The sequence below is a fragment of the Pseudomonas sp. BP01 genome, assembly GCF_022760795.1.
GTDB lineage: Bacteria > Pseudomonadota > Gammaproteobacteria > Pseudomonadales > Pseudomonadaceae > Aquipseudomonas > Aquipseudomonas putida_Q.
Genome location: NZ_JAFBKA010000028.1, coordinates 1 through 56190, shown reverse-complemented (window position 1 = coordinate 56190; position 56190 = coordinate 1). Strand labels below are relative to the sequence as shown.

The 56190-nt window shown below is 63.6% G+C and carries 51 protein-coding genes (1 of these 51 only partly in view); 22 read left to right on the top strand and 29 right to left on the bottom strand.

Going from position 1 to position 56190, the window contains the following annotated elements:
- The 5 genes from JOY50_RS21930 to JOY50_RS21910 form a co-directional block, all read right to left on the bottom strand.
- Positions 1 to 228: the 5' end (the start) of an amino acid ABC transporter permease gene (locus JOY50_RS21930; protein ID WP_016501666.1), read on the bottom strand. Its footprint begins 432 nt before the window's first position; 228 of the gene's 660 nt are visible here — the first part of the coding sequence; the start codon lies at positions 226 to 228; its stop codon lies beyond the left edge, outside the window.
- Entirely contained in the window at positions 225 to 866 is a 642-nt protein-coding gene (locus JOY50_RS21925) for an amino acid ABC transporter permease (RefSeq protein ID WP_016489256.1), read from the bottom strand. The genes JOY50_RS21930 and JOY50_RS21925 overlap by 4 nt, the downstream gene beginning before the upstream one ends.
- On the bottom strand, positions 866 to 1675 hold the full coding sequence (locus tag JOY50_RS21920) for an amino acid ABC transporter ATP-binding protein (protein WP_243055834.1): 810 nt from the start codon (positions 1673 to 1675) through the stop codon (positions 866 to 868). The genes JOY50_RS21925 and JOY50_RS21920 overlap by 1 nt, the downstream gene beginning before the upstream one ends.
- A 13-nt stretch (positions 1676 to 1688) precedes the next feature.
- Positions 1689 to 2996 (bottom strand): Xaa-Pro peptidase family protein, encoded by a 1308-nt coding sequence (locus tag JOY50_RS21915; protein ID WP_243055833.1) that lies wholly within the window; start codon positions 2994 to 2996, stop codon positions 1689 to 1691.
- A 126-nt stretch (positions 2997 to 3122) separates the two neighbouring features.
- Complete coding sequence (locus JOY50_RS21910) at positions 3123 to 5159, bottom strand: NADH:flavin oxidoreductase (protein WP_059395873.1); 2037 nt, start codon at positions 5157 to 5159, stop codon at positions 3123 to 3125.
- A 122-nt stretch (positions 5160 to 5281) separates the two neighbouring features.
- Here JOY50_RS21910 and JOY50_RS21905 point away from each other — a divergent pair, with 122 nt between their 5' ends.
- On the top strand, positions 5282 to 5929 hold the full coding sequence (locus tag JOY50_RS21905) for a TetR/AcrR family transcriptional regulator (protein ID WP_243055832.1): 648 nt from the start codon (positions 5282 to 5284) through the stop codon (positions 5927 to 5929).
- Between the two features lie 96 nt (positions 5930 to 6025).
- Here JOY50_RS21905 and JOY50_RS21900 read toward each other — a convergent pair whose 3' ends face one another.
- The 3 genes from JOY50_RS21900 to JOY50_RS21890 form a co-directional block, all read right to left on the bottom strand.
- Positions 6026 to 8419, bottom strand: coding sequence for a TonB-dependent siderophore receptor (locus JOY50_RS21900; RefSeq protein WP_243055831.1), 2394 nt, complete (start codon positions 8417 to 8419; stop codon positions 6026 to 6028).
- 139 nt (positions 8420 to 8558) lie between these two features.
- Positions 8559 to 9044 carry a hypothetical protein gene (locus JOY50_RS21895; RefSeq protein ID WP_243055829.1) on the bottom strand — a complete coding sequence of 162 codons (486 nt, stop codon included), beginning with the start codon at positions 9042 to 9044 and terminating at the stop codon, positions 8559 to 8561.
- A gap of 189 nt (positions 9045 to 9233) precedes the next feature.
- Positions 9234 to 10775 carry an MFS transporter gene (locus JOY50_RS21890; protein ID WP_243055828.1) on the bottom strand — a complete coding sequence of 514 codons (1542 nt, stop codon included), beginning with the start codon at positions 10773 to 10775 and terminating at the stop codon, positions 9234 to 9236.
- 302 nt (positions 10776 to 11077) lie between these two features.
- On the opposite strand from JOY50_RS21890, the gene JOY50_RS21885 reads away from it, so the two are divergent.
- Positions 11078 to 11941, top strand: coding sequence for a LysR family transcriptional regulator (locus JOY50_RS21885; RefSeq protein ID WP_132844326.1), 864 nt, complete (start codon positions 11078 to 11080; stop codon positions 11939 to 11941).
- Positions 11942 to 12008: 67 nt separating this feature from the next.
- On the opposite strand, the gene JOY50_RS21880 is transcribed toward JOY50_RS21885, so the two are convergent.
- From JOY50_RS21880 to JOY50_RS21870, 3 genes are all read right to left on the bottom strand, one after another.
- Complete coding sequence (locus tag JOY50_RS21880) at positions 12009 to 13400, bottom strand: amino acid permease (RefSeq protein WP_243055826.1); 1392 nt, start codon at positions 13398 to 13400, stop codon at positions 12009 to 12011.
- 499 nt (positions 13401 to 13899) lie between these two features.
- Positions 13900 to 15255, bottom strand: coding sequence for a glucarate dehydratase (gudD, locus tag JOY50_RS21875; RefSeq protein WP_243055825.1), 1356 nt, complete (start codon positions 15253 to 15255; stop codon positions 13900 to 13902).
- 19 nt (positions 15256 to 15274) lie between these two features.
- Positions 15275 to 16627, bottom strand: a complete 1353-nt coding sequence (locus JOY50_RS21870) for an MFS transporter (protein ID WP_243055824.1) — start codon at positions 16625 to 16627, stop codon at positions 15275 to 15277.
- Positions 16628 to 16888: 261 nt separating this feature from the next.
- On the opposite strand from JOY50_RS21870, the gene JOY50_RS21865 reads away from it, so the two are divergent.
- Positions 16889 to 17590, top strand: a complete 702-nt coding sequence (locus JOY50_RS21865; protein ID WP_243055822.1) for a FadR/GntR family transcriptional regulator — start codon at positions 16889 to 16891, stop codon at positions 17588 to 17590.
- Between the two features lie 78 nt (positions 17591 to 17668).
- On the opposite strand, the gene JOY50_RS21860 is transcribed toward JOY50_RS21865, so the two are convergent.
- The 4 genes from JOY50_RS21860 to JOY50_RS21845 all read right to left on the bottom strand — a co-directional run bounded on the left by JOY50_RS21860 (position 17669) and on the right by JOY50_RS21845 (position 20933).
- Positions 17669 to 18679 (bottom strand): NAD(P)-dependent alcohol dehydrogenase, encoded by a 1011-nt coding sequence (locus JOY50_RS21860; protein ID WP_243055820.1) that lies wholly within the window; start codon positions 18677 to 18679, stop codon positions 17669 to 17671.
- Between the two features lie 131 nt (positions 18680 to 18810).
- Entirely contained in the window at positions 18811 to 19401 is a 591-nt protein-coding gene (locus JOY50_RS21855) for an HAD family hydrolase (protein WP_132844310.1), read from the bottom strand.
- A complete protein-coding gene (gene tesB / locus JOY50_RS21850; protein ID WP_028614112.1) occupies positions 19398 to 20267 on the bottom strand; it encodes an acyl-CoA thioesterase II in 870 nt (289 codons plus the stop codon). The genes JOY50_RS21855 and tesB overlap by 4 nt, the downstream gene beginning before the upstream one ends.
- Positions 20268 to 20363: 96 nt before the next feature.
- A complete protein-coding gene (locus tag JOY50_RS21845) occupies positions 20364 to 20933 on the bottom strand; it encodes a GNAT family N-acetyltransferase (protein WP_243055819.1) in 570 nt (189 codons plus the stop codon).
- A gap of 179 nt (positions 20934 to 21112) precedes the next feature.
- Here JOY50_RS21845 and JOY50_RS21840 point away from each other — a divergent pair, with 179 nt between their 5' ends.
- From JOY50_RS21840 to JOY50_RS21830, 3 genes are all read left to right on the top strand, one after another.
- Entirely contained in the window at positions 21113 to 21799 is a 687-nt protein-coding gene (locus tag JOY50_RS21840) for a histidine phosphatase family protein (RefSeq protein WP_132844307.1), read from the top strand.
- Between the two features lie 164 nt (positions 21800 to 21963).
- Positions 21964 to 22878: a histone deacetylase gene (locus tag JOY50_RS21835; RefSeq protein ID WP_132844441.1), complete on the top strand. Its 915-nt coding sequence runs from the start codon at positions 21964 to 21966 to the stop codon at positions 22876 to 22878.
- A 148-nt stretch (positions 22879 to 23026) separates the two neighbouring features.
- Complete coding sequence (locus tag JOY50_RS21830) at positions 23027 to 24268, top strand: TIGR03862 family flavoprotein (RefSeq protein WP_243055817.1); 1242 nt, start codon at positions 23027 to 23029, stop codon at positions 24266 to 24268.
- Positions 24269 to 24301: 33 nt separating this feature from the next.
- On the opposite strand, the gene JOY50_RS21825 is transcribed toward JOY50_RS21830, so the two are convergent.
- The 5 genes from JOY50_RS21825 to JOY50_RS21805 all read right to left on the bottom strand — a co-directional run bounded on the left by JOY50_RS21825 (position 24302) and on the right by JOY50_RS21805 (position 28734).
- Positions 24302 to 25624 carry a DEAD/DEAH box helicase gene (locus tag JOY50_RS21825; protein ID WP_132844301.1) on the bottom strand — a complete coding sequence of 441 codons (1323 nt, stop codon included), beginning with the start codon at positions 25622 to 25624 and terminating at the stop codon, positions 24302 to 24304.
- A 55-nt stretch (positions 25625 to 25679) separates the two neighbouring features.
- Complete coding sequence (yedA, locus tag JOY50_RS21820) at positions 25680 to 26600, bottom strand: drug/metabolite exporter YedA (protein WP_138737621.1); 921 nt, start codon at positions 26598 to 26600, stop codon at positions 25680 to 25682.
- Between the two features lie 124 nt (positions 26601 to 26724).
- The gene (locus tag JOY50_RS21815) at positions 26725 to 27330 is read right to left on the bottom strand and encodes a PolC-type DNA polymerase III (RefSeq protein ID WP_243055816.1); all 606 of its coding nucleotides are present in this window, start codon (positions 27328 to 27330) and stop codon (positions 26725 to 26727) included.
- Positions 27331 to 27339: 9 nt separating this feature from the next.
- Positions 27340 to 27819 (bottom strand): NYN domain-containing protein, encoded by a 480-nt coding sequence (locus tag JOY50_RS21810; protein WP_016489324.1) that lies wholly within the window; start codon positions 27817 to 27819, stop codon positions 27340 to 27342.
- A gap of 159 nt (positions 27820 to 27978) precedes the next feature.
- A complete protein-coding gene (locus JOY50_RS21805) occupies positions 27979 to 28734 on the bottom strand; it encodes a DUF2076 domain-containing protein (protein WP_243055815.1) in 756 nt (251 codons plus the stop codon).
- 165 nt (positions 28735 to 28899) lie between these two features.
- Between JOY50_RS21805 and JOY50_RS21800 the strand changes: the two genes are divergently transcribed.
- Positions 28900 to 29556 carry a YciC family protein gene (locus JOY50_RS21800; RefSeq protein ID WP_019471733.1) on the top strand — a complete coding sequence of 219 codons (657 nt, stop codon included), beginning with the start codon at positions 28900 to 28902 and terminating at the stop codon, positions 29554 to 29556.
- A gap of 36 nt (positions 29557 to 29592) precedes the next feature.
- Here JOY50_RS21800 and hrpB read toward each other — a convergent pair whose 3' ends face one another.
- Positions 29593 to 32121, bottom strand: a complete 2529-nt coding sequence (gene hrpB / locus JOY50_RS21795; RefSeq protein WP_243055813.1) for an ATP-dependent helicase HrpB — start codon at positions 32119 to 32121, stop codon at positions 29593 to 29595.
- A gap of 117 nt (positions 32122 to 32238) precedes the next feature.
- Here hrpB and JOY50_RS21790 point away from each other — a divergent pair, with 117 nt between their 5' ends.
- Positions 32239 to 32658, top strand: a complete 420-nt coding sequence (locus JOY50_RS21790) for a polyribonucleotide nucleotidyltransferase (RefSeq protein ID WP_132844223.1) — start codon at positions 32239 to 32241, stop codon at positions 32656 to 32658.
- A 26-nt stretch (positions 32659 to 32684) separates the two neighbouring features.
- Positions 32685 to 33554, top strand: coding sequence for a cation diffusion facilitator family transporter (locus JOY50_RS21785; protein ID WP_019471730.1), 870 nt, complete (start codon positions 32685 to 32687; stop codon positions 33552 to 33554).
- 123 nt (positions 33555 to 33677) lie between these two features.
- Here the strand turns inward: JOY50_RS21785 and JOY50_RS21780 are convergent, their stop codons facing one another.
- A complete protein-coding gene (locus JOY50_RS21780; RefSeq protein ID WP_243055812.1) occupies positions 33678 to 34514 on the bottom strand; it encodes a DUF6515 family protein in 837 nt (278 codons plus the stop codon).
- Positions 34515 to 34910: 396 nt separating this feature from the next.
- On the opposite strand from JOY50_RS21780, the gene JOY50_RS21775 reads away from it, so the two are divergent.
- A complete protein-coding gene (locus JOY50_RS21775; RefSeq protein WP_016501780.1) occupies positions 34911 to 35387 on the top strand; it encodes an Lrp/AsnC family transcriptional regulator in 477 nt (158 codons plus the stop codon).
- A gap of 54 nt (positions 35388 to 35441) precedes the next feature.
- Positions 35442 to 35645, top strand: a complete 204-nt coding sequence (locus tag JOY50_RS21770; protein WP_003249787.1) for a DUF2788 domain-containing protein — start codon at positions 35442 to 35444, stop codon at positions 35643 to 35645.
- A 52-nt stretch (positions 35646 to 35697) separates the two neighbouring features.
- Here the strand turns inward: JOY50_RS21770 and JOY50_RS21765 are convergent, their stop codons facing one another.
- The 4 genes from JOY50_RS21765 to JOY50_RS21750 all read right to left on the bottom strand — a co-directional run bounded on the left by JOY50_RS21765 (position 35698) and on the right by JOY50_RS21750 (position 41812).
- On the bottom strand, positions 35698 to 36330 hold the full coding sequence (locus JOY50_RS21765; protein ID WP_132844217.1) for a pseudouridine synthase: 633 nt from the start codon (positions 36328 to 36330) through the stop codon (positions 35698 to 35700).
- 6 nt (positions 36331 to 36336) lie between these two features.
- Positions 36337 to 37851: an AMP nucleosidase gene (amn, locus tag JOY50_RS21760; protein WP_259375049.1), complete on the bottom strand. Its 1515-nt coding sequence runs from the start codon at positions 37849 to 37851 to the stop codon at positions 36337 to 36339.
- 134 nt (positions 37852 to 37985) lie between these two features.
- Positions 37986 to 39638 (bottom strand): acyl-CoA dehydrogenase family protein, encoded by a 1653-nt coding sequence (locus tag JOY50_RS21755; RefSeq protein WP_132844214.1) that lies wholly within the window; start codon positions 39636 to 39638, stop codon positions 37986 to 37988.
- Positions 39639 to 39823: 185 nt separating this feature from the next.
- Positions 39824 to 41812, bottom strand: a complete 1989-nt coding sequence (locus tag JOY50_RS21750) for a hybrid sensor histidine kinase/response regulator (protein ID WP_243055810.1) — start codon at positions 41810 to 41812, stop codon at positions 39824 to 39826.
- A gap of 265 nt (positions 41813 to 42077) precedes the next feature.
- Here JOY50_RS21750 and JOY50_RS21745 point away from each other — a divergent pair, with 265 nt between their 5' ends.
- The 4 genes from JOY50_RS21745 (at position 42078) to JOY50_RS21730 (ending at position 45645) form a co-directional block, all read left to right on the top strand.
- Positions 42078 to 42875: a hydroxymethylpyrimidine/phosphomethylpyrimidine kinase gene (locus JOY50_RS21745; protein ID WP_132844205.1), complete on the top strand. Its 798-nt coding sequence runs from the start codon at positions 42078 to 42080 to the stop codon at positions 42873 to 42875.
- Positions 42876 to 42888: 13 nt separating this feature from the next.
- Positions 42889 to 43512, top strand: a complete 624-nt coding sequence (gene thiE, locus JOY50_RS21740) for a thiamine phosphate synthase (RefSeq protein WP_132844202.1) — start codon at positions 42889 to 42891, stop codon at positions 43510 to 43512.
- 17 nt (positions 43513 to 43529) lie between these two features.
- The gene (hemL, locus tag JOY50_RS21735) at positions 43530 to 44813 is read left to right on the top strand and encodes a glutamate-1-semialdehyde 2,1-aminomutase (RefSeq protein ID WP_019471719.1); all 1284 of its coding nucleotides are present in this window, start codon (positions 43530 to 43532) and stop codon (positions 44811 to 44813) included.
- A 286-nt stretch (positions 44814 to 45099) separates the two neighbouring features.
- On the top strand, positions 45100 to 45645 hold the full coding sequence (locus tag JOY50_RS21730) for a tetratricopeptide repeat protein (protein ID WP_016489345.1): 546 nt from the start codon (positions 45100 to 45102) through the stop codon (positions 45643 to 45645).
- A 3-nt stretch (positions 45646 to 45648) separates the two neighbouring features.
- Here JOY50_RS21730 and JOY50_RS21725 read toward each other — a convergent pair whose 3' ends face one another.
- The gene (locus tag JOY50_RS21725; RefSeq protein ID WP_016489346.1) at positions 45649 to 45975 is read right to left on the bottom strand and encodes a DUF1820 family protein; all 327 of its coding nucleotides are present in this window, start codon (positions 45973 to 45975) and stop codon (positions 45649 to 45651) included.
- A 275-nt stretch (positions 45976 to 46250) separates the two neighbouring features.
- On the opposite strand from JOY50_RS21725, the gene JOY50_RS21720 reads away from it, so the two are divergent.
- Genes JOY50_RS21720 through lnt form a run of 4 tightly spaced genes read left to right on the top strand, consistent with a single transcriptional unit; the run spans position 46251 to position 50106 of the window.
- Positions 46251 to 47249, top strand: a complete 999-nt coding sequence (locus tag JOY50_RS21720) for a PhoH family protein (protein ID WP_016712170.1) — start codon at positions 46251 to 46253, stop codon at positions 47247 to 47249.
- A complete protein-coding gene (ybeY, locus tag JOY50_RS21715; protein WP_132844200.1) occupies positions 47242 to 47715 on the top strand; it encodes an rRNA maturation RNase YbeY in 474 nt (157 codons plus the stop codon). The genes JOY50_RS21720 and ybeY overlap by 8 nt, the downstream gene beginning before the upstream one ends.
- Positions 47716 to 47740: 25 nt before the next feature.
- Positions 47741 to 48580, top strand: coding sequence for an HlyC/CorC family transporter (locus JOY50_RS21710; RefSeq protein WP_019471721.1), 840 nt, complete (start codon positions 47741 to 47743; stop codon positions 48578 to 48580).
- A gap of 8 nt (positions 48581 to 48588) precedes the next feature.
- Positions 48589 to 50106 (top strand): apolipoprotein N-acyltransferase, encoded by a 1518-nt coding sequence (gene lnt, locus JOY50_RS21705; RefSeq protein ID WP_243055809.1) that lies wholly within the window; start codon positions 48589 to 48591, stop codon positions 50104 to 50106.
- A gap of 129 nt (positions 50107 to 50235) precedes the next feature.
- Here the strand turns inward: lnt and JOY50_RS21700 are convergent, their stop codons facing one another.
- Positions 50236 to 50997, bottom strand: coding sequence for a YdcF family protein (locus JOY50_RS21700; RefSeq protein ID WP_132844195.1), 762 nt, complete (start codon positions 50995 to 50997; stop codon positions 50236 to 50238).
- Between the two features lie 135 nt (positions 50998 to 51132).
- Positions 51133 to 51447, bottom strand: coding sequence for a hypothetical protein (locus tag JOY50_RS21695; RefSeq protein ID WP_019471724.1), 315 nt, complete (start codon positions 51445 to 51447; stop codon positions 51133 to 51135).
- Positions 51448 to 51675: 228 nt separating this feature from the next.
- On the opposite strand from JOY50_RS21695, the gene leuS reads away from it, so the two are divergent.
- The 3 genes from leuS (at position 51676) to holA (ending at position 56026) form a co-directional block, all read left to right on the top strand.
- Positions 51676 to 54282, top strand: a complete 2607-nt coding sequence (gene leuS / locus JOY50_RS21690) for a leucine--tRNA ligase (RefSeq protein ID WP_132844193.1) — start codon at positions 51676 to 51678, stop codon at positions 54280 to 54282.
- A 61-nt stretch (positions 54283 to 54343) separates the two neighbouring features.
- Positions 54344 to 54949: an LPS assembly lipoprotein LptE gene (lptE, locus tag JOY50_RS21685; RefSeq protein WP_019471726.1), complete on the top strand. Its 606-nt coding sequence runs from the start codon at positions 54344 to 54346 to the stop codon at positions 54947 to 54949.
- Between the two features lie 39 nt (positions 54950 to 54988).
- The gene (holA, locus tag JOY50_RS21680) at positions 54989 to 56026 is read left to right on the top strand and encodes a DNA polymerase III subunit delta (RefSeq protein ID WP_243055807.1); all 1038 of its coding nucleotides are present in this window, start codon (positions 54989 to 54991) and stop codon (positions 56024 to 56026) included.
- Positions 56027 to 56190: the final 164 nt, after the last annotated feature.

The window sequence follows — 56190 nt, the reverse complement described above, 5'->3', positions numbered from 1 at the left end:
AAAGTAGAAGTACTGCAGCAGGATCAACGCCGGTGCACCACGCCCCAGTTCCACCACAACCAGGGAGGGGTAACGCAACCAGCGGCTCGGCGCCGAAACACCCAGGGCCAGCAACAGCCCCAGCACAACGCCCAGGCCCAGGCTAACCGCCGTCACCTGCATCGACAGCACAAAGCCTTTCCACAACTCTGGCAACCATTGCGCCCACATCGTCAGCAGTTCGCTCATCGGGCAATCCTCTGTTTCAACGTGGCCGACAGCCAACGTGAGCACAGGGCCACTGGCACGCTGAGCACCAGGTACACCACCGCCGCCGCGCTGTAGACGCTCAGGCCCTGAAAGGTTTGCTGTGAAACCTGATAAGCCTGGAAACTGATATCACCCACGCCAATGGTCGAGGCCACGGCCGAATCCTTCAGCAGGCCAATGGCGTAGGTGGCTGAGGTGGGAATGGCGATACGCACCAACTGCGGCAACACCACATCGAAAAACCGTTGCGGCGCTGACAGGTTAAGCGCATAGGCGGCTTCGAACTGGCCGGCGGGAATTGCCGCGAACGCACCGCGGTACACCTCGGACATGTGCGCCGCCGTAATCAGCCCCAGGCCAACTACCGCTGCGGTAAACGGCGACAGGCTGACATAGCCGCCACCGATGCCGAAGAAGATGAAAAACAGCCAGACAATCGGGGGGATCGAGCGCAGGGTCAGTACCAGCATGGCAGCCAGCACACTCAGCACCTTGACCCTGGACATGCGCAGGGCACAGATCGGAAACCCCAGCACTACGCCCACACAGAATGCGAGCACGGTAACGGCAATGGTCCAGGGCACGCCGTTCAACAGCATCATCAGGATGTCTTGCATCAGCGATTCCTCACGGCCTGGAGAAACTGCACCACCCGTTCATGCTGGGGCTCGCGCATCACCTGCTGGCTTGGCCCGTGCTCGATGATGCGCCCGTCAGCCATCACCACCACCCGGTCAGACACGGTCTCGGCGAAGTGCATCTCGTGGGTTACCACAATCATCGACATGCCTTCGCTGGCCAGCTCTTTCATCACCGCCAGCACCTCCAGGCCCAGCTCGGGGTCCAGCGCCGAAGTCGGCTCATCGAACAGCATCAGCTCAGGGTCCAATGCCAGGGCGCGGGCGATGGCGATGCGTTGCTGCTGGCCACCGGAACAGCGCGCGGGATAATGCTGGGCCTTGTCAGCCAGCCCGACGCGTTCGAGCAGTTGCAAGGAGCGGGCGTCGGCTTCTTTGGGGCTGCGGCCCAGGGTGCGGATTTGCGCCAGGCTGACGTTGCGCAGCACCGTCAGGTGCGGGAACAGATTGAACGACTGGAACACCATGCCAATGCGCCGGCGCAACTTGAGCAGCTCGGTACGGGGCAACGCCTTGCCCGCTTCGATATGCACGCCATCCATGCTGACACGTCCCTTGGTCGGCGGCTCCAGTTGGTTGATGCAGCGCAGCAAGGTACTTTTGCCCGACCCGCTGGGGCCGATAATGGCCACCACCTCGCCCTTGTTCATTTCAAAACACACGTCGTGCAACACGGGGTAAGGGCCAAACTGTTTATGAATGCCCTCCAGGCGCAAGAACGGTTCGGCGCTGGCCACCGGCCGCGGCGCCAAGGTGGGTGCGGTTTCAATCACGGTCATGCTGCTCATGGTTTTGCTCCAGCTATCGATCGCCGTCGACTAAGGGCGTGCGCGAGAGTTTGATCGGCCCGTTGGCGCTGATCAGCACCTGTTCTTCGAGCTTCACCCCTTCCCCACCGCCTTGCTCACCAATGTAACTTTCCACCGACACCACCATGTTTTCCTGGAACAGGCCGTCGTAGCCCCACTCGGCGAAATCCACGGCGTAGGCGACGCTGGGGTACTCGTCCACCAGCCCGACGCCGTGCAGCATCATCATGTAGCGGTTGTGCTCAAAGCGCTTGGGCACCGGCCAGCAGTGTTCGGCAAACTCGCGAAAGGACAGGCCCGGGCGCAGCAGCTCGACGTTGTGGTTGATCTGCTGCGAGGCGATATCCAGCAAGTCGCGTTGGGCCATGGTCGGCGCCTTGCCGGGGCAGATGAAGCTGCGCGAGATGTCTGAAAGGTAACCGCCGGGGCCGACCATGTCGGTGTCGAAGCAGACCATTTCACCTGCCTTGATGACCTTGTCGGTGGCGTCCTGAAACCACGGATTGGTGCGCGGCCCGGAGCTGAGCAAGCGGCTTTCCGCCCACTCGCCGCCGTGCGCGACGTTGGTGCCGTGCATGATGCTCCACAGCTGGTTTTCGGTAACCCCTGGCACCAGGCTTGTGCGCATGCGGGCAATGGCCAGGTCGCACACGCCCATGGACACCCGGTGGCTGGCCACTTCTTCAGCCGATTTGATCAGGCGTGCCTGCTCCATCAAGGGCTGCGCATCGAACAGCTCAATGCCCTGTTGCGTCAGGCGCTGCGCACCCCAAGGGTCGCAGCGGTCCACTGCCAAGCGGCGGTTGCCGCCACCGTGGCGGGCCATCAGGTCTGCCACCTCCTGTGCCCAGCGCTCGGCTTTTTCCTGCACGCGGGGGCCGGCAAGAAAATACAGCCAGGGAATCGCCGGGCGAATTTCATCGATGGTTTCAACGTGCTCGCTGTTGTGCCGGCTGCTGGTGAACTCGAACAGCACCACCGGGCCGTCGGTGGCCACGAACACATAGCGGCTGGGCGAGTGCATCACCCACAAACCAAGGTTATTGGTGTCGGTGGCATAGCGAATATTGATCGGGTCGGCCAACAGAATGCCGGCGTAATCCTCGGCGCGCAGTTGCTCGCGAATGCGCTCCAGGCGGTAATGGCGCAAGGCTTTGCGGTCGATGGCGGCATACGCATCGAGTAACGCCGTGTCGACCGGCGCGATGGCATGTTCAGTGACCTTGGCATCGCTGCGAAAGCGCAGGTCGCGTTCGGTTAACGCAGTGAGCAGCTCAATGGAATCAGAACCCGTTTGCATGCAACAACCTCCGCTGGGAAGAGTTTGATGTTCATCAAATTCAGTCAGACCAACTTTCGGGGCAGTAACTTAAGGTTTCTAAATCGGGTGACGGCTGTCTTTATTGTTGTGGGCAACACACGGTAGCTACAGGTCCTTGACCAGCCGCAGGGCATCGTAGATGGCCGCATGGGTATTGCGCGACGCCACTGCATCACCAATGCGGAACAACTGGAAGCGCCCTTCGGGGTTGCTGACAACGGTTTGCGGCTTGCCGACAATCAGGTCCATGTACTCCACAGCGCCTTCGTTGCTGGCCAGGGGTTTGAGTTCGAAATACAGCTCGTCCAGCGGCCGGGTGCCGTGGTTGACCACCACCTGGTCCACCAGGCGCGTTTTAGTCAGGTCGCTGTAATCGGTGCCGATCGTGGCCAGCAACTGGTCGCCTTGTTTCTCAACAGCCTTGAGCCGGTAGGTGACGGTGAAGGTGGTGTCCAGTTGCTGTAACGAGCGCATGTAGGGCACCAGGTTCATACCCATGACTTCTGGTGCGAACGAGCGGTCGGGGGTCATGATTTCGGTCTTGGCACCACTGCGGGCTATGAATTCTGCGGCTTGCAGGCCGGCGTGGTCGCCCGCATCGTCATACACCAGCACATTGCGCCCAGGCTTCACGTCGCCAGAAATGATGTCCCAGCTTGAAACCAGAAACTGATTGCCGTGGGCCAGCACTTCGGTGTGCGGCATGCCCCCGGTGGCCACGATCACCACGTCGGCATTTTCATCGAGCACAACCGCGGTGTCTGCCCAGGTGTTGAAGTGGAACGTCACGCCAAGGCGCTCGCATTGCGCCATGCGCCAATCGATGATGCTGATCATTTCTTTGCGCCGCTCGGACTGCGCGGTCAGGCGAATCTGCCCGCCGGGTTTGTCCGCCAGCTCGTACACCACCACCTCGTGGCCGCGCTCCCCTGCCACACGTGCCGCCTCCAGGCCACCAGGGCCGGCGCCCACAATCACCACTTTGCGCTTGTGCACCGCCTTGGGTATTTCATGGGGCATGGTGGTTTCACGCCCGGTCGCGGCATTGTGGATGCAATAGGCAGCGCCAGCGTTGTAAATGCGGTCCAGGCAATAGTTGGCGCCCACGCATGGGCGGATATCGTCTTCACGGCCTTCGATGATCTTGCGCACGATGTGCGGGTCGGTCATGTGCGCGCGGGTCATGCCGACCATGTCCACCAACCCCGAGGCAATGGCATGACGCGCCGTGGCCACGTCGGGAATCTTCGCTGCATGGAAGGTCGGGAAGCCGGTCAGCGCCCTGATTTCACCGGCAAAGTCCAGGTGCGGCGCATTGCGCATGCCCTGGATTGGGATGATGTCGGTCAGCCCGGCGTCGGTGGCGATATTGCCGCGGATCACATTAAGGAAGTCGATCATGCCACTGTCTTTCAACAGTTGAGAGATCTGCAAGCCCTCCTCTTTTTGCAGGCCACCGGCAAGCACTTCGTCCCCGGTGTAGCGGATGCCGACAATAAACTCGGGGCCCACGCGTTTGCGAATGGCCGTGAGCACATCGAAGGTGAAACGCAGGCGGTTTTGCAGCGAGCCGCCGTACGGCCCTTCCAGTTCGTTGGTCAGGGGCGACCAGAACTGGTCCATCAAGTGGCCGTAGGCTTGCAGCTCGATGCCATCCAGGCCGGCGGCCTTCATGCGTTCGGCGGCATCAGCGTAGTCGCCAATGATGCGGTCGATGTCCCAATGTTCCAGCTGCTTGGGGAAGGCGCGGTGTGCGGGTTCCTGGTTGTGGGAGGGTGACACCACCGGTAGCCAGTCGCCTTTGTCCCAGCGGGTACGCCGGCCCAGGTGAGTGAGCTGGATCATCACCGCCGCGCCATGTTCGTGGCACTCATCGGTCAGGTCTTTCATCCAGCCGACCACTTCGTCCTTGTAGGCCAGAATGTTGTTGAACACGGGTGGGCTGTCACGGGAGATCGCGGCGGAGCCTGCGGTCATGGTCATGGCTACGCCGGCTTTGGCACGCTCGACGTGGTAGGCCCGGTAGAGTTTTTTCGGCATCCCGTCTTCCGGGTAAGCCGGTTCGTGGGAAGTGGTGATGATGCGGTTGCGCAGGGTCAGATGCTTGAGGCGATAAGGCTGAAGTAGCGGATCGTTTTTCATATCGGTCTCGCAAACAGGTCATCAGGCAAGCCGACAATATGCCCCTCTGTACACAGGTGTCAATACTCTTGACGATGGTGTACAGTCGCCAAAAATAGCAGATTGAAAAGGGAGAAATGCCCATGAAAGGCGCCACCTCAAAGGCGGAACCCGCAGGCCGAGGCTCACTGGAAGGCTGGCTGAATGCGGCCTATGAAAGCCTGACCGAGTCAGGTGTCGATGCCGTGCGCGTGATGCCGCTGGCAAAAAAACTGAATTTGTCGCGCACCAGCTTCTACTGGTTTTTCGAAGACCGCGATGCCTTGCTCGTAGCCTTGATCGAGCAATGGAAAAACAAGAACACCTTCAACCTGGTGACCCAGTCCCAGGCCTATGCCGAGTCGATTACGGAGGCGATTCTCAACGTCTTCGACTGCTGGCTGAACAGCGAATTGTTCGACTCGCAATTCGAGTTCGCCATGCGCAGCTGGGCGCTGCAGTCACCGGAAGTGGCGCAGGAAATCGGCCAGGCAGACGCGCAACGCGTCGAGGCATTGCGGCAGATGTTTGACCGTTTCGGCTTTGAAGATGATGCAGCGATTACCCGCGCCCGGTCGATCTACCTTACGCAAATCGGCTACATCAGCATGAAAACCCGGGAGCCCTTGGCCCAGCGCATGCGCTACATCCCCGAGTACCTGAAGATTTTCACCGGCAGGGAGCCGGAGGCGCGTGAGCTGGAGCGCTTTTATCAGCGCAACGGTTTTAGCAGTGCCGATTTGAGCGCCTGACAAACACCGGGGCCTTTGCAAGCTTCAGGATTTGCGCACCTGTGGGCACGGGTTTGCCGGTGAACAGGGCGCAACCCGTGCCATCCCCTAGCCGTATTACCAGCTGTAACTCACCTTGGCCGTAACCTCACGCCCCGGGTTGTAATAGTTCGCCGTCCCCGACCCCACCACATGCTGCTCGTCAAACAGGTTGCTGACATTCAGGGCAAGGTCAGTCCCTTTGGCAATCTTGTAGTTCAAGGCCGCGTCAAACAGCGTGGTGCCATCGCTTTTCTTGGTGTTGGCAGCATCCATGTAATAACCACCAACGTACCTGGCACCGAGACCAACGCTCACATCAGTGTTGGCAATGTCGTAGTAGCTCCACAGCGAAGCCGTATGCTTCGGCGCCACAGTGAATTCCTTGCCTTTGAGCGAACTGCCGTCATACAGCGCACCGCGCAGCACCTCGGTTTCCATGTAGGAATAGGCACCGATCAGGCTGAGGTTTTGCGTGACTTGCGCCTTGGCTTCCAGGTCCAGGCCACGGGCACGTGACTCGCCCACCGTCTGCTGCTCGATGATGCCGCTCGGCAGCACCACGGCGATGGTGACGTTTTCCTGGGTCAGGTCGTAAACAGCAGCAGAGAACAACGCATCCATGCCCAGTGGCGAGTACTTCACACCCACTTCGTACTGCCTGCCGGTCTGCGGCGTTACGCCAACCTGCGGAGGCGAAACCGATTCCACCATGCTCACATAAGTGGAGACTTCATCGTTGACGATGTAAGTCAGCGCGCCACGGTAGGACGTTTCAGAGAAGTTGTCGCTTTGCCTGCTCACCCCGCCGACGTACTCCGTGCTGGACAGGTCCATGGAGTCATTACGCACACCCGCTGTAGCGATCAAGCGGTCATAGAAGGACAGGTTCTGCTGCAGGAACACGGCCTTGGTGGTGGCGTCGTTCTTCTTGCGGGTATAGGGCGTGATGCCGCCCGGCACGCCGGTGAACACTGGGTTGGCGATATCGATGGAGGGCGCCAGGCTGTATACGGAGCTCTGTTTGGTGGTGGAGTCGAGGTATTCCACACCCACCAGGGTGCTGCTGTCGATGTGCTCGAACTGGGCATCGTATTGCAGCATCAGGTTGCCGTTGAGCTGATCGGCATCGCTGTCGGTGCCGAACACGTAGCGCGGTATGGTGGTGCCAACCCGCGAAGCGCTGTCGCTCAGGTAGACATAGCCAAAGTCATCGCTCAGCTCGCTGTAGCGCAGGTTGCCGCGCAGCGTGAAGCCGTTGTCGAAGTCGTGGGTGATGTTGCCGCTGAGGCTGGTGCGCTCGACATCGTGGAAGTTGTAGCCAGGCTCGCCGTAGAAATCGCTGCGGTCGTATTCCTTGTCCAGTGGGTAGCCACCGCTGTTTGGCGAGCTGTTGGTCTTCAGGTAGTCGAGGATCATGGTCGCCGAAGTGAAGTCGGTAGGCGCCCAGGTCAGGCCGCCCATCACGAACCGGTTATCGTCCTGCGAGTGGTCGTACTCACGGTCGCTGTTCTGCATCTTGGCAGTAAAGCGGCCGGCCAGCGTCTGTTCGTCGTTCAGGGCGTCGCCGACATCGATCCCTGTCTCGGCGTGGTCATACGAGCCGTAGGTCACGTAGCCCTGGCCAAATTTTTCGAAGCGCGGCTGTTTGGTCACGAAGTTGACCGAGCCGCCTGGGTCTGCCGGGCCGAACAGGGTGGAGTTGGCGCCGCGCAGAATTTCGATGCGCTCGTAGGCGAACGGGTCTTCGCGCACACCACGCATCGAGCTCAAGGTCAGGCCGTCACGGTAAGTGGTGGCTTGGAAGCCGCGGATCTGGAAGTAGTCGTTGCGGTCGTCCGAGCCGTAGAAGTCGCTGACCACACCTGGGGTGTATTGCAGCGCCTCTTCCGTGGTGCTGACGCTGCGCTGCTGCATTTCCTTGTTGGTAACCACAGACACGGAAGCGGGCGTGTTGAGGATGCTGGTCGCCACCTTGCCGCCCACCCACAGTTCCTTGGCAACCACCGAGTTGGTGTCATCGTCGGCGCTGGCCTTGACCTTGGCATTGATGATGACGGGCGCCAGGCGGTAGTCCTCGGTCGCGCCCAGTTCCAGCGGGCCGGCCGGCTTTGGCTGGGGTACCACCAGGTAAGCACTCGGGCCTTGCTGCTCAGCCTGAAGCTCGGTCCCCTGCAACAACGACGAGAGTGCAGCCGACGTGCCCAACGCGCCCTGCACGCCCGCCGTGTTGCGGTTGGCTACGCTCTGTGCGTCGAAGGACAGGCTGATACCGGCCTGGCGCGCAAAGTGGTCAAGCGCCGGCGCCAGTGGGCCACCAGGAATGTTCCATTGCTGGACCTGGTTGTTGTGCTCAGCGGTTGCTGCTTGCGCAAACGCAGGCAGCGCAGCGCTGCTGACAACCAGGCCCAGGAAAGCAGCGTGCACAGCACGGCTCAAAGGATGGCGCTGTGAAACCGGGGTCAAACTCATTTTCTCGCTCCGTAGAGGGGTCGGCGGGCTGGCCTGTATTCCGGCCTTCTCTACAAGCCGAACGAGAATGAGAAAACACCTCATTTATTTTTCGGGTAGCGGGAGGCACCACATCGCGGGCGCCTCCAGCACTTAAACGTTATTCACTATCGCGGTTCGCAAACGGGTCAAACTCGGGGTCGTTCAACTTCAGGATGTGGTTCTTGATGGCATAACCGGCCAGCTCGATGTATTCCATATAGAAGTCTTTACCCAGTTGCCGCAGCGGTGAGCCCTTCAATGAATCAGCGACAGCTTTTACCGTTATGGTCCCGGATTGTTCAGCGATGATTTCCACACTGTGCACACGCTTTTCAGGGTGGTCATAGGGCTTCTGGTACCAGCTCGCGATCTGATACTGGATATCCTCTCTTTCCAGCGCCTGATACAGATGGCTGGCAAACGCGATGCTGGTTTCGCGAATCAGGCCTGGGTCGATATCGCGCTTTTCAAGTAGCGTTTCAGTGGGTTGATAAGCAACATAAAGCAGGTCGGCGATGGTGAAGCCCGGCATCGGCGGGAAAACGCCTGGCGGTAGTTGGTCCGCCGGGATTGATAGCTGGTCGGAATAGTCGTCGTTGTGCACGGGAAGCTCCTTGCCTCGGCATAGTTTTACTGGCCAGCGCCAGCCTCATCCACGCGCCATTGCTGGCGCGCAGTGAAATGACATTTTCCGGTTGTATTAGTTGCGCGCAAGGGTGAAATAACTGCGGTCAGCTACCTACTCATCCGAGTGCGGTTTCAAAGCGGTTTTGCCGGTGTGGATACAGGCCTTTTACAGGGGTTGGCTTTGCGCCAGTAGCGTTTCCTGCATAGCGGGCAGCGGGCGGCTCAGCAGCACGCCCACCACCACTGCGAACACCAGCGCTGCAAGGCCCGCAACCTGCAACACGGCCTCGAAGCCACCCATGAACGCCTGGCGGGCCAAGGGTGCCACCGCTTCACGCAAGCCCGGATCAAGCAGCGCCAGGGCCGCCTGCAGGTCGCCCGCCGCTACCCGCGTGGCCATCGCAGCAACCTGGCCCACTTGCGATGGCGCTACGGCAACCAGGGCTTCGTGAAGCAATTGCCCGCTGCGGGCGGCCAGTACGCCACCCAGTAAACCGATAGCCAGGACGATGGCCCCGAAGCGCGTAGTTGTACTCAACCCGGAAGCCATCCCGGTACGCTGGCGTGGCACGCACGCCATGATGTTTTTCTGGGTGTCGCCATTTAGCAGCCCGGCACCTGCCCCCAGCACCAGGCTGGCCAGGGCGAAGGCTGCATAGCCGCCAAACCCGGCGGCCCAGGCACACAGCAGGTTGCCCACCCCCACCAGCACCAGGCCAAAGGCGAATACCTGCGCCGGGCTCAAGTGCGCCGCCAGGCGCATGCCCAAGCGCGGGGTCAGCAACATGGCCACAGCAAACGGCAGCATGCCGGCCCCGGCTGCCAATGCGGACAGTTGCAGGCCGTTTTGCAGGTACAGCGGCAGCAAAGTCATCATCACCTGGGCGCAAGCGGCGTACGCGAACATGCCCAGCAAGGCGCCGACGAAACGCCCGCTGCGCATCAGCCGCAGGTCGATCATCGGCCGTGCCTGGCTGCGCTCGACCATGACGAACAGGCCGAACAGGAAGGCGCTGATCACCAGCCGCCCAAGGGTTTGCGCGCTGCCCCAGCCCACCTGGTTGGCATCGATCATCGCCCAGATCAGGTAGCCCAGGCTGCCGGCGAAGGTCAGGCTGCCCCATGGGTCGAGCCGGGCTGCGGCACTGTCGCGGGATTCCTCGACACTGCGCATCACCATCACTGCAAGCAGCGCTACCAGCGGCAGGTTGATGTAGAAGATCCAGCGCCAGCCCAGGGTGCTGGCGATTATCCCGCCTAACAGCGGCGCAAAGGTGATGGTGGCGCCCATGCAGGCACCCCAGAAAGCCCAGGCGCGCATGCGCTCTTGCGGCTCATGAAAGCGGTTACCGATCGCGGCCAGGGCCGAGGTCAGCAACAACGCAGCCCCCACACCCTTGGCGGCCCTGGCCAGGTCAAGGAACAGCAGGCTGGGCGCGGCACCACACGCCAGCGAGGCCAAACCGAACAGCACCAGGCCGAGCAGCAGCATGCGCCGCCGGCCAAAACGGTCGGCCAGGCTGCCGGCGGGCAACAGGCAGGCGGCGAAGGCCAGCAGGTAGGCGCTGACCACCCATTCGATGTCGGCGAACGAGCCGGACAGGTCGCGAGCGATACTGGGCAGGCTGACCGCGACGATGTTGGTGTCGAGAATGATCAGGGCGCAAACCAGAGAGGCAGTGAGCAGGGTAAAACGTGCAGAGGGCATGATGGGGCTCCGGAAGCTGAGCTGGCTGGTTTGAAGTGCCTTTAACCTGCGGGATCGCCGGGACCGCTGCGCGCTCCATCGCCGGCAAGCCAGCTCCCACAGGGGCCGCGTCGTGTTCGAGGTTGCGCAATACCTGTAGGAGCTGGCTTGCCGGCGATGGACCGCACAGCGGTCCCTGCAATTGCACAGGCAGGCTTTGCCGCCAAGCCACCAGCCTTGTAGTGTTGGCCTTACCATACCCCCGCCTGCGCCAAGGCTTGTTAGCCCCGGCGGCTCGCGTCATTACCCTGTAGGTAACACCCATGGAAATCCGCCATTTCCGCTATTTCCTTTGCGTCGCCCGCCACGGCCACTTCACCCGTGCCGCCGAGCAACTGGGCATCGCCCCGCCCACCCTCAGCCGGCAGATCCAGGACATGGAGCGCGAACTGGGCGTACGCCTGTTCGAGCGCAGCCAGCGCGAGGTCAACCTGACCGCCGCCGGCCAGGCGCTGTTGATCGAGGCGGAGCACGCCGTGCGCCAGTTCGATGCGGCGCAACTGGGCGCCCAAAAGGCCGCCCGTGGCGAAAGCGGGCGTATCGAACTGGGCTACGTTGCCTCGGCCGCCTACTCGGGCATGCTCCAGCAGCAAGTCAGCCGCTATAGCGAAACCTGCCCTGGCGTGCGCCTGAATATCCGTGAACTGCCCATGGCCGAACTGCCCGGCATGGTCCGCGACGGCTTGCTCGACCTTGCCTACGTGCGCTCACCGATGGAGCTGCCTGACGAATTGGAAGCCATCGCCTTGCATCAGGAAGGTTTCGTTCTCGCCCTGCCCGCCAGCTCGCGGATCAACGAAGTGCCGCAGATCCCGGCCTCGCGCCTGGCCAACGAAACCTTCATCCTGCCCGAGCAGATTTCCGGCACGCTGGAAGTGGCGGCGCAAGGTGGTTTCGTTCCCAGGCTTGGCCCACAACCCGGCAGCCTGGTGGCCGTGATTACCTTGGTATCCCTTGGGCAAGGCATTGCCGTAGTCCCGGCATCGGTGGTGCAGCGCATTAATCTGCCGCAGGTGAATTACCGGCAGATCGTCGATTGCCAGGCCAGTTCGTGGCTGAGCCTGATCCACCGGCGGTTCGAAAAAGCGCCGGCAGTGATGAGGTACATCGAGATGATGAAGGCCTGACAGTCGCCCTGAAAAACAAAGGGCACCATCCACGGGTGCCCCTCGCCTTACCGCATGGTGAACTCAATCACCCCATCGACCGCGCCCCCACCGGTTGCGCATGGCCGCGCGAGGTCACGATCCCCAGGAAGGAAATCACGATCGCCAGGCCCAGTGTGGAACTCACCTCCACCCGGTGCTCGGGCGTGTACATCATCACTGCCAGCGCCCCGGCAATGAAGACGATCACCGCCCAGGTCAGGTACGGGAACAGCCACATGCGGAACTTCAGCTCGGTGTTCTCCCGCTCCAGGCGGCGGCGCATGCGCAGCTGCGAGATGGCGATGACCATGTACACCAGCAGGGCGATGGCACCAGAGCTGGCCAGCAGGAATTCAAACACCCCCTTGGGCGCAAAGTAGTTGAGGATGGCGATGGCTGCGCCGATCAGGGTACTGCCAAACACTGCAGCGCGCGGTACGCCAACTCTGGAGGTCTTGTTGAGGAAGGCCGGGGCGTCACCGCGCTTGGCCAGCGAATACATCATCCGCGAAGCAATGTAGATCGACGAGTTCATGCAGCTGGTCACCGCCACCAGCACCACCAGGTCGACCATGAACGACGCATTGGGGATGTTCATGATTTCCAGCGCACGCTGGTACGAGCCAACCACCGCCAACTGCGGGTCGTTCCACGGCACCACCGAGATGATCACGAAGATCGACAGGATGTAGAAGGTGCTGATACGCCAGATCACCGAGCGGGTGGCTTTGGCGATGTTGCGCGACGGGTCGCTGGATTCGGACGCGGCGATGGTCACCGCCTCGGTGCCGATGAAGCTGAACATCACGGTGATGAACGCACCGACCACTGCCGACCAGCCCTTCGGTGCAAAGCCGCCGTACTCGGCCATCAGCCCGCTCAGGCCGCTGACCTCGCGGTTGGGCAGCCAGCCCATCAGCGCGGCAAAGCCCAGGCCGATGAAACCCAGAATCGCCGTAACCTTCAGGATGGCGAACCAGAACTCGAACTCACCGTACTTGGCCACGCTGAACAGGTTGGTGCAGGCCAGCAGCAGCACCGAGGCCAGGGCGAAGATCCAGCTGTCTACCTGGGGGAACCAGGCGTTCAGCACATGCCCGGCAGCCAGCGCTTCGATAGGGATTACCAACACCCAGAACCACCAGTACAGCCAACCGATGGTGTAGCCGGCCCAGCGGCCGATGGCCTGGTCGGCGTAGGTGGAAAACGATCCGGTGTCAGGGTGTGCCACGGCCATTTCGCCGAGCATGCGCATGACCAGTACCACCAGGGTTCCGGCCACGAAATAAGAAACTATGGTTGCTGGCCCGGCCGCCGCGATGGCGTGACCAGAGCCTACGAAAAGTCCGGCGCCGATGATGCCGGCGATGGACAGCATCGTTACATGACGAGGCTTGAAACCTTGTGCAAGGTTGCCATCAGATCCCACGGTGCTCATTGATGTTGTTCTCTTTTTGCTGACACAAGGAAGGACGGGCAGGCTTAGGCGAAAATATCTCCTTTCAAATCAGTAAGTCGACAGGCTGCTCGCGCGCTGTTGTTGATCTTTGGCGCGCATCACAGAGCAACGTGTCCGTGCGGTTCGGGCTTCATTTAAGCCTTGCAGGGCTGCGGGAAATTACACGAGAACGCCCCGGAACTGTTCGATCACGACAGGGCAGTTCCATTACCGCCAGATGTCGCGAATGGCATGCCCGATCACGCCACCGGGCCATCTGACGCTTTTGTTTTTCATTTGGATGTGTGTTGCCAGTGCCGGCCTCTTCGCGGGTGAACCCGCTCCCACAGGGTCACCACAAGCTTCAAGACTTGCACCGTACCTGTGGGAGCGGGTTCACCCGCGAAGGGGCCGGCGCAGGTACCACCCTTTTTCAGCCACCCACAAAAAAGCCCCGGTCACCCGGGGCTGTCTTTGCACTGCGGGGCCTGTAACCGCCTCAACGCACCAGGCAAGGCCGCTTGTTATCGAAGCGCCACCCCGAAATCAGATACTGCATCGCCACGCTGTCATCCCGCGCCCCCAAACCCATGTTGCGGTAGCACTCATGGGCCTTGGCCAACTGATCCTCATCCAGCTCCACCCCCAGCCCCGGCCGGGCCGGTACCCGCACATGGCCGTCGACGATGCGCAGCGGCTCACGGGTCAGGCGCTGGCCGTCCTGCCAGATCCAGTGGGTGTCGATCGCGGTAATCTCGCCCGGCGCCGCAGCCGCCACCTGGGTGAACATCGCCAGCGAAATGTCGAAGTGGTTGTTCGAATGCGAGCCCCAGGTCAGCCCCCAGTCATTGCACATCTGCGCTACCCGTACCGAACCTTGCAAGGTCCAGAAGTGCGGGTCGGCCAGCGGAATATCCAATGCCTGCGACTGGATCGCATGGCCCATCTGCCGCCAGTCGGTGGCAATCATGTTGGTGGCGGTGGGCAGGCCGGTGGCCCGGCGGAACTCGGCCATCACCTCCCGGCCCGAATAACCGTTCTCGGCACCGCAGGGGTCTTCGGCATAGGCCAGCACGTGATGCTTGTCGCGACACAGGGCAATGGCCTCTTTTAGTGACCAGGCGCCGTTAGGGTCGAGAGTGATACGGGCTTCCGGGAAGCGCTCGGCCAGCGCCGTGACTGCTTCCATCTCCTCTTCACCACGCAGCACACCGCCCTTGAGCTTGAAGTCGCTGAAGCCATAGCGCTGCTCGGCCGCTTCGGCCAGGCGCACCACCGCATCCGGGGTCAAGGCCTTCTCGTGGCGCACGCGGAACCAGTCGTCATCGGCATCGGCCTCGTTGCGGTAGGCCAGGTCGGTCTGCTGGCGGTCGCCGATGTAGAACAGGTAACCCAGCATCTTCACCGCATCGCGCTGCTGCCCCTCGCCCAGCAGGGCCGCCATGGGCACGTTGAGGTGCTGGCCAAGCAGGTCGAGCAGCGCCGACTCGATGGCCGTTACCGCATGCACGGTAATGCGCAGGTCGAAGGTTTGCAGGCCACGACCCGCCGAGTCACGGCTGGCAAAGGTCTGGCGCATGGCATTGAGCACGCGCTGGTAGTGGCCGATCGGCTGGCCGACTACCAGGCTGCGGGCGTCTTCCAGGGTCTGGCGAATCTGTTCACCGCCAGGCACCTCGCCCAGCCCGGTATTGCCAGAGCTGTCGCGCAGCACTACCACGTTGCGGGTGAAATACGGGCCATGGGCGCCACTGAGGTTCAGCAGCATGCTGTCATGGCCGGCCACGGGGATAACGCGCAGTTCGGTGACCACCGGGGTGCTGGTATGAACGGCGGGATTGGTCTGCATATTCATGATTGTTGTCTCGCAGTATTCAGTGGGTCTGGCCCAGGGCCGAGGGGGCCTTGAGGTCATCGGACGAGGTGCCCTTTGGGCGAGTGCGAACGAAGAAGATGGCAATGGCCGCCAGCACCGAGGTCACGGCCAGGCCATATAGCCCACCCTGGATCGAGCCGGTCTGCTGCTCCAGCAGGCCGAAGGTGGTGGGGGCAACAAAGCCGCCGAGGTTGCCGACCGAGTTGATCAGGGCGATCACTGCTGCCGCGATGCGGGCATCCAGGTAACCCTGCGGGATTGGCCAGAACAGTGACGATGCCGACTTGAAACCGATGGCCGCGAAGCACACGGCGACAAAGGCGAACACCGGCCCACCGGTGGTGGACATGAACATGCCAATGGCGGCGACCACCAGGGCACCGGCTACCCAGGCCTGCTGGAACTTCCAGCGCGCGGAGCCGGCGGCAAAGGCGTACATGGCCAGGATCGAGATCAGCCACGGGATCGAGTTGAAGAAGCCGACCTGCAGGTCGCTGAGGTCACCCATGCGTTTGATGATGCTGGGCAGCCAGAAGGTGGCAGCGTAGATGGTCAACTGAATGCAGAAGTAGATCACACAGAACAGCACGATCTGGCGATCCTTGAGCAGGCTCCAGGCCGAAGCCTTGACCGTGCCAACAGCTTCGCGCTCACGCTGCTCGCGGTCGATGGTGGCTACCAGCGCGTCCTGCTCGGCCTGGCTCAACCATTTGGCATCCTGTGGTTTGGAATCCAGCCAGAAAAACACGAAGAAGCACAAGGCGACCGAGGCCATTCCTTCGATGAACAGCACCCACTGCCAGCCATGCATGCCCAGGCCCTGGATCTGCATCAACGCCCCGGCCAGCGGCCCGGAAATCAGCGAAGCCAGCGCCGAACCGCTGAGGAAAATGGCAATCGCCTTGCCGCGCTCGGCGCCTGGCAGCCAGCGGGTGAAGTAGTAGATCACCCCAGGGAAGAAGCCCGCCTCGGCAACCCCCAGCAGAAACCGCAGCACGTAGAACTGGGTTTCGTTCTGCACAAAAGCCATGGCCGTGGCCACCAGCCCCCAGGTGAACATGATGCGGGTCAGCCAAAGCCGCGCCCCCACTTTTTGCAGCAGCATGTTCGAAGGCACTTCGAACAACGCGTAGCCAATGAAGAACAAGCCGGCGCCAAAGCCATAGGCCGCAGCGCTGATGCCCAGGTCGCTTTCCAGGTGCGGGCGGATAAAGCCGATATTGACGCGGTCGAGGTAGTTGACGATGAACATGATGACGAACAGCGGCAGGACATGACGCTTGACCTTGGCCACGGCACTGGCCAGGGCGTCGCCGTCATGCCGGGCAGACGGAGCGAGGGTGTCGTTCACTTGCAAATCTCCCACTAATTGTTTTTGTGCGAGTCTGGGTTGTCTGACATGGCAGTGGGGATGAGCATATGCGCGGCGAGGTTGTACGACAAGATCAACAATGTCGGCAAAACAGCGAAATACAAGCTGTCACAATGCCAATATGCTGCGATATTTCAAAAAAGGAGAAGTTAAATGCCAGCTTGGAGGCAGAAAAAATCGGCAAAAAATAATTTGATGGATTAACTTGTCGTACAAGCTCAGCGCGAAACGGATCACACCATGGAACCCGAACACGCCCGCAAACGCGGCCACAGCCGCGCCCATGACCTGGTCTCCAGCCTGACCCAGCAGATTTTGCTGGGCACCTTCAAGCCGGGTGACAAATTGCCTTCAGAGAACACGCTGGTGCGCGAGCATGGCGTCAGCCGCACGGTGGTGCGTGAAGCCTTATCCAAGTTGCAGGCCTCCGGGCTGGTGGAGCCGCGCCACGGTATCGGTACCTTCGTGATGGAGCGCCAGGCCCAGGCCGGGCTGCGCATCGCGGCGGAAAGCGCGGCGAATGTGCGCGACCTGCTGGAGCTGCGCATTGGCCTGGAAGGCCAGGCCGCCGCCCTGGCTGCGCTGCGCCGTGACGAGGGGCACCTGGCACGCATGCGCCAGGCACTGGATGACTATCAGGACCTGGCTGCCGCCGGCGACAGCTGCATCGAGGCCGACCGGCGTTTTCACCTGCTGATTGCCGAGGCTACCGGCAACCTGTACTTCACCGAGATGCTGCTGCAACTGGGCAACAGCCTGATCCCGCGCAACCGCATGGCCCTGGCCGAACGCGGCGGGGCGAAGCTGGCCAGGCAGGCGTACCTGGCCAACCTGGAGCATGAGGCAATCCTCAATGCCATCCGCCGGCAAGACCCGGATGCAGCGCGGGCGGCGGTCTGCCTGCACTTGTCCAACAGCCGCGACCGGATGCTGCCGGACTAGGGCCGCTGCGCAGCCCTTCGCGGGCACGCCCGCTCCCACAGGTACCGCGTATGGGCAGGGCCTGTGGGAATCCAGCCCTTACCAGGTCAGGCAGATCTTGCCGAAATGCCGGTTGCTTTCCTGGTAGCGGAACGCCTCGACGATCTGCTCCAGTTCAAAGTGCTTGTCCACCACCGGCCGCAGGCCGTTGGCATCAATCGCCCGCACCATCGCCTGCTGCTGGGCGCGGCTGCCCACCAGCACACCTTGCAGGCGAATCTGCCGCACCAGCGCCTGCACCAACGGCAGCTGCCCGGCCACGCCGGTAAGGATGCCGATCAGCGACACATGCCCACCGATGCGCGCGGCGATCATCGACTGCTCCAGCGTCGCCGGGCCGCCCACTTCGATCACATGGTCGACGCCGCGGTTGCCGGTGAGCGCGCGCACTTTCTCGCCCCAGGCCGGGGTACTCTTGTAGTTGATCAGGTGATCGGCGCCCAACGCTTTCAGACGCTCCAGCTTGGCGTCGCTGGACGACGTGGCGATCACGGTGGCGCCGGCCAGCTTGGCGAACTGCAGGGCGAAGATCGACACACCACCGGTGCCCTGCACCAGCACCGTGTCGCCAGGCTTGAGGTGGTCGTCGCTCATCAGCGCACGCCAGGCGGTAAGGCCAGCCGTGGTCAGGGTAGCGGCTTCGGCATGGCTGAAGCCTTTGGGCGCCAGGGTGAAGGCGGTGACGCGGGCAGTGACCTGCTCACGGGCATAACCATCGAGGCCGTCGCCGGGTACCCTGCCAAAGCCTTCGACGTTGGCCTGGCCGTCGAGCCAGTCAGGGAAGAAGGTGCTGACCACATCGTCGCCGACCTGGAACTCGCTGACGCCTTCGCCCACCGCAACCACTTCGCCAGCGCCATCGGCCATGGGGATACGCCGCTCGCTCGGGCCCCACATGCCGCTGACCACGGCAAAATCGTGGTAGTTGAGGGAGCTGGCGTGCAGGCGCACGGTGATTTCGCCGGCCTTGGGGGCCTGGGCCTCGCTGGTGCCGACCTCGACCTTGTCGTAGCCGCCGCCGGGTTGTACGTAGATGGCCTTGCTGGTCATGGGTGGGTCTCCGTATCAGAGGAAAGAATGGGGTTCAGCATAGACAGGTCCGGCACCACAGACCTGAGACTTGCTCAATACCTGTGGGAGCGGGCATGCCCGCGAAGAGGCCCGCATTGCCGACACAAGAATCAGCCCAGCATCACCTTCAGCGCTCGGCAATCGGCCGCATGCCAATCCACCAGCTCCGGCCATGGGTTATCCGGCAGGTTCACCAGCACCGTGCGTGCGCCTGCAGCACGCCCACAGTCCAGGTCAAACCGGTAATCCCCCACCATCACCAGCTCGCCCGGCGCCACGCCCCAGGCACTGGCAATCTTCAGCAGCCCATCCGGGCTTGGCTTGGGCGCCGCTTCGTCACGCCCAAGAATGTGCTCCTCAGGGAAGCAGTCTGCCAGGCCGATGGCCTCCAGCGTCACATGCGCCAGCTCGCGGGCATTGCGCGTCAGGATGCCCAGCCGGCACCCGCGCCCGGCCAACTCGCGCACCAGTTCCACCGCCCCGGTGGCCGCCGTGGAGGCAACCGCCAGGTCACGTTCGTGCTCCAGCAACCAGGCATGCTTGGCCGCTGCGACGTCTGCCGGCAGGGCCGCCAGGTGGGTGAGGATGTCATGCTCGGCCGGGATGTCCAACGCCACGCGAATGGCGTCGAAATCATGCACGGCCACGGTCAGGGTGCCGTCCATGTCGAACACCCAGTTACGCACCTCGCCCAGGCTCATGCCCAGTCCTTGCGATGGCGAATCAGGCCTTCCTGGCTCGACGATGCCACCAGTTGCCCGGCCTGGTTGAAGATGCTGCCGCGGCAGAAACCGCGGGAATTCCCGGCCCAGGGGCTGTCGGTTGCGTAAAGCAGCCACTCGTCGGCGCGCAGGTTGCCATGGAACCACAGCGAATGGTCGAGGCTGGCGATCTGCATGTCGCGCTGCCACACCGACTTGCCATGGGGCAGCAACGCCGTGGTCAGCAGGCCGAAGTCCGAGGCATAGGCCAGCAGGTACTTGTGCAGGGCGGGTACGTCGGGCAGGTTGCCGTCGGCGCGGAACCAGGCGTACTTCACCGGGTCGCCGGGCTTGGGGTTGAACGGGTCGCGCTCGGTGACCGGGCGGATCTCGATCGGCTTGGCGCACAGCACTTTGTCGCGAATACGCTCGGGCAACTGGTCGGCCATGGCGCGGGCCAGCTCCACCTCGGTGGGCAGGTTTTCCGGGCCGACCACGTCAGGCATTTGCGCCTGGTGCTCGAACCCTTCCTCGTCGTACTGGAACGACGCGCTGCAGGTGAAGATGGTCTGGCCCTTCTGGATCGCCGTCACCCGACGGGTGCTGAAGCTGCCGCCATCGCGCACGCGGTCCACCGAGTACACCACCGGCAGGCTGGCATCGCCCGGGCGCAGAAAGTAGCCGTGCAACGAATGCACATGGCGAGCGTCCTCGACTGTCTGGCTGGCCGCCGACAACGATTGGCCCAGCACCTGCCCACCGTACAGCTGACGGAAGCCCAGGTCCTGGCTGCGTCCACGGAACAGGTTCTCCTCGATGGATTCGAGGCTCAACAGGTCGACCAGGTCGTCCAACACATGACTCATTGGGGGTTCTCCTCGCAAGGCAACACGTCTCTACAGCGCTCGTTATGAAGGCAAATGATACAGGGTTTGTCATTCGCACCGGGCATGGCCGTGCATTCAGGCGCGCAGGGTGCGCTCCCAATGGGCGCGGTCGATGCGGTAAAGCACATGCGGGCGCAACGGGTGCCCCACGGGCAGGCGGGGGTGTTCGAAGCTGCCGTTCAGGTCCTGCTGCATGCCGATGGCCTGCATCACCTTCTGCGACGGCAAGTTGCTCTCGCTAGTGAATGACACCACCTCTTCCAGGCGCAATTGGGCGAAAGCACAACGCAGGCAGGTCCACGCCGCCTCGCTGGCAAAGCCCAGGCCCCAGTGGCGACGTGCCAGGCGCCAGCCGATTTCCACTGCCGGGGCAAAGGGTGCCTCGAAGTTGACATTGAGCAACCCGGTCATGCCGATGAACGCGCCGCTGTCCTTGCGCTCCAGCGCCCACAGGCCAAAGCCGTACTCATTCAAATGCCCGCGCACCCGGCCGATCAACGCAGCCGCCTCAACGCGCGTCAGCGGCGCCGGAAAGTAGCGCATCACCTGTGGGTCGGCGCACAGCGCGGCGAACTCGCGCAAATCATCGTCATGCCATTGGCGCAGCACCAGCCGTGCGCTTTCCAGTTGGAGGATGGGGGTCATGGGGCCTGCTCCGGTTTACCGCCTTGCAGTTTACAGCGTAGGCGCGGGCGCGGGTTTCACCCAGCCGGCAGCAGCCAAATGCAATTTTCACACGCCCTTCACCGGCCCCCGACAGGCCGCTTGGCAGGATGCCGCCATCCACCTCCGCGCTAGCCGCGGCACTGCCAACGGAGCAACGCATGCTATCGAGCAACACCCTGGGGCACCCTGCCATTCATGCCCGGCGCAAGCGGCGCCTGTCACGCAAGGCCCTCGGTGCCGCCCTTGGCCTGTGCATGGTCGTGGCGGCGTTGACCACCTGGCTGGCGACGAGGACGCATATCGTGGACCTTGGTAACGAGCAACAACTGAGTGACAGCGGCCTGTTGCAGGACTGGGCCGACGGCGCTGTGATCGTGATGATCCGCCACGCCGAACGCTGCGACAGCGCCCCCGGGCCCTGCCTGGACGACCCCACCGGCATCACCGTGGCCGGCAGCCAGGCCGCTGGCCGCGTTGGCCAGGGGCTGCACCAACTGGGCCTGAACAACGCCGACATGCTCAGCAGCCCGAAACTGCGCACCCGGCAAACCGCGCATTTCATCCTCGGCCAGGCGGTGGCCAGCGAGGATTGGCTGGAAGGCTGTGACAACCAGTTTGCCAGTGAAGCACTGTCACGCAAGCGCCCCGGCCACAACCTGGTGCTGGTGACCCACAACGGCTGCATCGACCACTTCGCCCGCCAGCAGAACGTTACCGGTGGCGAGCGCCAGAGTGGCTACGCCAGCGCCCTGTTCGTGTCGGTGGATGGCAACGGCAAGGCACGCATCCTCGGGCGCCTGAACGAGCCCGACTGGCAACGCGTACTGGCCAGCACCGGCAAATAGCATTCCCCTGCTCCGGCCTCATCGCCGGCAAGCCAGCTCCCACAGGTTCCCCATGGCCTTCGAGGCTTGTGCATTACCTGTGGGAGCTGGCTTGCCGGCGATTGGGCAGCAAAGCTGCCCCGCCCATGGCAAGATCAGCACTGGCCCTGATTGCGACCCCATCCATGCCGTTGCCGCTGATCTACCACGAAGACTACAGCCCGGAGTTCCCCGCCGAACACCGCTTCCCGATGGACAAGTTCCGCCTGCTGCATGACCACCTGGTCGACAGCGGGCTGACCACCGACCAGGCATTGCTGCGCCCGGACATCTGCCCCAACGACATCCTCGCCCTGGCCCACGACCGTGGCTATATCGAGCGCTACATGAACGGCGACCTGTCCCGCGAGGACCAGCGTCGCCTCGGCCTGCCCTGGAGCGAAGCCCTGGCCCGGCGCACGGTCCGTGCAGTGGGTGGCTCGCTGCTGACCGCCGAGATGGCGCTGCAACATGGCATCGCCTGCCACCTCGCCGGTGGCACACACCATGCCCATTACGACCACCCCGCCGGCTTCTGCATCTTCAACGACCTGGCCGTGATCAGCCGCTACCTGCTGGAGGCTGGCCGGGTACACCGGGTATTGATCTTCGACTGCGATGTGCACCAGGGCGACGGCACCGCGCGCATCCTGCACGACACCCCAGAGGCCATCACCGTGTCGTTGCATTGCGAGCAGAACTTCCCGGCCCGCAAGGCGCAGAGCGACTGGGACATTCCCCTGCCCCGTGGCATGGGCGACGCGGCCTACCTGAAGGTAGTGGATGACACCCTCAACTACCTGCTGCCGCTCTATCAACCCGACCTGGTGCTGTATGACGCCGGCGTCGATGTGCACAAGGACGACGCGCTGGGCTACCTGCAACTGACCGACGCCGGCCTGGCCGCCCGTGACGAAGCGGTGCTGCGCCACTGCCTGGGCCGTGACATTCCGGTGGTTGGCGTGATCGGCGGCGGCTACAGCAAAGACCGCGAAGCGTTGGCCAGGCGCCATGGCATCCTTCACCACAGCGCGGCACGTGTCATGGGTTGTTCACAATGACTGTGGAACCGCTTGTGGATAACCTGAGCGAAAGGCGCTGTAGCCCTTTGCCTGCAAGGCCTGCAGCAACCTGATCATTTTTTGATCAGTGCTTCCATGGGCAGCGCTGCGGTAGAATGCGCATCTTTTCCACAGCCTGCTGCCCACCATGCCCGATCTGAACCCCGCCTCCCCTCCTCTTGCCGTCGTCATCGGTGGCGGCCCCGCCGGCCTCATGGCCGCCGAAGCGCTGGCCCAGGCAGGCCTGGCGGTCGAGGTGTTCGACGCCATGGCTTCGGTGGGGCGCAAGTTCCTGCTGGCGGGTGTTGGCGGCATGAACATCACCCACTCCGAGCCGTACCCGGCGTTCGTTTCACGCTATGCCGAGCGCCAGGGCGAAGTCGATGCGCTGCTGCGCGGCTTCGACGCCGACGCCTTGCGCCAGTGGATTCACGGCCTGGGCATCGAAACCTTCGTCGGCACCTCGGGGCGGGTGTTCCCCACCGACATGAAAGCCGCCCCCCTGCTGCGCGCCTGGCTCAAGCGGCTGCGCGACTCCGGGGTAGTTATCCACACCCGGCACCGCTGGTTGGGCTGGAATGCCGATGGTACCTTACGGATCGCTTATCCACAGGGCGAGCGCGCGGTAAAGGCTGCCGTGGTGGTACTGGCGCTGGGTGGCGGCAGTTGGGCGCGACTGGGTTCGGATGGCGCCTGGCAGCCATTGCTGGCCGCACGGGCTGTGGATATCTCGCCTTTGCAGCCCAGCAACTGCGGGTTTGAGGTGGAAGGCTGGAGCGCATTGCTGAAGGAAAAATTCGCGGGCGCACCGCTGAAGAACATTGCCCTCAGCGTCCCCGGCAGCGCGCCGCGCAAGGGCGAGTTCATCCTCACCGCCCAAGGTGTGGAAGGCAGCCTGGTGTATGCCTGGTCGGCGCCGGTGCGCGAGGCCATCAACCGCGAAGGCCGAGGGGTACTGCTGCTCGACCTGCTGCCAGACAAGCCTGTGGACAAAATTGCCCAGGCACTGGCCAAGCCACGCGGTTCGCGCTCCATGGCCAAGCATCTGCACAGCCAACTGGGGATTGATGGCGTCAAGGCGGCGCTGCTGCGCGAGCTGACCGATCAGGCGACCTTTGCCGACCCACTGGTGCTGGCCCGGGCGATCAAGGCCTTGCCGATCACATTGGTGCGAACGCGGCCACTGGATGAAGCGATCAGCAGTGCCGGCGGGGTACGCTTCGAGGGGCTGGATGAGGGGTTGATGGTCAAGGGCATGCCGGGGGTGTTCTGTGCCGGCGAGATGCTGGACTGGGAGGCGCCGACCGGGGGGTATCTGCTGACGGCTTGCTTTGCCAGCGGGTTGCGCGCCGGGCGGGCGGCGGCGGATTGGGTTACGCGGGTTTCCTGACAGATTTTGGGGCCGCAAAGCGGCCCCAAAATCTCAAGGCTTACGCTTACGCGGCCCACCATTGAAGCTCGGCACCTTGCGCACCGCCTTCACCGCCGGCTCCGGGTCCCCACTGTCCATCCAGCGCCCCAGCCCGCGCTTGGCGCTGTTCTCTTTCGGCTTTTTGGGTTTCTTCGGCTTCTTGATCACCTGGCCACTGGCGTCGGTCATCGGCACCCGGTGATCAGGGATGAAATCCGGCTCTTCGTGGCGTGGCAGGGTCTGCCGGGTAAGCACTTCAATAGCCCCCAGCAACTGCACTTCATCCGCGCACACCAGCGAAATCGCCTCGCCCTTGTTACCCGCCCGCCCGGTACGCCCGATGCGGTGCACGTAATCCTCGGCGACGATCGGCAGGTCGAAGTTGACCACCAGCGGCAGGTCGTCGATATCCAGGCCACGGGCCGCCACGTCGGTCGCCACCAGCACCTGAATCTCGCGGGCCTTGAAGCTGTCCAGCGCACGCTGGCGGGTGGCCTGCGGGCGGTCACCGTGGATGCCGTCGGCGTTCACGCCTTCGGCCAGCAAGCGCGCCACCAGCTGGTCGACGCCGTTACGGGTCTTGGCAAACACCAGCACCTGCGTCCAGCGCTGCTTGCGCAGCAGGTGGCAGAACAGGTCTTCCTTGCGCTTCTTGTCCACAGGCACCAGCCACTGTTTGACGCTGGTCGCGGTGGCGTTGCGCGGGCTCACTTCGATACTGAGCGGGTCGTTCAAGGCCAGCCCCGCCAGCACGCGAATCTGGTCAGAGAACGTGGCAGAAAACAACAGCGTCTGGCGCTTGCGGGGCAGCGCGGCGTACACCGACTGCAGTTCTTCGGCAAAGCCCAGGTCGAGCATGCGGTCAGCTTCGTCCAGCACCAGGGTCTGCACCTGGTTGAACTTCACCGCGTTCTGCCGGAACAGGTCGAGCAAGCGGCCCGGGGTGGCCACCAACAGGTCGACGCCACGGCGCAGGCGCATCATCTGCGGGTTGATGCTGACGCCGCCGTACACCGCGTAAGTGCTCAGCGGCAGGTTCTCGGCGTACTCGCGCACGTTGTTGTGCACCTGCTCGGCCAGCTCACGGGTAGGCACCAGCACCAGCGCGCGGATCGAGTTGCTGGCCACCTTCTCGCCCTCCAGCGCCAGGCGCTGCAGCACGGGCAGGGCAAAGCCTGCGGTCTTGCCGGTACCGGTCTGCGCTGCGGCCATCAGGTCGCGGCCGGCCAGCACGGCGGGGATGGCCTTGGCCTGCACCGGGGTCGGGGTGGTGTAGTCCAGCTGCTGCAGGGTGCGCAGCAGTGGTTCGATCAGGCCGAGTTTGGCGAAATTCATGGCAATACCGTCAGGGGGTTCAGCGAAGGCGGCAAGTTTACCGCATCACCCCCGCCTACTTGCAGATTTCACCTTTCAACGGCTGCGCAGGCTGGGGTGCCTTGCGCCACTGTGGCAGGCCAATCAGCACCACCGCACCGATGATCACCGCCATGGCCACGCACTCTTCAGCGCCAATCTGTTCGCCGGCAAAGACAATGCCCAGCAACACGGCAACCGCCGGGTTGACGTAGGCATAGCTGGTGGCCGCCGCCGGGCGTACATGCTTGAGCAGGTACATGTAGGCACTGAACGCCAGGATCGAGCCGAAGAACACCAGGTAGGCCAACGCCCCCCAGCCGGCTGCGGTCGGCATCTGCGTCATGCGCTCACCAGACAGCACGCTGCCCAGCAACAGCGCCGCACCGCCCACCAGCATTTCCGCAGCGCTGGCCATCGGCCCCTGGGGCAACGGCAATGTCTTGCTCCATACCGAGCCGAACGCCCACGACGCCGCCGCGAAAATGATCAGTGCCGCACCCATCGGGCTTGCCTGCAAGTTGGAACCCAGGTTCAGCAGGCCGATACCCACCAGCCCCAAGGCAATCCCCGCCCACTCCAGCCTCGAGTTACGGTGACCGAATAGTAGGCCGAAAAGCAAGGTGAACAATGGCACTGTGGCCACTGCCAGTGCCGCCACGCCCGATGCCACCCCGGCATGTTCGGCCACGGTCACGCCGCCGTTGCCACAGCTGAGCAGCAGAAAACCGACTGCCCCTGCCGCCCGCCACTGCGCCCAGGTCGGCGCCGGCGCACCGCGCCAGCGCAGAAAACCGTACAGCAGGCCGCCAGCAATCACGAAGCGCACCCCGGCCATGAGCATCGGCGGCCAGCTCTCTACCCCAATGCGAATGAACAGGTAGGTGGAGCCCCAGACCAGGTACAAGGCCAGGAAAGCACCAATGAGCAACAGCGGGAAGCGACGGGAGGCAGGCATGGAAAAACTCGAAATCCGTTTACGGGTAATTCAGTTTAACGGCCTACCTGGGTGAAGTTACGCTACAGAACGGGCTCAAATGAGCGGCACACTTTTGGTGCGCCCGGCTTGGGTTGAGGAGGGATCACCGGAATTTGGCCAGGGTTTCGCGAACCTTTGCGGCAGGCACTTTCTGCAGGCGGCAAAGCAGGCCGTGGGACAGTTCCTGGATACCGTGGGCCTGGCGCAGTTCGCCTACCAGGTGTTGCAGCAAGTTGGCCGCCATCTCGGCATCGGCCATGGCCCGGTGCGCGGTACCGGTATCCGGCAGGCCGGCCCAGCGGGTCAGGGTGCCCAGTTTGTGGTTCGGTGCCATCGGCAGCAGGCGCCGGGACAGCAGCAGGGAGCAGGCAAAAGACTGGCTACGGCTACGGCCAATGCGGCTCAGTTCGTAGTCCCAGAACTTCTGGTCGAAGGCAGCGTTGTGCGCCAGCAACGGGGTGGCCCCGACGAACTCGGCGACTTCGTTCATTACCTTGTCCACCGGCGGCGCACTGCGCAGCATGGCGGTGGTAATGCCGGTCAGCCCGGCGACAAAGGCAGGTACCGGCACGCCGGCGTTCATCAGGCTCTGGTAGCGCTCGACGATGCGCCCGCCTTCCAGCATCACCACCGCCACTTCGGTGGCGCGGCAGCCGGCGCCAGGGTTGATGCCGGTAGTTTCAAAGTCGATTACAGCAATACGTTCCATCAAAGGGCCTCAATGTTTGAGCAATAGCTTACCCTCGATGGGCACATAACGGGTGGCCGCACGGATCAACGACAATGCGGTAAGCCCTGGCACCCCATACACGACGGCCTCTGTACCGTGGCGCTGGATCACCCGTTCCAGCAACAGGTCGAAGTCACCATCGCCAGAGGCGAGCACCACCTGGTCAACCCGGCTGGCCGCGTCGATCACATCCAGGGTAATCCCCACATCCCAGTCCCCTTTGGCCGAGCCATCGCTGCGCTGGATGAAGGGTTTGAGGCGCACATCGAAACCCAGGTTGCGCAAAATTTGCTGGAACTGCTGCTGCTTGCTGTCGCCACGGTCGATGGCATAAGCCACCGCTTCGACAATCTGGCCTTCACGGCTGACGTCGGCCCACAACGCGGTGTAGTTGAAATGGCAGCCGTGGGCCTGGCGCACGGTGTAGTAGAGGTTCTGCACATCGGCGAACAGCGCGATCTTTTTCACCTGGGAACCTCATGTCTGGCCTGGAATACCGGGGGCTGCTGCACAGCCCTTCGCGGGCACGCCCGCTCCCACAGGTGTCGTACATGTCACTGTGGGAGCGGGCGTGCCCGCGAAGGGGCGCAAAGCGCCCCCAAAATTGCCAGCAGTATGCCAGACCTGTCAGACGTACGAATCGTCGTCCGAGAAGAACCCGCCGTCGTCGCTGCCGTAATCGGTGTTGGCATAACCGCCCTGGTCACTGCCCCAACCACCGTTGTCAGCCACTTGCTGCTGCCCGCCCTGGTCGTTCCAGCCGCCGCTATCACTAGCGGGTACTGGCTCTTCCTTGATCACCTCGACCACCTCTTCCGGCTGCGAGTTGTGGCTGAACATGCTGTTGATGCCTTGCGCCAGCAACACGCCACCGGCCACACCGGCGGCGGTCTGCATGGCCCCACCGAGGAAGCTGCTGGCACCGCCGCGCGCCGGCGCGGCGCCAAAGCCAGGCTGCTGCTGAGGCTGGGGGAAGCCCGGCGCCGACGGCTCGCGCCAGCCACCGCCGGGTGCTACCGGCGGCGTCGAAGGGCGCTGAGGCTGCACAGCCGGGGCCGCATTGCGCCCGCCCGAGCCAAAGATGCTGGACAAGAAGCCCCCACCACCGTTGCCTGGTGCGCTGGTACCGGCTTGTGCAGCCTCAGCCCGGGCGCGGGCCTGCTTCAGCTCGGCCTCCAGCTGCTTGTTCTGCTCGTCGAGGCGCTTGATTGCCGCCTCCTGCACCAGGATGGCCTGGGCCATGTAGTAAGGCGCCGCCGGCTGCTGGCGCAGGTGTTGCTCGATGCACGCCTGGGCCTGCGCGTCACGCGGCTGGCTCGGGTCTTCGGCTTGCCTGATACGGCCGAACAGGCCGTCGATCAGGGTTTGTTCTTCAGTGTTCATGGGCGACCTCGTGGGTAGCGGGACAACGGACAGCGTCAAAGATGGGGTGTAGCGGCGCGGGATTCAATCACTGGCGCCGTGAAACTTTTTTCAGCAAGTGCCAGCCCCACGCCTGCTTTGGGCTAAAGTTATGCCCCTGTTTTTACTGCCATGCGATGTTGACTGATGAATCCGCTGAGCGTTCTGCGCGACTCCCTGTACTTCTTCCGCCGCCACCTGCCGAACATCCTCCAGCTGTGCCTGCCGTTGGTGGTACTGGAAGCCTTGCTCACCCAGCTGCTGTACCGGCAGATGGGTGACCAGGCATCGCCGGCCTACGGCATGCTGGTCAGCCTGCTGTTCTACCCGCTGTACAGTGCGGCACTGATTCTTTACCTGCACACCCGCAGCAACGGCCAGGACATCGGCAAGCGCGACCTGTTCGCCCGCGCCTTGCAGCTATGGCCGCAACTGGCCCTGCTGATCCTGATCAGCTCGCTGCTGATCATGGCCGGCCTGGCGCTGTTCATCTTCCCGGGCGTGTGGATCATGATCAACCTGGTGTTCGCCGAGTACCTGCTGGTGCTGCGCGGCCTGCCGGTGGTGCAGTCGATGCGCGAAAGCGCACGCATGACCACCGGGCACTTCATGCGCATCATGATCTGTGTGGTAGCGGTACTGGCACCGATCTGGCTGATCGATGGGCTGCTGCTGATGGCCTTCCCCGAGCCATCGCCCGGCATGGAGCTGGCCATGGACAGCCTCAGCGGCTTCCTGCAGCTGTTCAGCACCGTGGTGCTGTACCGCCTGTTCATGCTGCTGGAGGGCGAAGCCGGGGCGTGATGCCCAGCCCTGCGGTGCGGCCAGGCAGCACCGTAATCAGGTACCCCGAGGCTTGGCCCGCGCCGTGGCCTCGGCCACCAACGGGTCGTCCGGCCAGTAATGCTTGGGGTACCGCCCTTTCAGGTCTTTCTTCACTTCGGCATAGGTCGTGCGCCAGAAGTTGGCCAGGTCCTGGGTCACCTGCACCGGGCGGCGTGCCGGGGACAGCAGGTGCAACTTGACCTGCTGCCGGCCATTGGCGATGCGCGGGGTATCGGCCAGGCCGAACAGTTCTTGCAGGCGCACGGCGAGAATCGGCGGGGTTTCGCTGTAGTCCAGACGAATGTTCGAACCGGACGGCACGGCCAGATGCGCGGGCGCCTGTTCTTCCAGGCGTTGCGGCAGCGGCCAGGGCAGCAGGTTGCGCAGCAGCGACGGCAGGTCCAGCGCGCTGAAGTGGCTGAGGCGGGACACTTTGCCAAGGTAGGGCTGCAACCAGTCTTCCAGGCTGGCAAGCAGCGCCTCGTCACCCAGGTCGGGCCATTCGCTTTGCCCGTCCTTGTCCAGGTCCAGCTGGCGTAACAGTGCCACCCGCGCCTGCCACTGGCGCAGTTCCGGGGTCCATGTCAGCAGGTTGAGGCCTTTGCGCTGTACCAGGCCGAGCAGCGCCTTGGCGCGCGCTTCGTCAGTCAGGCCATTCAGTGGTTCGCGGCTCAGTATCAGCTCACCGACTTTGGTTTGGCGTTCGGCGCGCAGCACCTGCTCGCGCTCGTCCCAGTCCAGTAAATCGACACGCTCGACCTGCTCGGCCAGCACATCATCGAGCAGCGCCGGGTCGAATTCTGCCGCAAGGTAGATACGCTCTTCGCGCTGGCCTTGGCAGCTACCCAGGTCGGCGATTACCAACCACGGGTGCTTCATCAACGCATCGACCTCACCGAACAAGGCTGCACGGCCGTTGGCCAGGCGATACTCGGCGCCCCCTTCACGCCGCTGCTGCGCGACCCGGTCGGGATAGGCCAGCGCCAGCAAGGCGCCAAGCCAGCGCGGATGATCGGGGTCGGCGACGGCGGCCCCGGCCTTGCCGCGCAACAGGCCACGGTACTGACGCGCAAGCTGCCGGGCGCGCTGCACGCCACCCTGGCCGCCACGGCTGGCCTTGCTCTCGCCGCTGACCAGAGCCAGCCGGCTGTGCAGGTCGGCACCGCCGCCACGCTGGATATCCCGCTCACCGAGCAACGCCGCCACTTCACAGGCCATGGCGGCCAACCCCAGGCCCTGACCACGCAGCAACAAATGGGCGATGCGTGGGTGAGCCGGCAGCTCGGCCATGGCCTGGCCGTGCTCGCTGAGGTTGTCGCGGCTGCCCGGTTTGAATGCCCCCAGGCGCGCCAGCAGGTCCTGCGCCTGGGCAAACGCTGCGCTGGGCGGTTGGTCGAGCCAGCGCAACTGATGGGGTGCGACGCCCCAACGCGCCAGTTGCAGGGCCAGGCCTGCCAGGTCGGCCTGGAGGATTTCGGCGCTGCCATGGGCAGCCAGTTGGTCATGCTGGGCTTCGGACCATAGCCGGTAACACACGCCCGGCTCCAGGCGCCCGGCACGGCCGGCGCGCTGGGTGGCGCTGGCGCGGGAGATACGCTGGGTGTCCAGCCGGGTCATGCCACTGCCAGGGTCAAACCGCGGCACCCGCGCCAGCCCTGCGTCGACCACTACGCGCACCCCGTCGATGGTCAGGCTGGTTTCGGCAATGTTGGTGGCCAGCACCACCTTGCGCTGGCCCTTGGGCGCCGGGTCGATGGCCGCACGCTGGGCATTGAGGTCGAGTTCGCCATGCAGCGGGCACAGCAAAATCTCCGGCCGCTCGCCCAGTGCTTCCTGCAGGCTCTGGTGCACCCGGCGGATTTCGGCCTGGCCCGGCAAGAACACCAGCACACTGCCCGTCTGGTCGGCCAGCGCCTGCAGCACGCTGTCCACTACCCGTGGCTCGATGAACTCGCCCGGCTGGAAGGGCCGCCCCCAGCGGATATCGACCGGGTGCATGCGGCCCTCACTGCTGACCACCGGGGCGTCGTCCAGCAGCCGCGACAAGCGCTCCCCTTCCAGGGTTGCCGACATCAGCATGATTTTCAGCGGCGGCTCGTCACGCAGCAACGCGCGGCCGTTGAGGCTCAGCGCCAGGGCCAGGTCGGCATCCAGGCTGCGTTCGTGGAATTCGTCAAATATCAGCAAGCCCACGCCTTCCAGCGCCGGGTCGGCTTGCAGGCGGCGGGTAAGAATGCCTTCGGTCACCACCTCGATACGGGTTTTAGGGCCGACCTTGCTGTCCAGGCGGATACGGTAACCCACCGTTTCACCCACCTGCTCGCCCAGTTCACTGGCCAGCCGTTCGGCTGCCGCCCGCGCCGCCAAGCGCCGCGGTTCGAGCATGAGAATGGTCTGCCCGGCCAGCCACGGCTCGTTCAGCAGTGCCAGCGGCACGCGGGTGGTCTTGCCGGCGCCGGGGGGCGCTTCGAGCACGGCTTCGTCGCGTTTTTCCAGGGCTTGGCGCAAAGCGGGCAACACGGCATCGATCGGTAATGAAATCATGGTGGTCCTCGAACAATCTGGCGAGTATAACGGCGAACCCAGCCTGCTCTATCATGGTCTTAAGCTTCAGGCGCAGGCGCTTCGCTTGCCCTGCTGAATACCTTCTCGGAGATTTACATGCGCATCCCATCCCGCGTCATCGGCGGCGCCCTCATCGCCACCATGCTGACCCAGCTGACGGCCTGCGGTACCATTTTCTACCCGGACCGGCGCGGCCAGATCGGCGGCAAGATCGACCCCGTGGTAGCCGCCATGGACGCCATCGGCATCCTGTTCTACGTGATCCCGGGGCTGATTGCCTTCGGCATCGACTTTGCCACCGGCGCCATCTACTACCCGGGTGGCCGCACCGCCCAGGTCGACCCGGCCAAGCTGCAAGAAGCGGTAAGCCCCGACGGCAAGGTCGACAACCTGAAGTTGCAGGCCATTCTCGAAAGCGAACTGGGCCAGCGTCTGCCGCTGAACGACCCACGGCTGATCCAGCACCGCGGCAGCGTCGAACAGCTGGCCAGCCTGGGCCTGGTGCCGGCAGCCTGAACCCCACACACGGACGTTGACCACGGATGATCACCTCGGCAGAACACCAGCGCCTGCTACGCCTGGCCACCCGCGCTTCACTGGCGGTGGCCAGTATCCTGGTGCTGAGCAAGGCGCTGGCCTGGTGGCTGAGCGGCTCGGTCAGCCTGCTGGCCGGGTTGACCGACTCGGCACTGGATGCTGTTGCCTCGTTTCTCAACCTGCTGGCCGTGCACTACGCCTTGCGACCCGCCGACGACGACCACCGGTTCGGCCATGGTAAAGCCGAAGCCTTGGCCGGCATGGCGCAGGCGCTGTTTATCGGTGTCAGTGCGGTGCTGATCGGTGTGCAAGCGGTTGAACGGCTGCAAGACCCGCAACCCTTGGGTGATACCGGCATCGGCATCGCGGTGATGCTGCTGTCACTTGGGCTGACCGTCGCCTTGCTGAGCCTGCAGCACAAAGTCATCCGCCTGACCGGCTCCACTGCAGTGCGAGCCGACTCCCTGCACTACCGCTCGGACTTGTTGCTCAACAGCAGCATTCTGCTGGCCCTGCTGCTCGCACGCTTCGGCTGGCCGCAGCTGGATGCGCTGTTCGGCCTGGGCATCGCCTTCTACATCCTCTGGAGCGCGTTGCAAATTGCACGCGAAAGTACGGCGATCCTGATGGACAAGGAGCTGCCCGGCGATGTTGGCGAGCACATGACCACTCTGGTTTTGGCCATACCCGGCGTGAAAGGCGTGCATGACCTGCGTACGCGGGTGTCGGGTAACCAATGGTTCGTGCAGTTGCACCTGGAGCTGCCAGGGCAGTTGCCGCTGCATGACGCGCACGGGTTGTGCGTGGAGGCCTCGCGGGTGATCCGCCAGCGTTATCCACAGGCGGATGTGATGGTGCACGCCGACCCGGTATGAATCTGCAAGGGCCCCATCGCCGGCAAGCCAGCTCCCACAGGCGTGCACCGGCCTGAAGGCATGCGCACTACCTGTGGGAGCTGGCTTACCGGCGATAGGGCCGGGACAGACAGCACATCTGGCTCAGTTGATGCTGTAACCCCGCCCACTGAAGCAGGCGCCCAGCGACCGCCGGTAGGTGTCGAGCACATTGGCCGCCGGTGCGTAGGTCGCCGTCGCCGGGTCGAACCCCGACTGGCTCACCGCCCAGCGGTGGCACTGGTAGCGGTCCTGCTCCTGCTGCTGTTGCCCCTGCCCGTTCATCGGGTAAGCCACCACGTCATACCCGCCGTTTGCCGGTGCCACCTGTACAGGCGCAGGGGCACCGACGGGCGGGTTGACCACCACATATTCCTGGCTGGCAGCCAGGTACTGGTAATAGGTGTCGGCCACCAGGAAGAACATCGCCCCACCCAGCCAGACCTCCTGGGCATAGGACGGCAGGTAATTGACCCGCACCCCGTAAGGCGGGGTCACCACGATGTAACTGCCACCATGGGGGCGATACCAGTAGCCACCGGAGTAGAAGTAGTCCGCCCCCCGGTAAGGCACTTTCCAGTAGCGGTCGGGGAAATGATCGACAGTGTGACCCGGTCGATACTGCGGCCCAGGCCCCCAGCCATTGCCGTGGCCATCCGGGCGCCCCTGCCAGTCGCCACCGGGGCGTTGCCCCGGGCCGCCAGCTTCCCATTGATGGTTATCGCCGTGGCGCCGGGGAATGTCCTGGTAGTAACCTTGCCTTGGCGGCTGGGTCTGGCGCACTTCGTCGCGCGAGTTCAGCGAGCGGCCGGGCGTGCCTTCTGCCTGCCCCTGCTGGCCTCGTTCGCCATGCCCTTCACCCGGCCCTTCGGCCAAGGCCCCCAGGCTGATGCTCAAACCCAGCAAACCAACACCTGCCAACGGCCAGATGCGCGACTTCATGGTGTTCCTCTCGGTAGTAAATACGGCAACCACCGCCAGTCTACCGTGACGGCCACGCAGGCCAATTAAATTTCCAGACAGAAAAAAGGGAGGCCCCAGGGCCTCCCTTCTGAAATTGTCGTCCGTGCTCGGCACTTGTGGCGCCGGCTCACCTCACACCGTCTTCTGGAGGGTGTGTAGCCCGGGGGCCTGGCGCATCCTGTTGGATGGTTGGCCGCGACCGCCCGCCTAGAGCGCGTCGCCGTGGACTGATGTCCGGGCAGTGATTCTGTGGATAAAGATACCGGACAGGTTGCGGCAGAGGATTGCGAAGATTGCTCAGATAAATAGCACTTGCGCAATTTTTCACCCTGGATTGATAATTCGCCGCAATACGAACAGAAAAGGGCAAATGCCATGAGCAAACTTGACCGCTACGACCTGAGCATCCTCGCCGAATTGCAGCGCGATGCGCGCATTTCCAACCAGGAACTGGCCGAACGCATTGGCCTGTCGCCTTCGCCATGCTCGCGTCGGGTCAAGCAACTGGAGGACGACGGCTACATCTCGCGCCAGGTGGCCCTGCTCGACCGCAAGAAGCTGGGCCTGAGCCTGACCGCCTACGTGCTGATCGGCATGGACCGCCACACCCCGGAGCGCTTTGAAACCTTCGAAGCGGCCATCCGTATCCTGCCGCAGGTGCTTGAATGCAGCCTGGTCACCGGGATGGATGCCGACTACCAGCTCAAAGTGGTGGTGCCGGACATGGACCATTACCAGAAACTGCTTCTAGGCAGCCTGACCCGTATTGAAGGCGTCACCAGCGTGCGTTCGAGCTTCGTGCTCAACCAGGTGTTGGCCAGCACCGAGCTGCCATTGACCCACCTGCGTTAAACGCCCACGGTAGCCGGCGTATACTCGGCTGCTCAGCCTGCCTGGAGAACACAGATGGATCCCGCCGTATTCGAAGAGTGGATGATGATCATCCTGGTCACCGTGTTGATCGGTTTCATGGGCTTCATCGTCTGGGACCTGGCGAAAAAGTCCAAGGCCGGCAAGTTCGGAACGTTGATCCTGTTCTTCGTGCTGGGGCTGGGGGTGCTGGCCTTTATCATCAAGAGCGTGGTGGTGGGGTTTCTGGAAGGCGTATAAAAAATTTCAGGCCCATTCGCGGGCGTGCCCGCGAACAGGCCCGTGACCTGAACTAAAGCTTGGCAGGGACCTCCCGCCAGCAACCCTGCTCCAGCCCATCCAGCGCCCAGTCACCAATCCGCACCCGCACCAAACGCAAGGTCGGCAGCCCCACCGCCGCCGTCATCCGCCGTACCTGGCGGTTGCGCCCCTCGCGGATCACCAGTTCCAGCCAGCTGGTCGGCACGCTCTTGCGAAAGCGTACCGGCGGGTTGCGTGGCCACAGTTCGGGTTCTTCAAGGCGCCGCGCCTCGGCCGGCAAAGTCAGCCCATCGTTCAGCTCCACGCCATCACGCAAGCGCTGCAACTGCTCGTCGCTCGGTTCCCCTTCCACCTGCACCCAGTAAGTCTTGGCCAGCTTGTGCTTGGGGTCGGCAATACGCGCCTGCAGCGCGCCATCGTTGGTCAGCAACAGCAGGCCTTCACTGTCGCGGTCCAAGCGCCCGGCCGGGTACACGCCCGCGATGTCGATGAAGTCCTTGAGGGTCGCGCGCCCTTCGCCGTCGCTGAACTGGGTCAGCACGTCGAACGGTTTGTTGAACAGGATCAGGCGCGGCTCGGCCGGTGGCGCCTTGGGCTGGCGACGCGGGCCGGCGGCAGGCCGCGCCTGGGGGCGGCGCGGCTTGTTACGGGGTGGCAGTGACATGGATCCTCAGCGGAACGGCGGCTCATCGAAGCTGCGCAGTTTACGCGAGTGCAGCGAGTTGAGCTCGGTGCGCAACAGGTCGAGGGCAGCAATGCCGATCTTCAGGTGCTGGCTGACCGCCCGGTTGTAGAAGGCGTTGGCCGAACCCGGCAGCTTGATCTCGCTGTGCAGCGGCTTGTCGGACACGCACAGCAAGGTGCCGTACGGCACGCGCAAACGATAACCCTGGGCGGCAATGGTGCCGCTTTCCATGTCCACTGCCACTGCGCGCGACAGGTTGATGAGCGGGCGTTCCTGGGCCCATCGCAGCTCCCAGTTGCGGTCGTCGTAAGTCAGCACGGTACCAGTGCGCAGGCGCTTCTTGAGTTGTTCGCCACGCTCGCCGGTGACCTGCGCGGCAGCCTCCTGCAAGGCCATCTGCACTTCGGCCAGGGCTGGAATCGGGATGTTCGGCGGCACCACCCGGTCGAGAATACCGTCACGACGCATGTAGGCGTGGGCCAGCACGTAGTCGCCAATGGTTTGCGACTGTCGCAAGCCGCCGCAGTGGCCGATCATCAGCCAGCAGTGCGGGCGCAGCACGGCCAGGTGGTCGGTGATGTTCTTGGCGTTGGACGGGCCGACACCAATGTTGACCAAGGTCACGCCGTCGCCGTCAGCGGCGATCAGGTGGTAGGCCGGCATCTGGTAACGGTGCCAGATAACGCTGGCGACCAGGGCCTGGGTCTCGCCGTGGTCCATGGCTTTTTCGATCACCACGTTGCCCGGCAGCACCATGCGCACGAAGCGCGGGTCGTCGCGAAGTTGCTCCAGACCGTGGCTGATGAACTGGTCGACATAACGGTGGTAGTTGGTCAGCAGGATCCACGGCTGCACATGACGCCAGTCGCTGCCGGTGTAGTGCACCAGGCGGCGCAGCGAAAAGTCGACGCGCGCGGCGTCGAACAGCGCCAACGGAAAGATTTCGGCACGGTCCCAGTCGTACAGGCCATCGGCGATGTTGTCGGTAGCGGCCGACAGGTCAGTGCTGGGGAACACCCGCGCCAGCTGCGCGGCGGTAATGCCGCTGCCGGCCAGTTCGTCACCCTGGTCGACCACGTAAGGGTACGGAATGTTCTGCTCGCTGATGCCCACCTCTACCGTGACGGTGTAGTCGTGCATCAACGGGCGCAGCTGCTCCAGCAGGTAGCCACGAAACGCGGCTGGCTGGGTGACGGTGACGCTGTAGGTACCGGCCACCTGCACCTTGGCATAGGCCCGCGTGGTGGCGGCGACCTCACCGTGGCTGTAGTAGGTCAGGCGCAATGCCGGGTAGCGGAACAGGTCGCGCTCATCGGCGCCCGGCTCGGTACGGTCCTTCAGGTAACGCTTGAGGGCCTGGCTCAGGGCCCCGGTGGCCTGTTCATGCAGGGCCGCCAGACGGTCGACGGCCTGTTCGGGGGTATCAACGACTACAAAAGCGTGGCTCACACTGTGCTTCCTGTCTGGACATGCATGTGAACCATCTTGCCTGCGTTTCATGGCAATTACATCCCCGGCGGTCAGTACCGGCGTCATCGCCGGCAAGCCAGCTCCCACAAGTACTCCACCGCTATCGAACCTTGTGCATTACCTGTGGCAGCTGGCTTGCCGGCGATGAGCCCTTCAAAGCCACCTCAACTCGGCCAGGCAGGCGTTGCCCTGCTCACCAGTGCCTGCACATCCACACCCCGTGGCAGCGCCCCGTACACTCGTCCACCACCCGTCAGGCGGCTACCGATAAACGCGTCACTGACCACCGCATTGCCCGCCTCCAGCAACAGCTTGGCCTGAAGCGCCAGGGCGATATCCTCGGTCAGCTGCCGCGCGCGGTACTGTATGTCGCCGGTGTCGGCAAATGCCCCCTTGAGGTTGCCGATATACGCCGCCAGCCGCGGATCTCCATGCCCGTCGCCCAATTCGGCGAACAGCGCATCGAGCACGCCCGGCTCCTTGGACAAGGCTCGCAGCACATCCAGGCACTGCACATTCCCAGAGCCTTCCCAGGTCGAATTGACCGGTGCCTCGCGGTACAGCCGTGGCAGGATGCTGTCTTCGACATAACCCGCACCGCCCAGGCATTCGGCGGCCTCGTTGATCATGGCCGGCGCGCGCTTGCAGATCCAGTACTTGCCCACTGCCGTGACCAGCCGGGCGAAATGCGCCTGCTGCGGGTCGTCGAGCTGCTCCAGCGCCTGCCCCATGCGCAGGCTCAGGGCCAGTGCAGCCTCGCTTTCCAAGGCCAGGTCAGCCAGCACGTTCTGCATCAGCGGCTGCTCATTGAGCAACCGCCCGCCAACCTTACGGTGCGCGCAGTGGTGGGCCGCCTGAGTCAACGCCTGACGCATCAGCGCGCTGGAACCGACCATGCAGTCGAAACGGGTCATGGCGACCATCTCGATGATGGTCGGCACACCCCGCCCTTCTTCGCCGATCATCCAGGCCAGCGCACCACGGAACTCCACCTCGCTGGAGGCGTTGGAGCTGTTGCCCAGCTTGTTCTTCAGGCGCTGGATATAAAACTGGTTGCGGTTGTCGTCCGGGCGGTGGCGCGGCAGCAGGAAGCAGCTAAGGCCTTTGTCGGTTTGCGCCAGCGTGAGGAAGGCATCGCACATGGGCGCAGAACAGAACCACTTGTGCCCGACCAGCTCATATGGCTGGCCTGGGCCAGGTGCGCCCACCGGATACGCCCGCGTGGTATTGGCGCGCACATCGGTGCCGCCCTGCTTCTCGGTCATGGCCATGCCCAGGGTAACCCCGGCCTTGTGCCGGTCGCCGACGTTGCGCGGGTCATATTCGCAGGCCAGGATTTTCGGCAGCCAGTACTCGGCCAGTTCGGGCTGAAGGCGTAGCGCCGGCACGGCGGCGAAGGTCATGGTCAGCGGGCAGCCGGTACCGGCTTCGGCCTGGCTGTGCAGGTAAGTCATCGACGCGCGTGCCACATGGGCGCCAGCGCGGGGTTCGGCCCATGGTAAAGAAGGCAGGCCGTGCTCGACGGCGGTGCGCATCAGTTCGTGGTAGGCCGGGTGGAACTCGACCAGGTCGATGCGATGGCCATAGCGGTCGTGGCTGATGAACTCCGGCTTGTGCGCGTTGGCCAGGAAACCTGCCTGCATCAGCGGGCCGCCCGCCAGGGCGCCGTAGGCATCTATCCGCGACTCGGCCCAGCCCGCGCCGAAACGCCGTGACCACTCCTGCAATGGCAGGTCGAGGCGGTACAGGTTGGCGCCGTCGAGGGACGGTGGCTGGTTGGTGACTTCGTGGGTTTCAGCGTACTGGTGCAGGTTCATCGGGGGGCTCCTGGATCCGGGTAGGCTTGAGAGACCCAGTGAAGCACTGCTTGCGGGGGAGTCAAAGGGGCATTAATGACTAAACGTGTGGTGGGGGTGGCGCCTGTCTTGGGAAGGCATCAGGGCTGACAGGTGCTGCACCTGCCACGGCGAGCACCTTTCAGCCTCAACCTAATGCCACGCCTTCAAAGCGAGCGCCGCGTCTGCAGCATGCTCGGGCTCATCTGCACCTGCGAAATCGCCACGTTCAAACTCAACTCGAACCGGCTCCCCAACCCGCGCGTCGATTCATGCGCCAACTTGGCCCCCAGCAACTCCCCCATCTGCCGGCAGATCGACAAGCCAATCCCCAGGCCGCCATACCGCCGGGTCATCGAACCGTCGACCTGGAAGAACCGCTGGTACAGGGTCGACTGCTCCAGGTCATCGAAGCCGATACCGCTATCACTGACGGTAAAGGTCAAGGCCAGGTCGCCCGGCCCCAACCGGCGGCCGCGCACCTGGATCATCACCCCGCCCTGATGGGTAAACTTCAAACCGTTGTCTACCAGGCAGCCCAGGCAATGCGCCAGCTTCCGCCCGTCGCCCAGCAGCCCGTCCGGCAGGTCGGCCGGTATGTCCAGGCTCAGGTACAAGCCTTTGCGCAGGGCCTGCCCGGCATAACCGGCGCGCAAGCCCTGCAGCAGTGCGCGCAGGCTGAACGGCGCCGGCTGCGCGCGCAGGCGGCCTGCCTGCAGCTCGGACAGGGTAAGAATGGCGTCGACCATGTCCATCATGCCTTGCGCCGACCCCACCGCCGTGCGGTGGTACTGGGCCATTTCGGCTTCCATCGGCAGGGTGTGCATCAGCTCCAGCGAGCCGATAACGCCATTCATCGGGGTGCGCAGCTCATGGGTCACGCTGGCCAGAAACTCGTCTTTCAGGCGGTTGCTCCTGGCCAGTTCCAGGTTCAGTTGCTCCAGCGTGCGCCCGGTCTCGCGCAAGGTTCGCGCCTGTTGCTCACGCAGGCTGTTGATCCGGTCGGCCAGCGCCAGCGACAGCAACGCCACCTCCAGCGCAGAACCCAACTGGCTGGCATACATGGTGATGAACACATTTGGCAGGTAGCCCAGCACCATCAAGGTGTTGACCAAGCCTCCAAGCAGAAACGCCGTCCAGGCGATGATGAACCAGCGCGCCACGCGCAAGCCACGCCACCAGGCGTACAAGCCAGCGCTGAAGATGCTAACGGTGAACAGTAAAGCCAGTAGCGTGGCCATGCGCAGGGCAATGCCGTAGGGCATGCTCACCGCCAGCACCATGACCAGCGCACCGCCCAGCATCAGTAGCTGCAGCAGCCGGTCGAAACCACGGCTGATGTTGCCCAGTTGCAGGAAGTGCCGGGCAAACTGGCAGCCGAACAGGCCTGCCGCACCAATGAACAGCGGCGTCGAGGCGTTCGCCCACCAGGGGCTGTCCGGCCAGAAGTAGGCCACGCCCGCACCGTTCACCGACACCTGATACAAACCGAACGAGGCGATATAGAGGATGTAGTAGAGGTAGCTGACGTCGCGCACGCTGAGGTAGATGAACAGGTTGTACACCAGCATCACCAGCAACACACCGTAGATGATCCCCAGCACATACAAGCGCGTAGGCTGCTCCTCCATGTAGGCTTCGGCGGACCATAGCGCCAGCGGCGCCTGCACCGAGCCCTGGCTGTGCAGCCGCAGATAGGCGGTGGTTACCTGCCCAGGCGGCAGTTGCAGTTCGAACAGGTAGCTGTTCTGCCGGATCTGGCGGCTGTCGTAGGGCAAGGCATCGCCGGTGCGCTGGGCCAGGCGAAAGCCACCCTTGCCGTCTGGCAGGTACAGCTCGATGTGGTCCAGCGGCGGATAGGCGAGCTCCAGCAACCATTGCCGTGGGGCAGCGCTGGGCGCGGCCACAGGGCGCAGCTCGACCTTGAGCCAGAAAACCGAGCTGGAGTAACCGGCATTGAGCACGTCTTCGTGGTGGGGGCGGAAGAATTTGGCAAACCCGGGGGCACTGACCTGGGCGATGCTGGCACTGCCATCGAGGTCTTCGTAAACCTGCATGGCCTTGCCCAACGGAAGATGCCGGGTAGCGTCGTCGAAATCGACGGCTCCGGCCAGCACGGGCAGCAAGCCCAGAAGCACAATCAGCAAATAGCGCATACAGCCCCAGCATGGCCTGTCCGGTCGCGTCGCGGTAGCCTCCCATCCGTTTGAGACGACGTGATCCGGCAGAACCCGTTTGTCGAGTTATCCGAGCACTCTAGCATAGCTTCCAAACCTGGCAATCGGTCATGTCAAAAACCAAAGAAAACGCTCTAAATCAATACTTTCAGCAGAGCCACAAACAAATATCTGACCGATCGATCAGTAAATCTCGTTTGTCGGACGATCCGCCCAAACAGGTTTGGTGGTAAGCTCGCCGACCATGAATACCTACAGCTCCCGCCCCGTTGTCCTCTGTCTCTCCGGCCACGACCCCAGTGGCGGCGCCGGCCTGCAGGCAGATATCGAAGCCCTGATCGCCCAAGGCTGTCACGCTGCACCCGCAGTGACCGCCCTGACCGTGCAGGATACCGTCAACGTTTCCGACTTCCGCGTGCTCGACCGCGAGTGGGTACTGGCCCAGGCCAATGCCGTACTGGCCGACTCCACGGTGGCCGCCGTCAAGCTGGGCATGCTCGGCTCGATCGAGATGGTCGACACCGTCGCCGAACTGCTGGCCGCCCACCCGCACCTGCCGCTGGTTTGCGACCCGGTCCTGCGTGCTGGCGGCGGTGGCCGCCTGGGCAAGGACGAAGTGGGCTACGCCGTGCGCGAACGCCTGCTGCCGCTGGCGACCATTGCCACACCAAACCTGCCAGAAGCCCGCATCCTCGCCGAACTGCCCGAAGGCACCGCCGACGAATGTGCCGAAAAGCTGCTGCCGTTCTGTAGACACCTGCTGATCACCGGCGGTCACGGCGACGAAGACGAAATTCACAACCGCCTGTACACCCAGGACGGTCAGCACCACACCTGGACCTGCCAGCGCCTGCCAGGCAGCTATCATGGCTCGGGCTGCACCCTGGCCAGCGCCCTGGCTGGCCGCCTGGCCCTCGGCGAGCAGCTGGAAAGCGCCGTGCGCAGCGCCCTGGACTACACCTGGCGCACCCTGCGTGACGCCGAGCAGCTGGGCCGGGGCCAGTATGTGCCGCGCCGCCTGCCCCTGGACTTCTGCTCCTGATACGAGGCCTTCAATGAAGCTACGCGGTCTGTACGCCATCACCGACAGCCAGCTGCTCGCTGGCCGTTTCCTGTCCCATGTCGAGGCGGCACTGGAAGGCGGCGTGTGCCTGCTGCAGTACCGCGACAAAAGTGACGACGCGGCGCGCCGCCTGCGTGAAGCCGAAGGGCTGATGAAGCTCTGCGAGCGCTACGGCACCCAGCTGCTCATCAACGATGACGCCGAACTGGCCGCGCGCCTGGGCGTCGGCGTACACCTGGGCCAGACTGACGGCCCGCTGACCCCGGCCCGCGCCCTGCTCGGCCGCCGGGCGATCATCGGCTCCACCTGCCACGCCAGCCTCGAGCTGGCCGCCCAGGCAGCCAGCGAAGGTGCCAGCTACGTCGCCTTTGGCCGCTTCTTCAATTCCGTTACCAAGCCGGGCGCGTCCGCCGCCAACGTCGAACTGCTGGAGCAGGCGCGTGCCCAGGTGAAACTGCCGATTGCCGTAATCGGCGGCATCACCCTCGACAACGCCGCCCCGCTGGTCGCCCACGGCGCCGACCTGCTGGCGGTGATCCATGGCCTGTTCGGTGCCGACAGCGCGCAAGAAGTCACCCGCCGCGCCCGCGCCTTCAACGCCTTGTTCGCATCCTGATTTCGAGAGAACCTTTCATGTCCCGTTCCGAAGACCTGTTCGCCAAAGCCCAGAAGCACATCCCAGGCGGCGTCAACTCGCCGGTCCGCGCCTTCAAGAGCGTTGGCGGCACGCCACTGTTCTTCAAGCATGCCGAAGGCGCATATGTCGTTGACGAGGACGACAAGCGCTACGTCGACTACGTCGGCTCCTGGGGCCCGATGATCCTCGGCCACGGCCACCCGGACGTACTGGACTCGGTACGCAAGCAGCTGGAGCACGGCCTGTCCTACGGCGCACCCACCGCCATGGAAACCGACATGGCCGACCTGGTCTGCTCGCTGGTGCCGTCCATGGAGATGGTCCGCATGGTCAGCTCGGGCACCGAAGCCACCATGAGCGCCATTCGCCTGGCCCGTGGCTACACCGGCCGTGACGCCATCATCAAGTTCGAAGGCTGCTACCACGGCCACTCCGACAGCCTGCTGGTAAAAGCCGGTTCCGGCCTGCTGACCCAGGGCGTGCCAAGCTCGGCCGGCGTGCCGGCAGACTTCGCCAAGCACACCCTGACCCTGCCGTTCAACGACATCGCCGCGGTCGAGAAAACCTTGGCAGACGTCGGCCAGACTGTGGCCTGCATCATCGTCGAGCCCGTGGCCGGCAACATGAACTGCGTCCCACCGGCGCCGGGCTTCCTTGAAGGCCTGCGCGAGCAGTGCGACAAACACGGCGTGGTGCTGATCTTCGACGAAGTGATGACCGGCTTCCGCGTCTCGCTGGGCGGGGCCCAGGGCCACTACGGCATCAAGCCGGACCTGTCCACCTTCGGCAAGATCGTCGGTGGTGGCATGCCGGTCGGCTGCTTCGGCGGCAAACGCGAAATCATGGGCTGCATCGCCCCACTCGGCCCGGTCTACCAGGCCGGCACCCTGTCGGGCAACCCACTGGCCATGGCCGCCGGCCTCACTACTCTGAAGCTGATCAGCCGCCCGGGCTTCCACGCCGAGCTGACCGACTACACCAGCCGCATGCTCGATGGCCTGCAACAACGTGCCGATGCTGCTGGCATACCGTTCGTCACCACCCAGGCGGGTGCCATGTTCGGCCTGTACTTCAGCGGCGCCGACGACATCGTCACCTTCGAAGACGTGATGAGCAGCGATGCCGAGCGCTTCAAGCGCTTCTTCCATTTGATGCTGGATGGCGGCGTGTACCTGGCACCCAGCGCGTTCGAGGCGGGCTTCACCTCCATCGCCCATGGCGACAAGGAGCTGCAGATCACCCTGGATGCGGCTGAAAAGGCCTTTGCCGCCCTGAAATAAGCAGCTACTCCCCTTTGTGGGAGCGGCCTTGTGTCGCGATAGGGCCGCAAAGCGGCCCCAGCAATTGATGCATTTCTGCTGGAATTCTGGGGCTGCTGCGCAGCCCTATCGCGACACAAGGCCGCTCCCACAGAGGCCGGTACAGGCAATAATTACGCATGCGCAATCAGCTGACTTCCCCAACCAAGCAGAAATTCGAGTAAAACTTTGTAAGGTTGGCGCTGCTTATCCCATAATGTGCCACCAGAGACATTGGCCGCAGCTTTGCAGAGGTAAGTCGATCCCCATGAACCGCACCGGCCGCGCCCTGACCCTGGGCTGCCTGTTGCTTCTTCAGCCCCTGCTGGCCTTGGCGGAGGGCGGTAACTCGTTGCTTATTCCGGCGACGGGCCGCTGCACCTTGAATGTTCAGCCTGAAGACCTGGCAAACGCCCTCAAGGCCTGCGAGCAGACGGCAACTGCGGGGGATGCCCAGGCACAATTCGAACTGGGCGAGTACTACTACACGCAAACCCCGAAAAACCTCGACAAAGCCCTGGACTGGTTCCAGAAGGCTTCGCTGCAAGGCCAGGCCGACGCCCAGTACCGCCTGGGTGCCATGTTCTTCCATGGCGAAGGGGTCAAGGCCAACAACGTGCAGGCCTACATCCTGCTGAAGATGGCCGCGGTCAACGGTGCCGAAGATGCATTGGACATGGCCGACGAAGTCACCGAGCAAATGCCCCGCGACGAGCTGGAGCATGCCACCCAGGTGCTCGGCCAGATCTTCCGCAAATACCTGCTGGAACTGCAAAACGCCGAAGGGCGCACGCCGTTCTCGCCGCTCCCCTGAGGGTTACTTTTCCGGCATTGGCATCGGGAACGGCATCACATTGCCGCCACCCTTGGCTTCGCTGATCTTTGCCGTGCCCAGCCGCTCGACTTCGTCGATTCGCACGATCGAGTGCATTGGCACGAAACTGCGGATTACCCCCTCGAACTGGCTCTTGAGCTTCTCCTCGCTCGGGTCCACCACCAGTTGCGAGCGCTCGCCGAACACGAACTCCTCGATTTCCAGAAAGCCCCACAGGTCGCTTTGATAGATCTGCTTGGCATACATCTCGAAGACCTGCCCCTGGTTGAGGAAGATCACTTTATAGATGGCAGGTTCGCGTTTGCTCATGTCTGGTGGAATAACACATGCGTAAGAAAAGGGGCGCATCATAGCAGACAGGTCTGCAGATCTGCGCCTGCTGCACCGGCCTCATCGCCGGCAAGCCAGCTCCCACAGGTCCTGGGCAAGCCTGAGGCCTGTGCAGTACCTGTGGGAGCTGGCTTGCCGGCGACAGGGCCAGAACAGGCAGTACATACCGTTGAACGTTTCAGTGCTTTCGCCACTGGCATTCAAGGGTTATTCTTGAGTTCACACCCATTGCCGTCGAGCGGCTAAAAACGACCTTGAACGCACCCATAGAACCCCATCGTTTCATCCTCGAGCCCTTCGAGGCCCACCGTTTCGCCAACTTGTGCGGGCAGTTCGACGAGCACTTGCGCCTGATCGAACAGCGCCTGGCCATCGAAATCCGCAACCGCGGCAATCAGTTCGAACTGATCGGCGAACCCAAGACCACCTCTGCGGCCGAACAGTTGCTGCGCCGTCTCTACCGCGAGACCAAGGCCACCGACCTGTCGCCCGAAACCGTGCACCTGTACCTGCAGGAGTCGGCTGTCGAGAACATCGACAACCCGGCGGTCAACGAGGTCAGCGTGTCGCTGCGTACGCGCAAGGGCAACATTCGCCCGCGCGGGCTCAACCAGCAGCGCTACGTGAAGGAAATCTTGGCCAACGACATCAACTTCGGCATTGGCCCGGCCGGTACCGGCAAGACCTACCTCGCCGTAGCTTGCGCCGTGGACGCGCTTGAGCGCGAACAGGTGCGCCGCATCCTGCTGGTGCGCCCGGCGGTGGAGGCAGGCGAAAAGCTTGGTTTCCTGCCCGGCGACCTCGCGCAGAAGATCGACCCGTACCTGCGCCCGCTGTACGACGCCCTTTACGAAATGCTCGGCTTCGAACACGTGGCCAAGCTGATCGAGCGCCAGGTGATCGAGATCGCCCCGCTGGCCTACATGCGTGGCCGCACCCTGAACAACAGCTTCATCATCCTCGACGAAAGCCAGAACACCACGCTGGAACAGATGAAAATGTTCCTCACCCGCATCGGCTTCGGCTCCACCGCGGTGATCACCGGCGACATCACCCAGGTCGACCTGCCACGTGGCACCAAGTCGGGCCTGGCACACGTCATCGAGGTGCTGAAGGACGTTCCGGGCATCAGCTTTACCCACTTCCAACCCAAAGATGTGGTTCGTCACCCACTGGTGCAGCGCATTGTAGAAGCCTACGACCGCTTCGAAGCCCGCCAGGCCAAGCCCGAGGCGCCCGGCAAAGATGCTTGAACTTGATATCCAACGGGCCACGGACGCTGCCGCCCCGGATGACGCCGCCTTCCGCCGCTGGTGCGAACTGGCCCTGCGCCAGCGCAGCGCCGACTCGGAAATGACCATTCGCCTGGTCGACGAAACCGAAGGCCGAGAGCTGAATCACACCTACCGGCATAAAGACTACGCGACCAATGTGCTGTCGTTCCCGGCCGATGTGCCCGATGACCTGCTCGATATCCCGCTGCTGGGCGACCTGGTGATCTGTGTCGCGGTGGTCGAGCGCGAAGCGGCCGAACAAGGCAAGTCGCTGGAGGCCCACTGGGCGCACCTGGTCATCCACGGTTGCCTGCACCTGCTCGGCTACGACCACATCGATGATGAGGAAGCCGAAGAAATGGAAAGCCTGGAACGGGAATTGCTGGCAGAACTGGGTCACCCCGACCCGTACGCCGACGATGAAACCGACTCAATCACACACTGAAACACGAAGGATCACGAGAACCGCCATGAGCGAAGATCGATCGAGCAACGGGCAAAAGTCCTGGCTGGGCAAACTGACCCAGGCTTTTGCCCATGAGCCGAAAAACCGCCAGGAGCTCCTTGAGCTGCTGCGCGAAGCCCATCAGAACAAATTGCTGGACAGCGAAGCGCTGACCATCGTCGAAGGCGCCATCCAGGTCGCCGACCTGCAGGTGCGCGACATCATGGTGCCGCGCTCGCAGATGAACAGCATCAAGGCCGGCCAGTCGCCGCGCGAGTTTCTGCCAGCGGTGATAGACGCCGCGCACTCGCGCTACCCGGTGATCGGCGAAAGCCACGACGATGTGCTCGGGGTCTTGCTCGCCAAAGACCTGCTGCCGCTGATCCTCAAGGAGAACGGCGACAGCTTCAACATCAAGGACCTGCTGCGCCCGGCCACCTTCGTGCCCGAGTCCAAGCGCCTGAACGTGTTGCTGCGCGAGTTCCGCGCCAACCATAACCACATGGCCATCGTCATCGACGAATATGGCGGTGTGGCGGGCCTGGTCACCATCGAAGACGTGCTGGAGCAGATTGTCGGCGATATCGAGGACGAGCACGACGTCGAGGAAGACAGCTACATCAAGCCGCTGCCAAGCGGTGACTTCCTGGTCAAGGCGCTTACCCCGATCGAGAACTTCAACGAGTTCTTCGACAGCGAGTTCTCCGATGACGAGTTCGACACGGTTGGCGGGCTGGTGATGAGCGCCTTTGGCCACCTGCCCAAGCGCAACGAAACCACCGAGATCGGGTCTTACAAGTTCCGTATTCTCAACGCCGACAGCCGGCGGATACACTTGCTGCGCCTGACCCCGATCACCCGTTAAGGACAAACATGCGTTGGATCACCCGCCCCGGCTGGCCCGGTAACCTGCTGGCCCTGGCGGCCGGTGCCTCCACCCTTCTGGCCCTGGCGCCGTTCGACATCTGGCCGCTGGCCATATTGTCCATCGCCGTGCTCTACCTTGGCCTGCGTGAGCTAACCCCGCGCCAGGCCATGTGGCGGGGCTGGTGGTTCGGTTTCGGCCTGTATGGCGCCGGCACCTGGTGGATCTACGTCAGCATGAACACCTACGGCGGCGCCTCGCCGCTGCTGGCGATCCTGCTGCTACTGGCGTTCTTCGCCGCCCTGGCCTGGTTCTTTGCCCTGCCCACCTGGCTATGGGCACGCTGGCTGAGGCGCAATGAAGCGCCACTGGCCGACGCGTTGTGCTTCGCCGCCCTGTGGCTGCTGCAAGAGGCCTTCCGCGGCTGGTTCCTGACCGGTTTCCCCTGGCTCTACGCTGGCTACAGCCAGCTGGACGGCCCACTGGCCGGCCTGGCACCGCTGGGCGGCGTGTGGCTGGTCTCCTTCGCCCTGGCGCTGACGGCGGCCCTGTTGTGCAACCTGCACCGCCTGCGCGCCCGCCCGTCGTTCCTGGCCGTGGCCTGCCTGCTGTTGCTGGCCCCGTGGGCACTGGGCCTGGCGCTCAAGGGCCATGCCTGGACCAAACCGGCAGGCGACCCGCTGAAAGTGGCCGCCATTCAGGGCAACGTCGAGCAGGACCTGAAATGGGACCCGGCGCACATCGACGCGCAACTGGCGCTGTACCGTGACCTGAGTTTCAGCTCCAAACCTGTGGACCTGCTGATCTGGCCAGAAACCGCAGTGCCGGTGCTCAAGGACCAGGCACAGGGCTACATCGACGTGATGGGCCGCTTCGCCGCCGAGCGTCATTCGGCGCTGATCACTGGCGTGCCGGTACGTGAAGTGGTGCATCACCAGCGCCGCTACTACAACGGCATCACCGTCACCGGTGAAGGCGATGGCACCTACCTCAAGCAGAAGCTGGTGCCGTTTGGCGAGTACGTGCCGTTGCAGGACATGCTGCGGGGCATGATCGAGTTCTTCAACCTGCCCATGTCCGACTTCGCCCGCGGGCCTGAAGACCAGCCGCTGCTGCAGGCCAAGGGCTATCAGATTGCGCCGTACATCTGCTACGAAGTGGTTTACCCCGAGTTTGCCGCAGGCCTGGCCGCGCGCAGCGATCTGCTGCTGACCATCAGCAACGACACCTGGTTCGGCAAATCGATCGGCCCCTTGCAGCACCTGCAGATGGCGCAGATGCGCGCACTGGAAGCCGGCCGCTGGATGATCCGCGCCACCAACAACGGCGTGACCGCGCTGATCGACCCGTTTGGCCGCATTACCACGCAGGTGCCGCAGTTCCAGCAGGCGGTGCTGTATGGCGAAGTGGTGCCGATGGAGCAATTGACGCCATACCTGAAATGGCGCTCGTGGCCGCTGGCGATTGTCTGTGTGCTGCTGCTGGGCTGGGCGTTGCTGGCAGGCCGCATAGCCAAAACTGTCTGATGATGCTGCCTGTACCGGCCTATTCGCGGGCTTGCCCGCTCCCACAGGTACCGCACACGCCTCGAAGGCTGCGCTAATTCTGTGGGAGCGGGCAAGCCCGCGAAGAGGCCAGCACAGGTAGCACAAGTTTCAATAGAACACCCGATACCCCACCAGCCCCACCACCTCATTCAGCAACTGCCCGCTTTGCCACATCGCCCGGCTCTCGGGCAGCAGCCCGGCAAACGGCCGCGCATGATCGCGCCCCAGGAACCCCACCGGTGCCGGCACCACCTCGAACCCGGCCTGTTCAAAGCTCCAGCGCGAGCGCTGCATGTGCCAGGCCTGGGTCACAACCACCACGCTGCGAATCCCCAACGGCTGCAGCACCTTGGCCGTGAGCTGGGCATTTTCCCAGGTCGTGCGGCTGACCTCTTCGCGCCATTTCACCTCGACTGCAAAGTCTTCACGCAAGCGATCAGCCATCAACCGCGCCTCGCTCGGCGGGGTGCCATAGTGCAGCCCACCACTGGTCAGCACCGGCAACCCCGATGCTTTGGCCAGCTGCGCGGCAAAGCGCAGGCGCTCCAGCGCCGTGGCCGTGGGCTGGTCGCTACCGCCCCAGGCAGGGTCGCCGCGCTCACGCCCCGCACCCAGCACCACAATCGCATCCGCCCGGCTCGCCAGGCTGGCCCAGTCGCTCACGGCCAACGGCGGCTCGCTTTCCAGCATGCGGGCGGTTTCCTGCACCACCAGCGGCAGGCTCATCAGCCACAGGCCACCCAGCCCCACGGCAAAGCACAGGGCCGCCAACCGTGGCCGCCGCGCACGCAGCCACCAGGCCGCGAGCAGCAGCAGGAACAGGATGCCCGGCGGCATCAGCCATTGTTTGATGAAGAATCGGATCGGCATCGGCCACACCTCCCTGGCAGGCGTGCAGCCTAAAAGGATCGGCGCCGGTCAACAAGGGTTCGACCGGCGCCAATCATGAGCTGTGTGATATTGAAGAACCGGCGCGCGATGGCCTGCGGCTGGCATCCTGAACGGCTAGCGATGTGGCAGCGTCCTGGATCTCGCCGTATTGGCGGGGCGTTTCTTGTCCTTGAGCCAGATGATCTTGGCCGATGTCGGCTCCGCTTGTGGGTAACTGCCGGCACAGGCACTTTGGCGCTCCGGGAGGGCATCCAGGTAGGCCTTGATCACTTCGAACTCGGCATGGCTCAGGCCGCGCAATTCCAGCTCGGCTGGCATCTCGTCACGCAATCGCACCGAGGTCCTGGCCGCTTCCAGCGCCAGGCCAAGCCGGTCGATCAGGCGCTCGTAAAGCTCCGGCTTGATTGCGGGTAGCTGCGTCTCTCCCATCCGTTCACCTCATTGAAGATAAAGAATATCTCCCCCCACACCTGAGCTTAGCGGCGCAATGAAAAGCAGCAGCCTGCCGCGACCAGCGGGCATTCGCAACGAAGGTTTCCCACGATACGCAACGCTGCTGTATGCTACGGCGTTCACTCTAAACGACACCGGAGTACCGGTTGCAGCGAGGTTCCGCTGCCTGGAACAAGGTCTCTTCTCTCTCAGCCAAAAGTAGCCATGCACGAACAATACACGCCCCGTGATATCGAAGCCGCCGCCCAGAATTTCTGGGACGAGCAACAATCGTTCGCTGTTACCGAACAGCCAGGCAAAGACACCTACTATTGCCTATCGATGTTCCCGTACCCGAGCGGCAAGCTACACATGGGCCACGTGCGCAACTACACCATCGGTGACGTGATTGCCCGCTACCAGCGCATGCTGGGCAAAAACGTTCTGCAGCCGATGGGCTGGGACGCCTTCGGCATGCCCGCGGAAAACGCGGCGATGAAAAACAACGTCGCCCCGGCCAAGTGGACATACGAAAACATCGACTACATGAAGACCCAGCTCAAGAGCCTGGGCCTAGCCATCGACTGGGCACGTGAAGTCACCACCTGCAAGCCCGACTACTACCGTTGGGAGCAGTGGCTGTTCACCCGCCTGTTCGAGAAAGGCATCATCTACCGCAAGAACGGCACCGTGAACTGGGACCCGGCGGACCAGACCGTACTGGCCAACGAGCAGGTCATCGACGGCCGTGGCTGGCGTTCGGGCGCGCTGATCGAAAAGCGCGAAATCCCGATGTACTACTTCCGCATCACCGACTACGCCGACGAGCTGCTGGAAAGCCTCGACGAGTTGCCGGGCTGGCCTGAACAGGTCAAGACCATGCAGCGCAACTGGATCGGCAAGTCGCGCGGCATGGAAGTGCAGTTCCCGTACGACCAGGCCAGCATCGGCCACGAAGGCACCCTCAAGGTCTTCACCACCCGCCCGGACACGCTGATGGGCGCGACCTACGTCGCCGTTGCCGCCGAGCACCCGCTGGCCACCCAGGCTGCCCAGGGCAACCCGGCGCTGCAGGCGTTCATCGACGAGTGCAAGAGCGGCAGCGTTGCCGAGGCCGACATGGCGACCCAGGAGAAGAAGGGCATGGCCACTTCCCTGCTGGTCGAGCACCCGCTGACCGGCGAGAAGCTGCCAGTATGGGTCGCCAACTATGTGCTGATGCACTACGGCGATGGCGCCGTGATGGCCGTACCTGCCCACGACGAGCGCGACTTCGAGTTCGCCCACAAGTACAAGCTGCCGGTCAAGGCCGTGGTACGCACCAGCGCTGGCGATGAAGTCGGCAGCGAGTGGCAGGCCGCCTATGGCGAGCACGGCCAGCTGATCAACTCCGCCGAGTACGACGGCCTGGACTTCGCCGGTGCTTTCGACGCCATCGAAGCCGCCCTGATCCGCAAGGACCTCGGCAAGTCGCGTACCCAGTTCCGCCTGCGCGACTGGGGCATCAGCCGTCAGCGCTACTGGGGCTGCCCGATCCCGATCATCCATTGCCCGTCCTGCGGCGACGTACCGGTGCCGGAAGACCAGCTGCCGGTCACCCTGCCGGAGAACGTGGTACCGGACGGCGCCGGCTCGCCACTGGCGCGCATGCCAGAATTCTACGAATGCACCTGCCCGAAATGCGGCACTGCGGCCAAGCGCGAAACCGACACCATGGACACTTTCGTCGAATCGTCCTGGTACTTCGCGCGCTATGCCTCGCCGAACTACGACAAGGGCCTGGTCGACCCGAAAGCCGCCAACCACTGGCTGCCGGTAGACCAGTACATCGGTGGTATCGAACACGCGATCCTGCACCTGCTGTACGCGCGCTTCTTCCACAAGCTGATGCGCGACGAAGGCCTGGTCACCTCGAACGAGCCGTTCAAGAACCTGCTGACCCAGGGCATGGTAGTCGCCGAAACTTACTACCGCGTGGCCAGCAATGGCGGCAAGGACTGGTTCAACCCGGCCGATGTCGAGATCGAGCGCGATGCCAAGGCCAAGATCATCGGTGCCCGGCTGAAGACCGACGGCCTGCCGGTGGAAATCGGCGGCACCGAGAAGATGTCGAAGTCGAAAAATAACGGCGTCGACCCGCAATCGATGATCGAAGCCTACGGCGCCGACACCTGCCGCCTGTTCATGATGTTCGCCTCGCCGCCCGACATGAGCCTGGAATGGTCCGACTCCGGCGTCGAAGGTGCCAGCCGCTTCTTGCGCCGTGTCTGGCGCCTGGCACAGGCCCACGTCAGCCAAGGCCTGCCGGGCAAGCTGGATATCGCCGCCCTGGACGATGCGCAGAAGGTCATCCGCCGTGCCATCCACGCCGCCATCAAGCAGGCCAGCAACGATGTAGGCCAGTTCCACAAGTTCAATACCGCCATCGCCCAGGTGATGACCGTGATGAACGTACTGGAAAAGGCCCCGCAGGCCAGCGAACAGGACCGTGCCCTGCTGCACGAAGGCCTGGAAGCCGTCACCCTGCTGCTGGCACCGATCACTCCGCACATTTCCCACGCGCTGTGGCAGCACCTCGGCCACGCCGGGTCGGTGATCGATGCCGCCTGGCCGAGCGTCGACGAACAGGCACTGGTGCAGGACACCGTTACCCTGGTGGTTCAGGTCAACGGTAAACTGCGCGGCCAGGTCGAGATGCCTGCCGCGGCCAGCCGCGAAGAAGTCGAAGCCGCCGCCCGCAGCAACGAGAATGTCCTGCGCTTCATCGATGGCCTGACCATCCGCAAGGTCATCGTGGTACCGGGCAAGCTGGTCAACATCGTCGCCAACTGATGAAAACGCCCACCCGCAGTGGCTGCGGGTGGGCGGAACAGGCCCACAAGGGAGCAACAACATGATCAAACGCAATTTGCTGGTAATCGGCCTGGCGGTCATGCTCAGCGCCTGCGGTTTCCAGCTGCGCGGCACCGGCTCCACCGAGCTGAGTGTGAAGGAAATGGACGTCAGCGCACGCAATGCCTACGGCCCGACCGTGGTCGAGCTGCGCGAGGTACTCAAGCGCAGCGGTGTCAACGTACATGCCGGCGCACCTTACCGCCTGGTGCTGACCAACGAGCAGGAGCGCGAGCGCTCGGCAACCTACAACAGCGGCAACCGTACCGCCGAGTACGAGCTGACCACAGAGCTGAACTACAGCATCCAGGGCCTGAACAACCTGGAGCTGCTGAGCGACAAGCTGCAAGTGCGCAAGGTCTACGTGCGTGACGCTTCGAACATCACCGGTTCAGAACAGGAAGCCACCCGCGCCCGCGCAGAAATGCGCCGCGACCTGGTCAACGCCATGGTCGTCCGCCTGCAGATGCTGAGCCCTTCCCAGCTGGACGAGCTGCAACGCAAAGCCGACGAACGCGCCAAGGCCGAAGCCGACGCGCTGGAGGCCGCCCGCCGTCAGCAGGCCGAAACGCCTCAGCAGTCGCCACTGGAAGTACCGGGCAACTAAGCCCGCGTGGGGCACCCTCGGGTGCCCCACCTGTTTCCCATGAAACTCGCCCCCGCCCAACTCAACAAGCACCTTCAAGGCGCCCTTGCACCGGTCTACGTGGTCAGCGGCGACGACCCGCTGCTGTGCCAGGAAGCCGCTGACGCCATCCGCAACGCGGCACGTCAGCAAGGTTTTGACGAACGCCAGGTATTCAGTGCCGACGCCAACTTCGACTGGGGTACCCTGCTCCAGGCTGGCGCCAGCCTGTCGCTTTTCGCCCAGCGCCGCCTGCTGGAACTGCGCCTGCCCTCGGGCAAGCCCGGTGACATGGGCGCCGCCGCACTGATGGAATACTGCGCCAACCCCGCCGAAGACACCTTGCTGCTGGTCAGCCTGCCCAAGCTCGACGGCAGCGCGCAGAAGACCAAGTGGGGCAAGGCCTTGATCGAAGGTGCGCACTGCCAGTTCATCCAGATCTGGCCGGTGGATGTGCACCAGTTGCCACAGTGGATCAACCAGCGGCTGCAGCAAGCCGGCCTGTCAGCGCAACGTGACGCTGTCGACCTGATCGCTGCGCGCGTGGAAGGCAACCTGCTGGCCGCCGCGCAGGAAATCGAAAAGCTCAAGCTGCTCGCCGACGGCAACCAGATCACCGTGGAAACCGTGCAGGCCGCCGTCGCCGACAGCGCCCGCTTCGATGTCTTCGGCCTGGTCGACGCCATTCTCAACGGCGAAGCTGCGCATGCCCTGCGCATGCTCGAAGGCTTGCGGGGTGAAGGTGTAGAACCACCCGTGATCCTCTGGGCCCTGGCCCGCGAGCTGCGCCAACTGGCTGGGCTGGCCCAACAGTTCAGCCAGGGGGTGCCGCTGGAAAAGGCCTTCAGCCAGGCCCGCCCGCCGATCTGGGACAAACGCCGACCGCTGGTCAGCAAAGCCCTGCAACGCTTGTCGGCACAACGCTGGGCGCAGTTGCTGCAGGATGCCCAGCGTATCGATGCGCAGATCAAGGGCCAGGCCGAGGGCTCGCCCTGGACGGGGCTTGCGCGCTTGTCGCTGTTGATGGCGGGCCAGCGCCTTACCCTCCCCCCCGAGTAACCAGGGCCACTGTGGGAGCGGGCGTGCCCGCGAATCAGGCGACGCGGTGGATGGCAACGGCTTCGCCGGTGTTCGCGGGCACGCCCGCTCCCACAGGGATGCTATGCCCAGGATCCTGACCATAAACACAATCAATTGGCCCCACCCCGCACCAAGCCCTACAG

Excerpts from the sequence above, each read along its gene's own strand:
- JOY50_RS21925 (WP_016489256.1), bottom strand. The coding sequence starts at position 866 with ATGCAAGACATCCTGATGATGCTGTTGAACGGCGTGCCCTGGACCATT.
- JOY50_RS21920 (WP_243055834.1), bottom strand. The coding sequence starts at position 1,675 with ATGAGCAGCATGACCGTGATTGAAACCGCACCCACCTTGGCGCCGCGG.
- JOY50_RS21915 (WP_243055833.1), bottom strand. The coding sequence starts at position 2,996 with ATGCAAACGGGTTCTGATTCCATTGAGCTGCTCACTGCGTTAACCGAA.
- JOY50_RS21910 (WP_059395873.1), bottom strand. The coding sequence starts at position 5,159 with ATGAAAAACGATCCGCTACTTCAGCCTTATCGCCTCAAGCATCTGACC.
- JOY50_RS21905 (WP_243055832.1), top strand. The coding sequence starts at position 5,282 with ATGAAAGGCGCCACCTCAAAGGCGGAACCCGCAGGCCGAGGCTCACTG.
- JOY50_RS21900 (WP_243055831.1), bottom strand. The coding sequence starts at position 8,419 with ATGAGTTTGACCCCGGTTTCACAGCGCCATCCTTTGAGCCGTGCTGTG.
- JOY50_RS21890 (WP_243055828.1), bottom strand. The coding sequence starts at position 10,775 with ATGCCCTCTGCACGTTTTACCCTGCTCACTGCCTCTCTGGTTTGCGCC.
- JOY50_RS21885 (WP_132844326.1), top strand. The coding sequence starts at position 11,078 with ATGGAAATCCGCCATTTCCGCTATTTCCTTTGCGTCGCCCGCCACGGC.
- JOY50_RS21880 (WP_243055826.1), bottom strand. The coding sequence starts at position 13,400 with ATGAGCACCGTGGGATCTGATGGCAACCTTGCACAAGGTTTCAAGCCT.
- gudD (WP_243055825.1), bottom strand. The coding sequence starts at position 15,255 with ATGAATATGCAGACCAATCCCGCCGTTCATACCAGCACCCCGGTGGTC.
- JOY50_RS21865 (WP_243055822.1), top strand. The coding sequence starts at position 16,889 with ATGGAACCCGAACACGCCCGCAAACGCGGCCACAGCCGCGCCCATGAC.
- JOY50_RS21860 (WP_243055820.1), bottom strand. The coding sequence starts at position 18,679 with ATGACCAGCAAGGCCATCTACGTACAACCCGGCGGCGGCTACGACAAG.
- JOY50_RS21855 (WP_132844310.1), bottom strand. The coding sequence starts at position 19,401 with ATGAGCCTGGGCGAGGTGCGTAACTGGGTGTTCGACATGGACGGCACC.
- tesB (WP_028614112.1), bottom strand. The coding sequence starts at position 20,267 with ATGAGTCATGTGTTGGACGACCTGGTCGACCTGTTGAGCCTCGAATCC.
- JOY50_RS21845 (WP_243055819.1), bottom strand. The coding sequence starts at position 20,933 with ATGACCCCCATCCTCCAACTGGAAAGCGCACGGCTGGTGCTGCGCCAA.
- JOY50_RS21840 (WP_132844307.1), top strand. The coding sequence starts at position 21,113 with ATGCTATCGAGCAACACCCTGGGGCACCCTGCCATTCATGCCCGGCGC.
- JOY50_RS21835 (WP_132844441.1), top strand. The coding sequence starts at position 21,964 with ATGCCGTTGCCGCTGATCTACCACGAAGACTACAGCCCGGAGTTCCCC.
- JOY50_RS21830 (WP_243055817.1), top strand. The coding sequence starts at position 23,027 with ATGCCCGATCTGAACCCCGCCTCCCCTCCTCTTGCCGTCGTCATCGGT.
- JOY50_RS21825 (WP_132844301.1), bottom strand. The coding sequence starts at position 25,624 with ATGAATTTCGCCAAACTCGGCCTGATCGAACCACTGCTGCGCACCCTG.
- yedA (WP_138737621.1), bottom strand. The coding sequence starts at position 26,600 with ATGCCTGCCTCCCGTCGCTTCCCGCTGTTGCTCATTGGTGCTTTCCTG.
- JOY50_RS21815 (WP_243055816.1), bottom strand. The coding sequence starts at position 27,330 with ATGGAACGTATTGCTGTAATCGACTTTGAAACTACCGGCATCAACCCT.
- JOY50_RS21805 (WP_243055815.1), bottom strand. The coding sequence starts at position 28,734 with ATGAACACTGAAGAACAAACCCTGATCGACGGCCTGTTCGGCCGTATC.
- JOY50_RS21800 (WP_019471733.1), top strand. The coding sequence starts at position 28,900 with ATGAATCCGCTGAGCGTTCTGCGCGACTCCCTGTACTTCTTCCGCCGC.
- hrpB (WP_243055813.1), bottom strand. The coding sequence starts at position 32,121 with ATGATTTCATTACCGATCGATGCCGTGTTGCCCGCTTTGCGCCAAGCC.
- JOY50_RS21790 (WP_132844223.1), top strand. The coding sequence starts at position 32,239 with ATGCGCATCCCATCCCGCGTCATCGGCGGCGCCCTCATCGCCACCATG.
- JOY50_RS21785 (WP_019471730.1), top strand. The coding sequence starts at position 32,685 with ATGATCACCTCGGCAGAACACCAGCGCCTGCTACGCCTGGCCACCCGC.
- JOY50_RS21780 (WP_243055812.1), bottom strand. The coding sequence starts at position 34,514 with ATGAAGTCGCGCATCTGGCCGTTGGCAGGTGTTGGTTTGCTGGGTTTG.
- JOY50_RS21775 (WP_016501780.1), top strand. The coding sequence starts at position 34,911 with ATGAGCAAACTTGACCGCTACGACCTGAGCATCCTCGCCGAATTGCAG.
- JOY50_RS21770 (WP_003249787.1), top strand. The coding sequence starts at position 35,442 with ATGGATCCCGCCGTATTCGAAGAGTGGATGATGATCATCCTGGTCACC.
- JOY50_RS21765 (WP_132844217.1), bottom strand. The coding sequence starts at position 36,330 with ATGTCACTGCCACCCCGTAACAAGCCGCGCCGCCCCCAGGCGCGGCCT.
- amn (WP_259375049.1), bottom strand. The coding sequence starts at position 37,851 with ATGAAACGCAGGCAAGATGGTTCACATGCATGTCCAGACAGGAAGCAC.
- JOY50_RS21755 (WP_132844214.1), bottom strand. The coding sequence starts at position 39,638 with ATGAACCTGCACCAGTACGCTGAAACCCACGAAGTCACCAACCAGCCA.
- JOY50_RS21750 (WP_243055810.1), bottom strand. The coding sequence starts at position 41,812 with ATGCGCTATTTGCTGATTGTGCTTCTGGGCTTGCTGCCCGTGCTGGCC.
- JOY50_RS21745 (WP_132844205.1), top strand. The coding sequence starts at position 42,078 with ATGAATACCTACAGCTCCCGCCCCGTTGTCCTCTGTCTCTCCGGCCAC.
- thiE (WP_132844202.1), top strand. The coding sequence starts at position 42,889 with ATGAAGCTACGCGGTCTGTACGCCATCACCGACAGCCAGCTGCTCGCT.
- hemL (WP_019471719.1), top strand. The coding sequence starts at position 43,530 with ATGTCCCGTTCCGAAGACCTGTTCGCCAAAGCCCAGAAGCACATCCCA.
- JOY50_RS21730 (WP_016489345.1), top strand. The coding sequence starts at position 45,100 with ATGAACCGCACCGGCCGCGCCCTGACCCTGGGCTGCCTGTTGCTTCTT.
- JOY50_RS21725 (WP_016489346.1), bottom strand. The coding sequence starts at position 45,975 with ATGAGCAAACGCGAACCTGCCATCTATAAAGTGATCTTCCTCAACCAG.
- ybeY (WP_132844200.1), top strand. The coding sequence starts at position 47,242 with ATGCTTGAACTTGATATCCAACGGGCCACGGACGCTGCCGCCCCGGAT.
- JOY50_RS21710 (WP_019471721.1), top strand. The coding sequence starts at position 47,741 with ATGAGCGAAGATCGATCGAGCAACGGGCAAAAGTCCTGGCTGGGCAAA.
- lnt (WP_243055809.1), top strand. The coding sequence starts at position 48,589 with ATGCGTTGGATCACCCGCCCCGGCTGGCCCGGTAACCTGCTGGCCCTG.
- JOY50_RS21700 (WP_132844195.1), bottom strand. The coding sequence starts at position 50,997 with ATGCCGATCCGATTCTTCATCAAACAATGGCTGATGCCGCCGGGCATC.
- JOY50_RS21695 (WP_019471724.1), bottom strand. The coding sequence starts at position 51,447 with ATGGGAGAGACGCAGCTACCCGCAATCAAGCCGGAGCTTTACGAGCGC.
- leuS (WP_132844193.1), top strand. The coding sequence starts at position 51,676 with ATGCACGAACAATACACGCCCCGTGATATCGAAGCCGCCGCCCAGAAT.
- lptE (WP_019471726.1), top strand. The coding sequence starts at position 54,344 with ATGATCAAACGCAATTTGCTGGTAATCGGCCTGGCGGTCATGCTCAGC.
- holA (WP_243055807.1), top strand. The coding sequence starts at position 54,989 with ATGAAACTCGCCCCCGCCCAACTCAACAAGCACCTTCAAGGCGCCCTT.